At 73.3% G+C, this 56,566-nt stretch carries 53 protein-coding genes; 41 read left to right on the top strand and 12 right to left on the bottom strand.

Annotated elements, in window-relative coordinates; all coding sequences use genetic code 11:
• Window positions 1–139 precede the first annotated feature (139 nt).
• Window positions 140–3,322: an isoleucine--tRNA ligase gene (ileS, locus tag ABT048_RS18615; protein WP_350522489.1), complete on the bottom strand. Its 3,183-nt coding sequence runs from the start codon at window positions 3,320–3,322 to the stop codon at window positions 140–142.
• A 652-nt stretch (window positions 3,323–3,974) separates the two neighbouring features.
• On the opposite strand from ileS, the gene ABT048_RS18610 reads away from it, so the two are divergent.
• The 10 genes from ABT048_RS18610 (at window position 3,975) to ABT048_RS18565 (ending at window position 15,778) form a co-directional block, all read left to right on the top strand.
• On the top strand, window positions 3,975–4,439 hold the full coding sequence (locus tag ABT048_RS18610) for a TraR/DksA family transcriptional regulator (RefSeq protein ID WP_350522488.1): 465 nt from the start codon (window positions 3,975–3,977) through the stop codon (window positions 4,437–4,439).
• A gap of 247 nt (window positions 4,440–4,686) precedes the next feature.
• Complete coding sequence (gene lspA / locus ABT048_RS18605; RefSeq protein WP_502894028.1) at window positions 4,687–5,247, top strand: signal peptidase II; 561 nt, start codon at window positions 4,687–4,689, stop codon at window positions 5,245–5,247.
• A gap of 61 nt (window positions 5,248–5,308) precedes the next feature.
• On the top strand, window positions 5,309–6,247 hold the full coding sequence (locus tag ABT048_RS18600; protein ID WP_350522486.1) for an RluA family pseudouridine synthase: 939 nt from the start codon (window positions 5,309–5,311) through the stop codon (window positions 6,245–6,247).
• Window position 6,248: 1 nt separating this feature from the next.
• Window positions 6,249–6,722: a GNAT family N-acetyltransferase gene (locus tag ABT048_RS18595; RefSeq protein ID WP_350522485.1), complete on the top strand. Its 474-nt coding sequence runs from the start codon at window positions 6,249–6,251 to the stop codon at window positions 6,720–6,722.
• 257 nt (window positions 6,723–6,979) lie between these two features.
• The gene (locus tag ABT048_RS18590) at window positions 6,980–9,772 is read left to right on the top strand and encodes an alpha/beta fold hydrolase (RefSeq protein WP_350522484.1); all 2,793 of its coding nucleotides are present in this window, start codon (window positions 6,980–6,982) and stop codon (window positions 9,770–9,772) included.
• On the top strand, window positions 9,769–10,641 hold the full coding sequence (locus ABT048_RS18585) for an ABC transporter permease (protein WP_350522483.1): 873 nt from the start codon (window positions 9,769–9,771) through the stop codon (window positions 10,639–10,641). Before ABT048_RS18590 ends, ABT048_RS18585 begins: the two co-directional genes overlap by 4 nt.
• A 13-nt stretch (window positions 10,642–10,654) precedes the next feature.
• Complete coding sequence (locus tag ABT048_RS18580; RefSeq protein WP_350522482.1) at window positions 10,655–11,293, top strand: dienelactone hydrolase family protein; 639 nt, start codon at window positions 10,655–10,657, stop codon at window positions 11,291–11,293.
• A 595-nt stretch (window positions 11,294–11,888) separates the two neighbouring features.
• On the top strand, window positions 11,889–13,616 hold the full coding sequence (locus ABT048_RS18575; RefSeq protein WP_350522481.1) for a carbamoyltransferase family protein: 1,728 nt from the start codon (window positions 11,889–11,891) through the stop codon (window positions 13,614–13,616).
• Between the two features lie 181 nt (window positions 13,617–13,797).
• A complete protein-coding gene (locus ABT048_RS18570) occupies window positions 13,798–14,523 on the top strand; it encodes an HAD family hydrolase (RefSeq protein ID WP_350522480.1) in 726 nt (241 codons plus the stop codon).
• The gene (locus ABT048_RS18565; protein ID WP_350522479.1) at window positions 14,516–15,778 is read left to right on the top strand and encodes an MFS transporter; all 1,263 of its coding nucleotides are present in this window, start codon (window positions 14,516–14,518) and stop codon (window positions 15,776–15,778) included. The genes ABT048_RS18570 and ABT048_RS18565 overlap by 8 nt, the downstream gene beginning before the upstream one ends.
• A gap of 130 nt (window positions 15,779–15,908) precedes the next feature.
• On the opposite strand, the gene ABT048_RS18560 is transcribed toward ABT048_RS18565, so the two are convergent.
• The 3 genes from ABT048_RS18560 to ABT048_RS18550 form a co-directional block, all read right to left on the bottom strand.
• The gene (locus ABT048_RS18560; protein WP_350522478.1) at window positions 15,909–16,442 is read right to left on the bottom strand and encodes a HEAT repeat domain-containing protein; all 534 of its coding nucleotides are present in this window, start codon (window positions 16,440–16,442) and stop codon (window positions 15,909–15,911) included.
• Window positions 16,443–16,526: 84 nt separating this feature from the next.
• Complete coding sequence (locus tag ABT048_RS18555) at window positions 16,527–17,333, bottom strand: hypothetical protein (RefSeq protein ID WP_350522477.1); 807 nt, start codon at window positions 17,331–17,333, stop codon at window positions 16,527–16,529.
• Between the two features lie 140 nt (window positions 17,334–17,473).
• Window positions 17,474–18,253 carry a VOC family protein gene (locus tag ABT048_RS18550; protein WP_350522476.1) on the bottom strand — a complete coding sequence of 260 codons (780 nt, stop codon included), beginning with the start codon at window positions 18,251–18,253 and terminating at the stop codon, window positions 17,474–17,476.
• 366 nt (window positions 18,254–18,619) lie between these two features.
• Between ABT048_RS18550 and ABT048_RS18545 the strand changes: the two genes are divergently transcribed.
• Window positions 18,620–19,453 (top strand): hypothetical protein, encoded by an 834-nt coding sequence (locus ABT048_RS18545; protein WP_350522475.1) that lies wholly within the window; start codon window positions 18,620–18,622, stop codon window positions 19,451–19,453.
• A 141-nt stretch (window positions 19,454–19,594) separates the two neighbouring features.
• On the top strand, window positions 19,595–23,128 hold the full coding sequence (dnaE, locus tag ABT048_RS18540) for a DNA polymerase III subunit alpha (RefSeq protein ID WP_350522474.1): 3,534 nt from the start codon (window positions 19,595–19,597) through the stop codon (window positions 23,126–23,128).
• Window positions 23,129–23,237: 109 nt separating this feature from the next.
• Here dnaE and ABT048_RS18535 read toward each other — a convergent pair whose 3' ends face one another.
• Window positions 23,238–24,125, bottom strand: a complete 888-nt coding sequence (locus ABT048_RS18535) for a LysR family transcriptional regulator (protein ID WP_350522473.1) — start codon at window positions 24,123–24,125, stop codon at window positions 23,238–23,240.
• Window positions 24,126–24,154: 29 nt separating this feature from the next.
• On the opposite strand from ABT048_RS18535, the gene ABT048_RS18530 reads away from it, so the two are divergent.
• The 6 genes from ABT048_RS18530 (at window position 24,155) to ABT048_RS18505 (ending at window position 30,681) form a co-directional block, all read left to right on the top strand.
• Window positions 24,155–25,087: a dihydrodipicolinate synthase family protein gene (locus tag ABT048_RS18530; RefSeq protein WP_402802428.1), complete on the top strand. Its 933-nt coding sequence runs from the start codon at window positions 24,155–24,157 to the stop codon at window positions 25,085–25,087.
• Between the two features lie 137 nt (window positions 25,088–25,224).
• Complete coding sequence (locus tag ABT048_RS18525) at window positions 25,225–26,253, top strand: aspartate-semialdehyde dehydrogenase (RefSeq protein ID WP_350522472.1); 1,029 nt, start codon at window positions 25,225–25,227, stop codon at window positions 26,251–26,253.
• Between the two features lie 304 nt (window positions 26,254–26,557).
• Window positions 26,558–27,898: an NYN domain-containing protein gene (locus tag ABT048_RS18520; RefSeq protein ID WP_350522471.1), complete on the top strand. Its 1,341-nt coding sequence runs from the start codon at window positions 26,558–26,560 to the stop codon at window positions 27,896–27,898.
• Between the two features lie 159 nt (window positions 27,899–28,057).
• Window positions 28,058–29,056, top strand: coding sequence for an ABC transporter ATP-binding protein (locus ABT048_RS18515; protein ID WP_350522470.1), 999 nt, complete (start codon window positions 28,058–28,060; stop codon window positions 29,054–29,056).
• Complete coding sequence (locus ABT048_RS18510) at window positions 29,053–29,862, top strand: ABC transporter permease (protein ID WP_396547568.1); 810 nt, start codon at window positions 29,053–29,055, stop codon at window positions 29,860–29,862. The genes ABT048_RS18515 and ABT048_RS18510 overlap by 4 nt, the downstream gene beginning before the upstream one ends.
• Window positions 29,863–29,916: 54 nt before the next feature.
• Window positions 29,917–30,681: a hypothetical protein gene (locus ABT048_RS18505; RefSeq protein ID WP_350522469.1), complete on the top strand. Its 765-nt coding sequence runs from the start codon at window positions 29,917–29,919 to the stop codon at window positions 30,679–30,681.
• 116 nt (window positions 30,682–30,797) lie between these two features.
• Here the strand turns inward: ABT048_RS18505 and ybaK are convergent, their stop codons facing one another.
• The 3 genes from ybaK to ABT048_RS18490 form a co-directional block, all read right to left on the bottom strand.
• The gene (ybaK, locus tag ABT048_RS18500; protein ID WP_350522468.1) at window positions 30,798–31,292 is read right to left on the bottom strand and encodes a Cys-tRNA(Pro) deacylase; all 495 of its coding nucleotides are present in this window, start codon (window positions 31,290–31,292) and stop codon (window positions 30,798–30,800) included.
• 22 nt (window positions 31,293–31,314) lie between these two features.
• Window positions 31,315–32,043 (bottom strand): LON peptidase substrate-binding domain-containing protein, encoded by a 729-nt coding sequence (locus ABT048_RS18495; RefSeq protein WP_350522467.1) that lies wholly within the window; start codon window positions 32,041–32,043, stop codon window positions 31,315–31,317.
• Between the two features lie 119 nt (window positions 32,044–32,162).
• A complete protein-coding gene (locus ABT048_RS18490) occupies window positions 32,163–33,743 on the bottom strand; it encodes an oxidoreductase (RefSeq protein ID WP_350522466.1) in 1,581 nt (526 codons plus the stop codon).
• A 90-nt stretch (window positions 33,744–33,833) separates the two neighbouring features.
• On the opposite strand from ABT048_RS18490, the gene hisD reads away from it, so the two are divergent.
• From hisD to hisF, 8 genes are read left to right on the top strand one after another with little or no spacing between them, the layout of a single operon-like run.
• Window positions 33,834–35,141 carry a histidinol dehydrogenase gene (hisD, locus tag ABT048_RS18485; RefSeq protein ID WP_350522465.1) on the top strand — a complete coding sequence of 436 codons (1,308 nt, stop codon included), beginning with the start codon at window positions 33,834–33,836 and terminating at the stop codon, window positions 35,139–35,141.
• Window positions 35,138–36,238 carry a histidinol-phosphate transaminase gene (locus ABT048_RS18480; RefSeq protein ID WP_350522464.1) on the top strand — a complete coding sequence of 367 codons (1,101 nt, stop codon included), beginning with the start codon at window positions 35,138–35,140 and terminating at the stop codon, window positions 36,236–36,238. The genes hisD and ABT048_RS18480 overlap by 4 nt, the downstream gene beginning before the upstream one ends.
• A gap of 6 nt (window positions 36,239–36,244) precedes the next feature.
• The gene (gene hisB / locus ABT048_RS18475) at window positions 36,245–36,838 is read left to right on the top strand and encodes an imidazoleglycerol-phosphate dehydratase HisB (protein ID WP_218198172.1); all 594 of its coding nucleotides are present in this window, start codon (window positions 36,245–36,247) and stop codon (window positions 36,836–36,838) included.
• 11 nt (window positions 36,839–36,849) lie between these two features.
• A complete protein-coding gene (locus ABT048_RS18470) occupies window positions 36,850–36,987 on the top strand; it encodes a CG2302 family histidine operon protein (RefSeq protein ID WP_049650367.1) in 138 nt (45 codons plus the stop codon).
• A gap of 31 nt (window positions 36,988–37,018) precedes the next feature.
• Window positions 37,019–37,654, top strand: coding sequence for an imidazole glycerol phosphate synthase subunit HisH (hisH, locus tag ABT048_RS18465; protein ID WP_350522462.1), 636 nt, complete (start codon window positions 37,019–37,021; stop codon window positions 37,652–37,654).
• Between the two features lie 20 nt (window positions 37,655–37,674).
• A complete protein-coding gene (gene priA / locus ABT048_RS18460) occupies window positions 37,675–38,400 on the top strand; it encodes a bifunctional 1-(5-phosphoribosyl)-5-((5-phosphoribosylamino)methylideneamino)imidazole-4-carboxamide isomerase/phosphoribosylanthranilate isomerase PriA (protein ID WP_350522461.1) in 726 nt (241 codons plus the stop codon).
• Complete coding sequence (locus ABT048_RS18455) at window positions 38,397–38,828, top strand: RidA family protein (RefSeq protein ID WP_350522460.1); 432 nt, start codon at window positions 38,397–38,399, stop codon at window positions 38,826–38,828. The genes priA and ABT048_RS18455 overlap by 4 nt, the downstream gene beginning before the upstream one ends.
• A complete protein-coding gene (gene hisF / locus ABT048_RS18450; protein WP_350522459.1) occupies window positions 38,825–39,595 on the top strand; it encodes an imidazole glycerol phosphate synthase subunit HisF in 771 nt (256 codons plus the stop codon). The genes ABT048_RS18455 and hisF overlap by 4 nt, the downstream gene beginning before the upstream one ends.
• 55 nt (window positions 39,596–39,650) lie before the next feature.
• Here hisF and ABT048_RS18445 read toward each other — a convergent pair whose 3' ends face one another.
• Entirely contained in the window at window positions 39,651–40,430 is a 780-nt protein-coding gene (locus ABT048_RS18445; protein WP_350522458.1) for a VOC family protein, read from the bottom strand.
• A 179-nt stretch (window positions 40,431–40,609) separates the two neighbouring features.
• Window positions 40,610–41,596: a LuxR C-terminal-related transcriptional regulator gene (locus ABT048_RS18440; protein WP_350522457.1), complete on the bottom strand. Its 987-nt coding sequence runs from the start codon at window positions 41,594–41,596 to the stop codon at window positions 40,610–40,612.
• A gap of 351 nt (window positions 41,597–41,947) precedes the next feature.
• On the opposite strand from ABT048_RS18440, the gene ABT048_RS18435 reads away from it, so the two are divergent.
• The 5 genes from ABT048_RS18435 to ABT048_RS18415 all read left to right on the top strand — a co-directional run bounded on the left by ABT048_RS18435 (window position 41,948) and on the right by ABT048_RS18415 (window position 47,532).
• A complete protein-coding gene (locus ABT048_RS18435) occupies window positions 41,948–42,175 on the top strand; it encodes a hypothetical protein (RefSeq protein WP_350522456.1) in 228 nt (75 codons plus the stop codon).
• Between the two features lie 37 nt (window positions 42,176–42,212).
• A complete protein-coding gene (locus tag ABT048_RS18430) occupies window positions 42,213–42,488 on the top strand; it encodes a hypothetical protein (RefSeq protein WP_350522455.1) in 276 nt (91 codons plus the stop codon).
• A 104-nt stretch (window positions 42,489–42,592) separates the two neighbouring features.
• Window positions 42,593–43,996 carry a C40 family peptidase gene (locus tag ABT048_RS18425; RefSeq protein ID WP_350522454.1) on the top strand — a complete coding sequence of 468 codons (1,404 nt, stop codon included), beginning with the start codon at window positions 42,593–42,595 and terminating at the stop codon, window positions 43,994–43,996.
• A 231-nt stretch (window positions 43,997–44,227) separates the two neighbouring features.
• Window positions 44,228–46,324, top strand: coding sequence for a glycoside hydrolase domain-containing protein (locus ABT048_RS18420; RefSeq protein WP_350522453.1), 2,097 nt, complete (start codon window positions 44,228–44,230; stop codon window positions 46,322–46,324).
• A gap of 68 nt (window positions 46,325–46,392) precedes the next feature.
• On the top strand, window positions 46,393–47,532 hold the full coding sequence (locus ABT048_RS18415) for an FG-GAP-like repeat-containing protein (protein WP_350522452.1): 1,140 nt from the start codon (window positions 46,393–46,395) through the stop codon (window positions 47,530–47,532).
• Between the two features lie 152 nt (window positions 47,533–47,684).
• On the opposite strand, the gene ABT048_RS18410 is transcribed toward ABT048_RS18415, so the two are convergent.
• Both ABT048_RS18410 and ABT048_RS18405 read right to left on the bottom strand, forming a co-directional pair.
• On the bottom strand, window positions 47,685–48,329 hold the full coding sequence (locus ABT048_RS18410) for a TIGR03085 family metal-binding protein (RefSeq protein ID WP_350522451.1): 645 nt from the start codon (window positions 48,327–48,329) through the stop codon (window positions 47,685–47,687).
• Window positions 48,330–48,346: 17 nt separating this feature from the next.
• The gene (locus ABT048_RS18405; RefSeq protein WP_350522450.1) at window positions 48,347–48,922 is read right to left on the bottom strand and encodes a hypothetical protein; all 576 of its coding nucleotides are present in this window, start codon (window positions 48,920–48,922) and stop codon (window positions 48,347–48,349) included.
• Between the two features lie 134 nt (window positions 48,923–49,056).
• Here ABT048_RS18405 and hisI point away from each other — a divergent pair, with 134 nt between their 5' ends.
• The 10 genes from hisI to trpA all read left to right on the top strand — a co-directional run bounded on the left by hisI (window position 49,057) and on the right by trpA (window position 56,507).
• Entirely contained in the window at window positions 49,057–49,428 is a 372-nt protein-coding gene (hisI, locus tag ABT048_RS18400) for a phosphoribosyl-AMP cyclohydrolase (protein WP_350522449.1), read from the top strand.
• Window positions 49,429–49,469: 41 nt separating this feature from the next.
• Window positions 49,470–50,993 (top strand): anthranilate synthase component I, encoded by a 1,524-nt coding sequence (locus ABT048_RS18395; protein ID WP_350522448.1) that lies wholly within the window; start codon window positions 49,470–49,472, stop codon window positions 50,991–50,993.
• 20 nt (window positions 50,994–51,013) lie between these two features.
• The gene (locus tag ABT048_RS18390; protein ID WP_350522447.1) at window positions 51,014–51,547 is read left to right on the top strand and encodes a Uma2 family endonuclease; all 534 of its coding nucleotides are present in this window, start codon (window positions 51,014–51,016) and stop codon (window positions 51,545–51,547) included.
• Window positions 51,544–52,143, top strand: a complete 600-nt coding sequence (locus ABT048_RS18385) for a TIGR02234 family membrane protein (RefSeq protein WP_350522446.1) — start codon at window positions 51,544–51,546, stop codon at window positions 52,141–52,143. Before ABT048_RS18390 ends, ABT048_RS18385 begins: the two co-directional genes overlap by 4 nt.
• Window positions 52,144–52,376: 233 nt before the next feature.
• The gene (locus ABT048_RS18380; protein WP_350522445.1) at window positions 52,377–52,646 is read left to right on the top strand and encodes an HGxxPAAW family protein; all 270 of its coding nucleotides are present in this window, start codon (window positions 52,377–52,379) and stop codon (window positions 52,644–52,646) included.
• Between the two features lie 127 nt (window positions 52,647–52,773).
• Complete coding sequence (locus ABT048_RS18375; protein WP_350522444.1) at window positions 52,774–53,214, top strand: DUF2752 domain-containing protein; 441 nt, start codon at window positions 52,774–52,776, stop codon at window positions 53,212–53,214.
• Window positions 53,215–53,426: 212 nt separating this feature from the next.
• Window positions 53,427–54,233 (top strand): indole-3-glycerol phosphate synthase TrpC, encoded by an 807-nt coding sequence (trpC, locus tag ABT048_RS18370; protein WP_350522443.1) that lies wholly within the window; start codon window positions 53,427–53,429, stop codon window positions 54,231–54,233.
• Window positions 54,234–54,242: 9 nt separating this feature from the next.
• Window positions 54,243–54,392, top strand: coding sequence for a tryptophan biosynthesis modulator TrpM (gene trpM, locus ABT048_RS41695; protein ID WP_396547533.1), 150 nt, complete (start codon window positions 54,243–54,245; stop codon window positions 54,390–54,392).
• Window positions 54,393–54,441: 49 nt separating this feature from the next.
• Entirely contained in the window at window positions 54,442–55,692 is a 1,251-nt protein-coding gene (gene trpB / locus ABT048_RS18365; RefSeq protein ID WP_350522442.1) for a tryptophan synthase subunit beta, read from the top strand.
• 2 nt (window positions 55,693–55,694) lie between these two features.
• Window positions 55,695–56,507, top strand: coding sequence for a tryptophan synthase subunit alpha (gene trpA / locus ABT048_RS18360; RefSeq protein WP_350522441.1), 813 nt, complete (start codon window positions 55,695–55,697; stop codon window positions 56,505–56,507).
• Window positions 56,508–56,566: the final 59 nt, after the last annotated feature.

The raw sequence follows: 56,566 nt of genomic DNA, 5'->3' as shown, positions 1-56,566 counted from the left end.
GGGGAGGGGGTGGGGAGGGGGCGCACCGGGGTCGCCCCCGCGCCCCCGGCGGGGTGGCGAGGGGGAGCGGGGGCGTCGCGGCGGGGCGGGTACGGCGAAGCCGCCGTCCCCCGGGCGGGGACGGCGGCTTCGTCGGGGGTCAGGCCTTGCGGAGCTGGAAGGCGAGGCCCAGGGACTCGTCGGTGAAGGTCTCGGAGTCCCAGTCGGCCGTACCGGCGGCGAAGTCGGTGGCGAGGACCTCCTCGGCGACCAGGGGACCGTGTTCGGCGATGGCCTCGGCGGTCTCCTCCGTGGTGGCGCGCCAGCGCAGAACGATGCGGTCGGCGACGTCCAGGCCGGAGTTCTTGCGGGCCTCCTGGATCTGGCGAATGGCGTCGCGGGCGACGCCGAGGCGCTTGAGCTCCGGGGTGATGGCCAGGTCGAGGGCGACGGTGGCGCCGGACTCGTTGGCGACGGCCCAGCCCTCGCGCGGGGTCTCGGTGATGATCACCTCGTCCGGGGAGAGGGTGACCGTCTCGCCGTTCAGCTCGACCGAGGTCCGGCCGTCGGCGCGCAGTTCGGCGGCCAGGCGGGCGGCGTCGGTGGCGGCGACCGCCTTGGCGACGTCCTGCACGCCCTTGCCGAAGCGCTTGCCCAGCGCGCGGAAGTTGGCCTTGGCGCTGGTGTCGACCAGCGAGCCCCCGACCTCCGCCAGGGACTCCAGGGTGGAGACGTTGAGCTCCTCGGCGATCTGCGCGCGCAGGTCGGCGGGCAGCTCCTCCCAGCCCTGGGCCGCGATCAGCGCGCGGGAGAGCGGCTGACGGGTCTTCACGCCGGACTCGGCGCGGGTGGCCCGGCCGAGTTCCACCAGGCGGCGGACCAGCGCCATGTGGCGGGAGAGGTCGGCGTCGATCAGCGACTCGTCCGCCTGCGGCCAGGTGGCCAGGTGGACCGAGGCCGGGGCGTCGGCGACGACCGGGACGACCAGGTCCTGCCAGACCTGCTCGGTGATGAACGGGGTGAGCGGGGCCATCAGGCGGGTGACGGTCTCCAGCGCCTCGTGCAGGGTGGCCAGCGCGGCGGCGTCGCCCTGCCAGAAGCGGCGGCGGCCGCGGCGGACGTACCAGTTGGACAGGTCGTCGACGAAGCCGGAGAGCAGCTTGCCGGCGCGCTGGGTGTCGTACGCCTCGAAGGCCGCGTCGACCTCGCGGACCAGGGTGTTCAGCTCGGAGAGCACCCAGCGGTCCAGCTGCGGGCGGTCGGCCGGGGCCGGGTCGCTCGCGGACGGCGCCCAGTTCGAGGTGCGGGCGTACAGGGCCTGGAAGGCGACGGTGTTCCAGTAGGTGAGGAGGGTCTTGCGGACCACCTCCTGGATGGTGCCGTGGCCGACCCGGCGGGCGGACCAGGGCGAGCCGCCGGCCGCCATGAACCAGCGGACGGCGTCCGCGCCGTGCTGGTCCATCAGCGGGATCGGCTGCAGGATGTTGCCCAGGTGCTTGGACATCTTGCGGCCGTCCTCGGCCAGGATGTGGCCCAGGCAGACGACGTTCTCGTAGCTGTTCCTGTCGAACACCAGGGTGCCGACCGCCATCAGCGTGTAGAACCAGCCGCGGGTCTGGTCGATCGCCTCGGAGATGAACTGCGCCGGGTAGCGCTTCTCGAACAGCTCCTTGTTCTGGTACGGGTAGCCGTACTGGGCGAAGGGCATCGAGCCCGAGTCGTACCAGGCGTCGATGACCTCGGGCACGCGGGTGGCGGTGCCGCCGCAGTCGCGGCAGGCGAAGGTCACCGCGTCGATGTACGGGCGGTGCGGGTCGAGGCCGCTCTGGTCGGTGCCGGTGAGCTCGGTCAGCTCGGCCAGCGAGCCGACGCAGGTGAGGTGGCCCTCCTCGCAGCGCCAGATCGGCAGCGGGGTGCCCCAGTAGCGGTTGCGGCTGAGCGCCCAGTCGATGTTGTTGTTCAGCCAGTCGCCGAAGCGGCCGTGCTTGACCGTCTCCGGGAACCAGTTGGTGGCCTCGTTCTCGCGGATCAGCGCGTCCTTGACGGCGGTGGTCCGGATGTACCAGGACGGCTGCGCGTAGTAGAGCAGGGCGGTGTGGCAGCGCCAGCAGTGCGGGTAGCTGTGCTCGTACGGCAGGTGGCGGAAGAGCAGGCCGCGCTCCTTGAGGTCCGCGACCAGGGCCTCGTCGGCCTTCTTGAAGAACTGGCCGCCGACCAGCGGGACCTCGGGGGCGAAGGTGCCGTCGGCCAGCACCGGGTTGACCACCGGCAGGCCGTACTTGCGGCAGGTCGCGAGGTCGTCCGCGCCGAAGGCGGGGGACTGGTGGACGATGCCGGTGCCGTCCTCGGTGGTGACGTAGTCGGCGTTGAGGACGTAGTGCGCGTTCTCGATCTCGACCAGGTCGAAGGGGCGGCGGTAGGACCAGCGCTCCATCTCGGCACCGGTGAAGGACTCGCCGGTGGCCTCCCAGCCCTCGCCGAGGGCCTTGGCGAGCAGCGGCTCGGCCACGACCAGCTGCTCGTCGCCGTCGGTGGCCACCACGTAGGTGACCTCGGGGTGGACGGCGGCGGCGGTGTTGGAGACCAGGGTCCACGGGGTGGTCGTCCAGACCAGCAGCGCGGCCCGGCCGGCCAGCGGGCCGCCGGTCAGCGGGAAGCGGACGAAGACCGAGGGGTCGACCACGGTCTCGTAGCCCTGGGCCAGCTCGTGGTCGGACAGGCCGGTGCCGCAGCGCGGGCACCAGGGGGCGACCCGGTGGTCCTGGACCAGCAGGCCCTTGTCGAAGATCTGCTTGAGCGACCACCAGACGGACTGGACGTACGACGGGTCCATCGTCCGGTAGGCCTCGTCGAGGTCGACCCAGTACCCCATGCGGGTGGTCAGCTCGGCGAAGGCGTCGGTGTGGCGGGTCACCGAGTCGCGGCACTTGGCGTTGAACTCGGCGATGCCGTACGCCTCGATGTCCTGCTTGCCGGAGAAGCCCAGCTCCTTCTCGACGGCGAGCTCGACCGGGAGGCCGTGGCAGTCCCAGCCGGCCTTGCGGGCGACGTGGTAGCCCTTCATCGTCCGGTAGCGCGGGAAGACGTCCTTGAAGACGCGGGCCTCGATGTGGTGGGCGCCGGGCATGCCGTTGGCGGTCGGCGGGCCCTCGTAGAACACCCACTCGGGGCGGCCCTCGGACTGTTCCAGACTGCGCTGGAAGATCTTGTTGTCCTGCCAGAACGACAGGATCCGGTGCTCCAGGGCAGGCAGGTCCACCTGCGCCGGGACGGGGTGGTACAGAGACCCCGCGCGCAGCGCGTCGTTGGAAGGGCGGTCGTGGGTGACGGGTTGGGAGCTCATCGCGGGCGTCTACCTCCGGCGGATGCTGTGACTGGATCCTCCGGAGGGACGAGACGGCCGGGCCGCCCCGCGGTACCACCCTCCTTGGCCGCGGTGGTGCGTTCGCGGCCCTCTTGTTTGGGCTTGCTGCCGGGTCTAGTGGACCGCTGCGGGCTCCGCGGCGGCCGTTCTTCCGGCGGCTCCGGGGTGATCTTCCCGCCGTGCACACCCCCGGGCTCGCACCGTCCCCGGGTCGCTGGTGGCTGCGTACGTCGGTACTCGTCCCATCTGCGCCTTGCAGGGCCAGTGTATCGGCCGGGCGAGTCGGTTTGTCCAAACCGTTTCGGGCGGGCGGCTGTCCGGGCGGACGGCGGGGCTGGTCAGGGCGGTCGTCGGGGTCGTGGTTAGGCGGGGGTGATCTGGGCACAACCCTGTCAGCGCGGGGCGTGGCGGCCGTGGCGGCTGCCTGGGTGGGATCGTTGCGAGGCGTCGGTATGTCATGTTGTGACCGGTTTTGATCGGGATTATCGTTCCGGCACTGGAAGCCGCCGGGAACCGGCGGCTCGATTCGTTCGTAGATGGGGTCGAAGCCATGGCTGAGAAGGGAACCGGCGCGGGTACCGCCACCAAGCGGGCACGCAAGGCCGTGGCGGTCGATCCAGGGGAGGGGACCGTGACCACTACCGCACCGAAGTCCAGCACCGACACCGTCACCGTGCCGCGCGGGGCCGAGTCCGTGGACCCGGCCACGCTGCCGGTCCTGCCCGGCGAGGACCCGTGGACCACCGAGGAGGTCCACGAGCTGCACGACGAGCTGATCAGCGAGCTGGAGCGGCTGCAGAACGAGATCGGGGCCGCCGAGGCGGCCATCTCCGGCCTGATGCGCGACTCCAACGACGGGGCCGGCGACGACCAGGTGGACGCCGGGACGAAGAACATCTCGCGGGAGAGCGAGCTGGCGCTGGCCAACAACGCGCGCGACAGCCTCGCCCAGACCGAGCGTGCGCTGGGCCGGCTGGAGGGCGTCGGCTTCGGCATCTGCGAGTCCTGCGGCAAGGCCATCGGCAAGGCCCGGATGCAGGCCTTCCCACGGGCGACGCTGTGCGTGCCGTGCAAGACCAAGCAGGAACGCCGCTGAACCGGCCGCCGAACCGGGCGGCCGGAGCGACGCGCGGGGTCGGGCTTGCCGTACGCTCGACCCCGTAGTGTCGCCTGACGCGTCCGCACCGGCTGCGGACGGGCCCAGGCGGTCACCGGCCCACCACCCTCCCCCACCTACGGCCGGGGGAGCTCCATCGGCAGCGGAGCGGATCATCAGTACGCAAGGTTCCCCCCAGACCCGGGACGAAGCCGTCCCGTCCCCCGCCGATGCCGTGGAGGTGCCCGTGGCCGAGCCGACCGAGGCGGCGTCCGTGGACGAACCGGCGGCGGCGGAGAAGCCCAAGGGGCCGCGGCGGATCGGTGTGCTGCTGGTCGTCGCGGTGCTCGCCTTCCTGATCGACCTCGGCAGCAAGCTGCTGGTCGTCGCCCGACTGGAGAACCACTCGGCGATCAAGGTGATCGGGGACGTCGTCACCTTCCAGGTGATCCGCAACTCCGGCGCGGCCTTCGGGATGGGGCAGGCGCTGACCGTCGTCTTCACGATGATCGCCTCCGCCGTCATCGTGGTGATCTGGCGGATCGCCCGACGGCTGTACAGCCTGCCGTGGGCGATCGCGCTCGGGCTGCTGCTGGGCGGGGCGCTCGGCAACCTCACCGACCGGCTGTTCCGCTCGCCGGGCGTCTTCCGCGGGCACGTCGTGGACTTCATCTCCGTCCAGCACTTCGCCGTCTTCAACCTCGCGGACTCGGCGATCGTCTGCGGCGGGATCCTGGTCGTACTGCTCTCCTTCCGGGGCAGCAACCCGGACGGGACCGTCCACCAGCAGGGCGGCAAGGGCGAGTAGCCCCGGCGGGCGGGGAGCACGGCGCGCGGGGGCGGGCCGTGTTTCCGGCATACTCGTACGGGTGAGTACCGCAGCGCAGATCCGAAGCCTCCCCGTTCCCGACGGCCTGGAGGGCGAGCGTCTCGACGCCGCCCTGTCCCGGATGTTCGGCTTCTCCCGGACCAAGGCCGCCGAACTGGCCGCCGAAGGCAAGGTGACGCTCGACGGCGCCACGGCCGGCAAGTCGGACCGGGTGACCGCCGGTTCCTGGCTGGAGGTCGAGATCCCCGCCCCCGCCGCCCCGGTGCAGGTCGTCGCCGAGCACGTCGAGGGCATGCGGATCGTCCACGACGACGAGGACATCGTGCTGGTCGACAAGCCGGTCGGCGTCGCCGCGCACCCCAGCCCCGGCTGGACCGGCCCCACCGTGATCGGCGGGCTCGCCGCGGCCGGGTACCGGATCTCCACCTCGGGGGCGGCCGAGCGGCAGGGCATCGTGCACCGGCTGGACGTCGGCACCTCGGGCCTGATGGTCGTCGCCAAGTCCGAGCGCGCGTACACCGACCTCAAGCGGCAGTTCCACGACCGGATCACCGACAAGCGGTACCACACGCTGGTCCAGGGGCACCCGGACCCGATGAGCGGGACCGTGGACGCGCCGATCGGGCGGCACCCCAGCTCGGACTGGAAGTGGGCGGTGACCCGGGAAGGCAAGCCGTCCGTCACGCACTACGACCTGATCGAGGCGTACCGGGCCGCGTCGCTGCTGGCGATCAAGCTGGAGACCGGGCGCACCCACCAGATCCGCGTCCACATGTCCGCGCTGCGCCACCCCTGCGTGGGCGACCTGACGTACGGCGCCGACCCGACGCTGGCCAAGCGGCTCGGGCTGGGCCGGCAGTGGCTGCACGCGGTGTCGCTCGGCTTCGAGCACCCGGCGGACGGGCAGTGGGTCGAGTTCTCCAGCGAGTACCCGGCGGACCTGCAGGACGCCCTGGACGTCATCGCGGCGGAGAGCTGACATGGGCGCCGAGTCGGGCGTCGCCATTCGGGTGGCCGAGGGCGAGGCGGACCTGGCGCTGGTGCGGGAGGTCCGGCGGGAGGTGTTCATCGTCGAGCAGAACGTGCCGGAGGAGCTGGAGTACGACCGGTACGACGGCACCTCGGTGCACCTGCTCGCGGTCGGGCCCGACGGGGCCGGGCTGGGGACCGGGCGGCTGATCTTCGGCGAGCAGGCGCGCGAGCTGACCGGCGGCGTCGAGGGGCGGGTGCTGCTCGGGCGGCTCGCCGTACTGCCCGTGGCCCGGGGGACCGGGCTGGGCGCGGAGCTCGTGCGGGCGATCGAGGCCGCGGGCGCGGAGCGCGGGGCCTCGCAGGTGGAGCTGCACGCGCAGGTGCAGGCGCTCGGGTTCTACGAGCGGCTGGGATACGTGGCGGAGGGCCCGGTGTACGACGACGCCGGGATCCCGCACCGGACGATGACGCGGCAGCTGTAGGCACGCGGGGCGGCGGCGCCGGACCTTCGGGGCCCGGCCCGGCAGGCCCCGTCCGCTGTGCGCTGATCCCCGCGCCCCTCTTCGGGGCGCGGGGATCCCTGCGTTCGGGGCCGGCGGTTCGGGGGTCGGCGGTTCGGGGGTGACGCTTCGGGGCGGCGGTCCGGGGGCCGCGTTCGCGGGGTGTTCGTCGCCCGGCCCGGCGAGCGCTGCCCGCCCTTATTCGGCGCCTACCCGGGCGGCGGATACGATCAGCGCCCATGGAGTTCGGTGGGGCATGGCGTCGGTGGCGCGGCCGGGGCACGACCGTCAGGCGCAGGGTGCTGGCCGGTGCGGTGGCCCTGGTGGCGGTGGCCGCGGTCGGTACGGCGACGGTGGCGTCCGGCGGTGAGCAGACGGTCCGTGAGGAGGACCGTTTCCTCAGCATGCCGGAGACGCCCGGCAGCGCGCAGCAGGTCCAGCTGGACACCTCGTTCTTCACCGCCGGCAGCGGTCCGCGCCCGGCGGTGCTGCTCGCGCACGGCTTCGGCGGCTCCAAGGAGGGCGAGCGCGATCGCGCCCGGCAGCTCGCCCGGCAGGGCTACGCGGTACTGACCTGGTCGGCGCGCGGGTTCGGACGCTCGGGCGGCAAGATCGGCCTCAACGCGCCCGACCGCGAGGTCGAGGACGTCCGGCACCTGGTGGACTGGCTGGCCCAGCGGCCCGAGGTGAAGCTCGACGGCGCGGGCGACCCGAAGGTCGGCATCACCGGAGCCTCGTACGGCGGGGCGATCTCGCTGCTGGCCTCCGCGTACGACCCCCGGATCGACGCGGTGGCCACCCAGATCACCTGGTGGAACCTGGCGGACGCGCTGTTCCCGCAGGGTGTGCAGGGCTCGGGCGCGGCGGACGGCGTGTTCAAGAAGCTGTGGGCCGGGATCTTCTTCACCACCGGCTCGGCGGCCCCCGGTTCGGCGGGCAGCCTCGGGCCGTCCGGCGGTGCGCCGCGCGAGAGCGGCGAGCCGAAGCCGGTGGCGGACGGGGACGCCGGCTGCGGGCGGTTCCTGGAGTCGCTCTGCCGGATGTACGACCGGGTCGCGACCGCCGGGCACGCCGACCCGGAGGCCGTCGCGCTGCTGGACCGCTCCAGCCCGTCCTCGGTGGCGGACCGGCTCAAGGCGCCCACGCTGGTGGTGCAGGGCCAGCAGGACTCGCTGTTCCCGCTCGACCAGGGCGACCGGATCGCGCAGGCGATCGCCGGCAACGGCGCGCCCGTGGCGGTGGACTGGTTCGCCGGCGGGCACGACGGCGGGACGGACACCAGCGCGCGGGTCGACGACCGGGTGACGGCCTGGTTCGACCACTACCTCCGGGGACAGGGGAACGACACCGGGCCGGACTTCCGGGTGACCCGGACCGGCGGGGTCGACTCGACCGGCTTCCAGGCCGTGCTGCGCGGGGCCACCGCCGACCGGTACCCGGGACTCGGCGGGACCGGCTCGCGTTCCGTCGAGCTGGCCGGCGGGGAGAAGACCGTGGCCAACCCGCCCGGCGGGGCGCCGCCGGGGATCTCGACGCTGCCGGGCATCGGCGCGCTCAGCCAGGCGGCCTCGCTGGGCGCCGGACTGTCGCTGGACTTCCCCGGGCAGAGCGCCGCCTTCGACTCGGCGCCGCTGGACTCGCCGCTGCACCTGACCGGGCAGCCGACCGTGCCGGTACGGGTGACGGCGGACCGGCCGGACGCGGTGCTGTTCGCGAAGCTGTACGACGTCGGGCCGGACGGCAAGGCGGTGCTGCCGCAGCAACTGGCCGCGCCGCTGCGGGTCACCGGCGCGGACGCGGGGCCGACGGTCACCGTGGCGCTGCCGACGGTGGACCACACCTTCCCCGCCGGACACCGGCTGCGGCTGGTGCTGGCGAGCACCGACCTCGCGTACGCCTCGCCCGTCGAGCCCGCCACCTACCGGGTCGCGCCGGCCGGGGCGGTCACCGCGCCGACCGTCGAGGAACTGGTCACCGAGGCGGCGCCGCTGCCCGCGCGGACCTGGCTGCTGCCGGTGGCCGCCGTGGTGGTGGCCGCGGGCCTGGTGCTGGCGCCGCGGCTGCGGCGTCGGCGGGCGGCCGGCGGGCCGGAGTTCGATCCGGAGCTGACCGCCGTGCCGCTGCTGATCAGCGGGCTGAGCAAGCGCTACAAGGGCTCCCAGGACCGCTACGCCGTACGGGAGCTGGGCTTCCGGGTGGAGCAGGGGCAGGTGCTCGGGCTGCTCGGACCGAACGGCGCGGGCAAGACCACCACGCTGCGGATGCTGATGGGTCTGATCCGGCCGGACGCCGGGGAGATCCGGATCTTCGGGCACCTGGTGCGGCCCGGTGCGCCCGTGCTGTCGAGGGTCGGGGCGTTCGTGGAGGGCGCGGGCTTCCTGCCGCACCTCACCGGGCGGGCCAACCTGCGGCTGTACTGGCAGGCGACCGGGCGGCCGGAGGCCGACGCCCGCTTCGACGAGGCACTGGCCATCGCGGGGCTCGGCGAGGCGCTGGACCGGGCGGTCCGGACGTACTCGCAGGGCATGCGGCAGCGGCTGGCGATCGCGCAGGCGATGCTCGGGATGCCGGACCTGCTGATCCTCGACGAGCCGACCAACGGGCTGGACCCGCCGCAGATCCGCGAGATGCGCGAGGTGATGATCCGCTACGCGGCGGGCGGGCGGACGGTGATCGTTTCGAGTCACCTGCTGTCCGAGGTCGAGCAGAGCTGTACGGACCTGGTCGTGATGGACCGCGGGCGGCTCGTCACGACCGGCGCGGTCGGTGAGATCGTCGGGTCGTCGGAGCTGCTGATGATCGGCGTCGCCGGTTCGTACGACCCGGAGTCGGCCGCCGAGAAGGTCGCCGCGCTGGCCGGCGTCGGCTCGGCGGAGGCCGTCGAGGGCGGACTGCTGGTCCGGCTGGACGGGCTGGCGGCGAGCGAACTGCTCGCGGAGCTGGTGCGGCTGGGGGTGCCGGTGGAGAGCGCCGGACCGCAGCGGCGGTTGGAGGACGCGTTCCTGTCGTTGATCGGAGGTGGTGCGGGATGAGTGCGGTCTCTGAGACTTCCGCGGTCTCGAAGGACCACGCGGAGGGGTACCGGGCGGGCCGGACGCTGCCGCTGCGGGTGGAGGCGATGCGGCAGCTGCGGCGCCGCCGCACCCTGGTGATCGGCGCGGTGCTGGCCGTCCTGCCGTTCGTCATCCTGGCCGCGTTCCAGATCGGCGGCAGCCCGGGCCGACCGGACCGGACCACCTTCATCGAGCTGGCCACCGCGTCGGGGGCCAACTTCGCCGTCACCATGCTGTTCGTCGGCACCGGCTTCATGCTGGTGATCCCGGTCGCACTGTTCTGCGGGGACACCGTCGCCTCGGAGGCCAGCTGGTCCTCACTGCGGTACCTGCTGGCCGCGCCGGTGCCCCGGGCCCGGCTGCTGGTGCGCAAGTTCGCCGTCGGGCTGGCGTTCTCGGCGGTCGCGATCGTCATGCTGCCCGCGATCGGACTGGTCGTCGGGACGGCCGCCTACGGGTGGGGCGACCTCAAGCTGCCCGCCGGGGCCAGCCTGCCCGCCGGAGAGGCGCTGCCCCGGATCGCGATCGCGGTGGCCTTCGTCTTCCTGAGCGAGATCGTGATCGCGGCGCTGGCGTTCTGGCTGTCCACGGCGACCGACGCGCCCCTGGGCGCGGTGGGCGGCGCGGTGTTCGTGTCGATCATCACCGGGGTGCTGGACGCCGTCACCGCGCTCGGGGACCTGCGGGAGTGGCTGCCCGCCCACTGGCAGTACGCGTGGGCGGACGCGCTGCAGCCCCAGCTGGAGTGGGGCGGGATGCTGCAGGGCGTCTCGCTGTCGCTCTCGTACGCGGCGGTGCTGCTGGCGCTGGCGTTCCGGGGCTTCGCCCGCAAGGACGTGGTGTCGTAACGGCGGGTCGGGCATGGGGGATCATGGGTGGGTAGCCGACTCACCTGCCGAAGGACCCGGAACCGTGGCCCAGATCGTCCTCTTCCACTCCGCCTACGGGCTGCGCCCCGCCGTGCACGCCGCCGCCGACCGGCTGCGCGCCGCCGGGCACACCGTGCACACGCCGGACCTGTTCGAGGGGCGGACCTTCGACTCGATCGAGGACGGGCAGGCGTACCAGGAGGAGGCCGGGGGCAGCGAGGAGATGCTGCGCCGGGCGGTGACGGCCGCCGCGCCGCACTCCGAGACCGGGCTGGTGTACGCCGGCTTCTCGCTCGGCGGCGCGATCGCGCAGAACCTGGCGCTGGCCGACGAGAAGGCGCGCGGGCTGCTGCTCCTGCACGGCACCTCGGACCTGCGGGAGGACGCCGCCACCGAGATCCCGGTGCAGCTGCACATCGCGGAGCCGGACCCGTTCGAGCCGGAGGACTGGCTGAACGCCTGGTACCTGCGGATGCGGCGGGCCGGCGCGGAGGTGGAGGTGCACCGCTACCGGGGCGCCGGGCACCTGTTCACCGACCCGGAGCTGCCGGACCACGACGCGCAGGCGGCGGAGCGGGCCTGGGCGGCGTCGCTGGACTTCCTCGCGGAGCTGGACGGCCAGGAGGGCTGACGGCCCGGGTGGGGGGCCCGGGCGAGCGGCTCGGGCGAGCGGCCTGGGTGAGCGGACGGGTTGAGCAGCCCGGCGGCGGGAACCGTGGCCCGGCCGCGGGTGCCGCGGGTAGGGCCGGATCGAGGCGGAGGGCCTCGGTCCGGCCCTCGGTGTTTCCGGGGCGGACGTCGCAGGGCCGGGCGTTGCCGACGGTGCGGTGCTGATGGTGCGTCATGTCACCTGTGGTGCCGGTGTGGTGGGGAGTCGGCGGGACGGCCGGGAGGCGGCGGAAGTGCCGGTCGGGCGCCGTCCGTGGACCGGAAAGACTGTTTCCGGACAGCTACCCACAGTGATCAAGGGGGTTGTGGTCCAGACCTCTTGTCGGGCATATGCCATCCGGCCAGCAGGGATGATCACGCTACGAACTGTTGTTAACCGGACGGCCGTCCCGGCGTCACCGTCCGACGGCCGGTCAGGTTGACCGGATTCCCCACGGCGTCGTTGATCTCCCGGGAAACCTCTCCATAGAGTCGCGGTGCACTCCAGCCTCACCAGCTCGCAAATCCGTGGAAATGCCGTCGGGCCATTTCCTGCGACTCAAGCATCGGAGCGGCACATGCTCGTTCTCGGAATCACCAACAACGACCTGGCCGGCGCCTGCCTGGTCCAGGACGGTACGGTCGTCGCGGCCGTCAGCGAGGAGCGCTTCTCCCGGGTCAAGGACCACAAGACCTGGCCGGAGCAGTCGATCGACTACGTCCTGAAGGAGGCCGGCGTCAGCCTTTCCGATGTCGACCGGGTGGCCTACGGATGGCAGGCGGGATTCAGCGCCGAAAAGCACCTGTTGCTCTACGTGGACCGAATTTCGGAGGAGGCCAGGCTTCGCCCGGAGGCGCTTCCGCACCTCCGCAAGCGGATATCCGACGAAATTCTGAACGACCGCGAGAAGCGCGGCGAGTTCGATGCCTTCATCGAGGAGAACGGACTGCGCGGCAAGGTGGTTCACGTCGACCACCACGAGTCGCACGGCCTGGGCGCCTTCCTCTGCTCCCCGTTCGACGACGCCCTCGTGGTCACCTGCGACGGCCGGGGGGACTTCCAGTCCCTGACCGTCACGCACTACTTCCCCGGCGGCGAGGAGGTGCTCCAGCGCGAGACCTCGATCGACAGCCTCGGCTACTTCTACGGCCGGATCACCAAGCTGCTCGGCTTCCGGCCCAACCGCCACGAGGGCAAGATCACCGGCCTCGCCGCCAACGGGGACCCGGAGAAGCTGCTCCCGCTGATGCGGCGCATGATCGACGTCGAGGAGAACGGCGCCATCCGGGCCCGCTGCGGCGACTGGTACCAGCCGTCCTACCAGGGCTACTCCGAGGAGTTGCTGGCCGAGATCGCCACCCACGAGCCGGCCGACGTCGCGGCGGCGGCCCAGCGGCACGTGGAGAACCTGCTGACCGCCGTGGTCGCGCGGCACATCGGCCGGGCGCCGAGCGGGAACGTCTGCCTGTCCGGCGGGGTGTTCGCCAACGTCAAGCTCAACCAGCGGATCTTCGAGACCGAGGGCGTGCGGAACGTCTACGTGCTGCCGCCGATGGGTGACGGCGGGCTGCCGCTGCAGACCGCCGTGATCGTGGCCCACCGGGAGACCGGCGAGCGCCCGCGGGTGCCCTCGATGGCGCTCGGGCCGGACGCGGCGATCTCCGAGGGCCGGTTGGACGAGATCCTGCGGGACTACCCCGAGCTGCGCTACCGCCGGCTCGGCGAGTCCATGCAGGACGTCCTGCTCGCCGCGCTGGACGCGGACCAGGTCATCGGCACCTACCGCGGCCGGATGGAGTTCGGCCCGCGCGCCCTCGGCCGGCGCAGCGTCATCTACGGCACCGCTGACGTGACCATGAACGACTGGCTCAACAAGCGCCTGAACCGTACCGAGTTCATGCCCTTCGCGCCGATCACCGCCGAGGACCTGGCGGCCGACTGCTACGTGGGCTGGGAGCCGGAGCAGCCGGCCGCGCTGTTCATGACCATCACCTACGACTGCCACGAGCCGTTCGCCAAGGCCTGCCCGGCGGTGGTGCACGTCGACAACACCGCTCGGCCGCAGATCGTCCGCTCCCAGGACGACCCGTTCCTGCACGGCCTGCTGATGGCCTGGTACGACCGCAGCGGCCAGGCGGCGCTGGTGAACACCTCGTTCAACAAGCACGAGGAGCCGATCGTCGGGTCGCACCGCGACGCGCTGGACCCGCTGGCCGACGAGGTGATCGACCTGCTGCTGGTGGACGACGTGTACCTGGTCTGGAAGGACTCCGCCGACGGCTTCATGGCGCGGCAGGCGGGCTAGGCCGGAGCCCGGAGCCCGGAGCCCGGAGCCCGGAGCCCGGAGCTCCGGGCCCCGGGTGGCCGGGGCCGGGTCGGTCGGGTGGGCGGATTCTCGCGGTGAGGTCTAGTCCAGTTGACCGTCCGGCCGATGGGAGTTGAACTGTCGTCAGACCGTATGGTGCGAAAGCCGAGTGAGGAGACCGATGCAGCCGCAAGCCGGAACGCGGTACGAGGTCGAGGCCGTCGTCTTCGACATGGACGGGGTCCTGATCGACTCAAGGCCCGTGATCGAGGAGGCGTGGCGGACGGTGGCCCGGCGCCACGGCCGGGTGCTGGCCGACCCGGAGGTCGAGGAGTACGTCCACGGGCGGACCGGCGACCAGACGGTGCGGCTGATCTTCCCGGACCACTCGGACGCCGACCGGAAGGCCATCTGGGCCGAGGTGGACACCGTCGAGGAGGAGGCCCCCTACCGGGCCGTCGCCGGTGCGGACGGGCTCGCCACCCGGCTCTGGCGCGCGGGTGTGCCGATCGGCCTGGCCACCAGCAGCTGGACCCGGAAGATCGACAACGCGCTGGGCGGGCTCGGCCTGCTCGACGTCTTCCGGGTGCGGGTCACCCGGGACGACGTTGAGCGGGGCAAGCCGCACCCGGACCCGTACCTGGCGGCCTGCCGGGGGCTCGGGATCCGGCCGCAGCGCGCGCTGGTCTTCGAGGACTCGGTCAGCGGGGTGCGCTCGGCCGTCGCCGCCGGGTCGGTGTGCGTCGGGATCGGCGGGCCGGCCCTGGTCGAGGCCGGCGCGGTGGTCGCGGTGCCGGACTTCACCGCGTTGCTGGTGGAGCACGGCGGCGCCGGCGGGGCGATCACGCTGACCGACCCGGACGGGCGGGTCACCGTGGCGCTCGCGGTCGGACCCGACGGTGACTGAGCTGCGCCGGGCCGAGTCCACCCCCGCCCTCGTCGACACCGCGCCGGGACCGGCGGCGGGGGAGGAGCCGGCCGCGACGCCGGTGATGGCCGGGTCGGCGGCGGTCTCGGCGTTCTGCGTCTTCCTCGTCCTGGGTGTGCTCACCGCCTCGCTCGGCGCCTCGCTCCCGTTCCTGCGGGAGCGGTTCGGCGCCGAGCACGAGGTCGGGCGGGTGGTCTCCGCGTACAACCTCGGGGCGCTCGCGGCGACGGTGTGCATCGGGCTGCTCGGGCGGCGGCTGAACGTCCGGGCGGCCCCGCCCGTCCTGCTCGCGGTCTTCGCGGCGGGCGCCGCGGGGATGGCGGCCAGTCCGGGCTGGACCGCCTACCTCTGCTGCGCGGCGGTCACCGGCATCGGCTACGGCGGGCTGGCGCTCACCCTGAACACGGCGTTCGCGCGCGGGTTCGCCGGGAACAGCGTGGTGATGGTCAACCGGCTGAACGCGGTCTTCGGGATCGGCGCGATGCTGGGCCCGCTGGCCGCGGGGGCCGTCGGGCACACGGACATCCGGCTGCTCGCGCTGGCGGCGGCGGTGTGCGCGCTGCCGTGCTTCCTGGTCGGACGCGCGGGGGCGGTGCTCGCGGCGCCCGGAGCCGCGACCGGTGCGGACGGCGACGCGGGCGGGACCACGGGCGGGGACGCGGGCGGGAATGTGGATGGTAGCGGGGGCCAACGTGCCTGGATCGGGCTGGAGTTGCTCCCGTTCCTGCTGGTCGGCCTGGTGTACGCGGGCATGGAGACCAGCATCGGCACCTGGCAGTCGACCCAGCTGGTGCGCGACGGCTGGAGCACGCAGGCCGCGACGACGGCGGCCTCGGGATTCTGGGCCGGGATGGCCGTCGGGCGGCTGGTCGTCCCGCAGTTGACCAGGCGGCTGCCGGGCCGGACCACCTTGCCGGCCTACCTGGCCGCCGGGCTCGGCGCGCTCGCGCTGGCCGCCGTGCCGCACCTCGCGGTGGTGGCCTACCCGCTGGCCGGGCTGGCGCTGGCGCCCGTGCTGCCGACCCTGATCGCCTGGGTCTCCGGCGTGGCCGCGGTGCCGCAGCAGGCGACCTCGGTGCTGACGCTCTGCTGCATGCTCGGCAACGCCGTCGTACCGGCGGTGGTGGGGGCGCTCGGCGGGTCGGGCGGGGCGGTGGTGATCCCGCTGGTGCTGGCCGGGGCGTGCCTGCTCTGCCTCGGGCTCGCGCTGTGGCTGCGGGCCGCCCGGCGGTAGGCCGTAGGGCGGCCGTAGAGGTACGTGGGCGGACGGGCGGTGCCGGTGCGCAGGAGGTCGGACGGGCCGACTTCCTGCGTATCGCGCATCGCGCGCCGGGCACCGAACGCCGAACTCCGGGCGTCGGGCCTCAGCGCGGGCGGGTGCGCTTGTGGATCGGGCCGCCCGGGATGAACCAGCCGGCCTTCTTGCGCACGGTCGGGTTCGGATCCCCGTCGTGCGAGGCCTGCAGCGCGGCGAGGGCGCGCGGATCGGTGTGGACGAACTTGCCGACGAGTTCGGCGGCCATCGCGCGGACGTGCGGGTCCGGGTCGGTGGCCAGGTGTCGCAGCGCCGGAGCGAGCACGCGGTCCGCGCCGGGGGCGCAGGCGTCGTCCTTGCAGCGGTCGCAGGCCAGGGCGTGGAAGGCGGCGGTCCGGACGCGGGCGTCCGGGTCGTCGGCCATGGCGATGAGCAGGTCCATCGAGTCCAGGTCGACCAGGTGGTCGAGGAGGCGGCAGCAGCCCTCCCGGACGGCCGGGTCGGCGTGGGCGAGGCCGGTGCGGATGGCGTCCAGCGCGTCGGCCCCGCGGTCGAGCAGCGTGTGGTAGGCGGCGACGGTGCGCTGGGGGTTGCCCAGGCAGGAGACGAGGGCTTCGTTGTCGGTCCGTGTGAATCCGAGCATGGGGCGAGTGTCCGCCGCAAAGGGCGGCGGGGCAAAGGGATTTCGGGCCGGGGAGCCGGTTCGGGGAGTCAGGGGTTCAGGGGCTCAGCGGGGTCGGCGGGTGCGGCCGTGGACGAAGAGGGAGAGGCAGGTGACGGCGGCGATCCCGCAGGCGACCATGCCGAGGCCGAGGAGCATGATCGTGCCGTCGTCCAGGCCCTGGACGAAGTCGTGGGCGGTGTTGCCGTTGGCGTCGACGGTGACCTTCTCGCCGTCCGGGTGGTCCGAGATGTAGGTGACCATCGCGATGATCGCGCCGACGCAGAGCGCGGCCGCCAGGAGCAGCCAGCCGCCCGCCTTGCGGGTCCACTCCTCGCCGGTGAGCAGCCGGGCGTTCGGGCAGTGGTCGATCACGGCGTTGCCCAGGGCGGGGGCGCTGGTGGCCAGGCCGTCGATCCGGACCCGCTTGCCGCCGACCAGGGTCAGGATGCAGCGGTAGTCGTTGCCGAAGCGGTGGGCGAAGGCGCTGACCGAGTCCCGGCGGGTCGGGACGGTGACGGCGACGACCTCGGGCCAGCGCCAACTCCCCTTCGGGCCGCGGGCATTGCCGTGGACCAGGCCGTGCTCGTGGACGTCGAAGTACTCGCCGCCGCCACCGCGCAGTGCCCGTACGGCCTGGGTGAGGCCGATGCCGAGCCCGCACACGCCGAGGCCGAGCGCCACGCCGAGCCCCTGGCCGCCGCCGGAGGAGCCGTCGTCGCTGCTCCCGAGCAGGGCCCACAGGCCCAGCCAGGAGGTGAGGACGCCGATCGGCAGGGCCCACGCGGCGTTGACCCAGCGGATGCCGTTGGCGACCCGGTGGCGGCTGAGGAGGGCCCCGAGGGCTTCGGTGGTGTCGGTGGCGTCGGTCACGGTGGTCAGTCAAGCAGGAGTGGTTCGTTCACCTCAAGGTTCTTGACGTGGGCGGAAGTTGGCGCGGACGGGTGAGGGCCGGGGCCCGCCCGCCCGGAGTGGTCCGGACGGGCGGGCCCCGGCCCGGGGGTGGGGTGGGGCTACATCGGGCCGGGCTTGATCATGGCGAAGGGGGCGCCCTGGGGGTCGGCCACGACGGTCATCCGGCCGGCCACCATGTCGAAGGGCGGGGCGAGGACGGTGCCGCCGCGCTTGACCAGGGCGTCCACGGTGGAGTCGACGTCGTCGACCGCAAAGTAGGTCAGCCAGTGCGCCGGGGTGCCGGGCGGGTCGTTGGCGAGGAGGGTGGCGCCGCCGACCGCGCGGCCGCCGACCCGCAGCTCCCAGTAGGAGTCCGCGCCGGCCAGCGGCTCGATCTCGATGCCGAACGCCTCGCCGTAGAAGGCGGTGGCGGCGGGGATGTCGCTGGTGTGCAGCTCGTTCCAGGTCAGTGCTCCGGCCTCGTTGACCACTCGGGCGCCGAAGAACTCGCCGGGCTGCCAGGCGCCGAAGACCGCGCCCTGCGGGTCGGCGGCGATCAGCATCCGGCCCAGGTCGCCGACGTCCACCACCGGGACGAGCAGGGTGCCGCCGGCGGAGACGATGGCGTCCTGGGTGGCCTGGGCGTCGGTGGTGGACAGGTAGCTGTTCCACACGGTCGGCGGCTCCGGCATCCCCTCGGGGGACATCGCCGGGCCGATGCCGGCCGCGGCCTTGCCGGCGAGCTCGCAGACCGCGTAGCCGCCGAACTCGGCCGGGCCGGGCTGGCCCTGCCAGCCGAAGAGGTCGCGGTAGAAGTCCAGCGCGGCCTGCTGGTCCTTCGCCATCAGGTCGACCCAGCAGGGCGTGCCGGTCGCGTACGGGGTGGTGACTTCAGGCATTTTGACCCTTTCCGGTGGGTTTTGCTGCCGGTCACGATTTCGTCGCCGGAGGGGAATCGCCACTCGACACGCCGCCGCGGCGGTGGCCCGCCGGGTGGCGGGTGAGGGTCGGGGCGCGCGGCCTGATCGGCCAGGCCTCGGCGCCCGGGGGCCGAGGGCCTGCGGGCGTCGGGCGTCGGGCCTGCACCACGAGGTCTACCTCGGCGACCCGCGCAGGACGGCGCCCGAGAAGCTGAAGACCGTCGTGCGCCAGCCGGTCGAACGCCTGGGCTGAGGGATCGCCGGTGCCGGTCCGCGATCCACCGGAGGGCGGAGGTGCCGGAGGGCGTTGTCCGGGCGATCGAGGGCTGCGGCACGATGGACCACGTGACACAGCGGAGACACGAGTACGCACCGCCGAACACCCTCCCCGGGCTGCTGCAGCGCGGTCGCGGCCTGGGCGCCACGATGGCGGCGGAGGATCCGGCGGCCGCCGCCGACCTGGTGTACGGCTGCATCCGCTGGGAGTGGCGCTGGGACGCCGCGCTGGACGACCGCCACCTGTACCTCGCCCGGCTGGTCCGGGACCTGGAGCTGCCGCTCGCCCCCGTCGTCGGGATGCTGGCCGCAGACGAGGGGACCCGCGACCGGGCGGCCGGTGTGCTGGCGCTGCTGGCCCGCGGCGGCTCGGCCGAAGCCCGGGACGCGCTGCGGGCGCACCTGCCGCCGGAGACACCGGAGACACCGGAGGCACAGGAGGCGCAGGAGGCGGGGCAGGGGGAGCTCCCCGTCGTGGCGCCGCCGGACCGGCCGGGGGGCGAGCCGGACGTCCCGGCGCTGCTCGCCGAGCTGGAGCGGGACTGGGTGGACGGCACCTGGTGCGGCCCGATGCGCACGGCGCGCGGGCTGGCGCGGGCCGGTGCGCAGGCCGCCGGGGCGATCTCCCTCCTGCGCCGCTTCTGGCTGTGGACGCCGCACTCGCACGAGCGCCCGTCGTACCTGGAGGCACTGGCGGCGCTCGGCTCCGCGGGCACGGCCGAGGCGTACACCGAGTCACTCTGGGACTGCGAAGCGCGAGCCCGGCTGCTCGGCGTCGAGCACGCCCCCGACCGCCCCGACGTCCGGGACCGCCTGGCCCGCCTGCGGGACGACCCGATGGAGCACTCGGCCGTCCGGACGGCCGCCGCGACACGGCTCGGCGGCGGCTCGACGGCGGGCTAGAGTGGACGCGTGAACGTGTGAGTGATGGTCCGGACCCCGTGAGGCGGTCCGGGCCACATCCATTTCCAGGGCTTCCCCTCCCTGTGACCCGCGCGTTCGCCGGCCCACCAGACCAGCACCAGAGCCTCCGGAGGCCCCGCCTTGAGCGACCAGCCGTTCGCGCATCTGCACGTCCACACCGAGTACTCGATGCTGGACGGTGCCGCCCGGCTGAAGCAGATGTTCAAGGAGGTCGAGCGCCTCGGTCAGACCCATGTGGCGATGACCGACCACGGCAACATGTACGGCGCCGCCGAGTTCCACCGGCAGGCCACCGACGCCGGCATCACCCCCGTCATCGGCATCGAGGCGTACGTCGCCCCCGAGTCGCGCTCCAACACCAAGCGCATCCTGTGGGGCCAGCCGCACCAGAAGAAGGACGACGTCTCCGCGTCCGGCGCGTACACCCACAAGACCATCTGGGCCCGCAACAAGGAGGGCCTGCACAACCTCTTCAAGCTGACCTCGCGCTCCTACGCCGAGGGCTGGCTGGTGAAGTGGCCCCGGATGGACAAGGAGCTGATCTCCGAGCTCTCCGGCGGCCTGATGGCCACCACCGGCTGCCCCTCCGGCGAGGTGCAGACCCGGCTGCGCCTGGGCCAGTTCGACGAGGCCGTGAAGTCCGCCGCCGACTACCAGGACATCTTCGGCAAGGAGAACTACTTCCTGGAGCTGATGGACCACGGCCTCGACATCGAGAAGCGGGTCCGCGACGGGCTGCTGGAGATCAGCAAGAAGCTGAACATCCCCCCGGTCGTCACCAACGACTCGCACTACACCACCGAGGCCGACGCCGGCGCGCACGACCTGCTGCTCTGCGTCCAGACCGGCAAGAACCTCTCCGACCCGGACCGCTTCCGCTTCGACGGCACCGGCTACTACATCAAGTCCGCCGCCGAGATGTACGCGCTGGACTCCTCGGACGCCTGGCAGGAGGGCTGCCGCAACAGCCAGCTCCTCGTCGCCTCGCGCGTCGACACCGAGGGCATGTTCAAGTTCAAGAACCTCATGCCCCGCTTCCCCATCCCGGAGGGCTTCGAGTCCGAGGCGGACTTCTTCAAGTCCAAGGTCTGGGAGGGCATGGACTGGCGCTTCCCGGGCGGGTACGACGAGGAGCACAAGAAGCTCGCCGAGTACGAGATGGACACCATCATCCAGATGGGGTTCCCGGCGTACTTCCTCGTGGTCGCCGACTTCATCATGTGGGCCAAGAGCCAGGGCATCGCGGTGGGCCCCGGCCGTGGTTCGGCGGCCGGCTCGCTGGTCGCGTACGCGATGGGCATCACCGACCTCGACCCGATCCCGCACGGCCTGATCTTCGAGCGCTTCCTCAACCCCGAGCGCATCTCCATGCCCGACGTCGACATCGACTTCGACGAGCGCCGGCGCGGTGACGTGATCCGCTACGTGACGGAGAAGTGGGGGTCCGACAAGGTCGCCATGATCGTCACGTACGGCACCATCAAGGCGAAGGCCGCCATCAAGGACTCCTCGCGGGTCCTCGGCTACCCGTACGCGATGGGCGACCGGATCACCAAGGCCATGCCGCCGGACGTCATGGGCAAGGGCATCCCGCTGTCGGGCATCACGGACTCCTCGCACCCGCGCTACAGCGAGGCCGGCGAGATCCGCGGCCTGTACGAGACCGACCCGGACGTCAAGAAGGTCATCGACACCGCGCGGGGCATCGAGGGCCTGATCCGCCAGCCCGGCGTGCACGCCGCCGGCGTCATCATGTCCGCCGAGCCGCTGACCGACCACATCCCGGTCTGGACCCGGCACACCGACGGCGTCACCATCACGCAGTTCGACTACCCCACCTGTGAGGGGCTCGGCCTCCTCAAGATGGACTTCCTCGGCCTGCGCAACCTGACGATCATGGACGACGCCGTCAAGGCGATCGAGAAGAACAAGGGCATCAAGATCAACCTGCTTGATCTGCCCCTGGACGACAAGCCGACCTACGAGCTCCTCTCGCGCGGTGACACGCTCGGCGTCTTCCAGCTCGACGGCGGCCCCATGCGCTCGCTGCTGCGCCTGATGAAGCCCGACAACTTCGAGGACATCTCGGCCGTCCTGGCGCTGTACCGACCGGGCCCGATGGGCGTCAACTCCCACACCAACTACGCGCTGCGCAAGAACGGCCAGCAGGAGATCACCCCGATCCACCCGCAGCTGGAGAAGCCCCTGGAGGAGGTGCTCCGGCCGACGTACGGCCTGATCGTCTACCAGGAGCAGGTGCAGAAGGCCGCGCAGATCCTCGCCGGCTACTCGCTCGGCCAGGCGGACCTGCTGCGCCGCGCCATGGGCAAGAAGAAGAAGGAGATCCTGGAGGCGGAGTTCGTCCCCTTCCAGAAGGGCTGCCGCGAGCGCGGCTACTCCGACGCGGCCATCCAGGCGGTGTGGGACGTCCTCGTCCCCTTCTCCGGCTACGCGTTCAACAAAGCCCACACTGCGGGCTACGGACTGGTCTCGTACTGGACGGCCTACCTCAAGGCGAACTTCCCGGCCGAGTACATGTCCGGCCTGCTCACGTCCGTCAAGGACGACAAGGACAAGTCCGCGGTCTACCTCAACGAGTGCCGCAAGATGGGCATCAACGTCCTTCCGCCGGACGTCAACGAGTCGGACTCGGACTTCACCCCGCACGGTGACGACACCGTCCGCTTCGGCCTCACCGCCATCCGCAACGTCGGCGGGCCGGTGGTCGACTCGATGATCCGGACGAGGAAGACCAAGGGGAAGTTCTCCTCCTTCCCCGACTTCCTGGACAAGGTCGAGTCGGTGGTCTGCAACAAGCGGACCGTCGAATCGCTGATCAAGGCCGGGGCCTTCGACTCGCTCGGGCACACCCGCAAGGGGCTCAGCGCGCAGTTCGAGCCGATGATCGACAACGTCGTCGGCGTGAAGCGCAAGGAGGCCGAGGGGCAGTTCGACCTCTTCGGCGGCGACGCCACGGCCGACGAGCCGAGCTTCGGGCTCGACGTCGTCTTCTCCGAGGAGGAGTGGGAGAAGGCCTTCCTGCTCACCCAGGAGCGGGAGATGCTCGGCCTGTACGTCTCCTCGCACCCGCTGCACGGCATCGAGCACGTGCTCGCCGACAAGGCGGACTGCGCGGTCGCCGACCTCGCGGAACGGCCGGACGGCACGATCGTCACCATCGGCGGCATCATCTCGGGCCTCCAGCGGAAGATGACCAAGCAGGGCAACGCCTGGGCCATCGCGACCGTCGAGGACCTGGCGGGCTCGATCGACTGCATGTTCTTCCCGGCGAGCTACCAGCTGGTGTCCTCCCAACTGGTCGAGGACGCCGTGGTGTTCGTGCGCGGCAAGCTCGACAAGCGGGAGGACGTGCCGCGGCTGATGGGGATGGAGCTGTCCGTCCCCGACCTGTCGAACGCGCACGCCGAGGCACCGATCGTCATCAACATCCCGAGCGGGAAGGTCACGCCGCCGCTGGTGGCGCGACTGGGCGAGGTGCTGGGGAGCCACCGGGGCACCACCGAGGTCCGGGTGCGGCTGGAGAGCCGCACCAAGACGACGGTGCTGCGGCTCGACCGGCACCGGGTGAAGTCGGACCCGGCGCTGTTCGGGGACCTGAAGCAGCTGCTCGGGCCCAGCTGTCTGGTGGTGTGAGGCCCCTGCGGGTGCGTCCGACCGGCGGATCCTGAGTGCGGGCGGCGGCCTTCCGCTGCGCGTGGTTCCCCGTGCCCCTCCCGGGCACGGGGAACTCCTGCTCCCGGCTTCAGGAGCCGCTGCCGAGGCCCGGCGGTACCGCGGTGTGGAGCGCCGAGACGAAGGCGGAGATGGCCGGGTGGGAGCCGGCGCCGGCCCGGAAGGCGGCGCGGGTGCGGCGGTACATCGGGAGTCGGGTGAGGACCACGCCGGGCGGGGGCTGGGCGGTGCCGAGGTGGGGGACGAGGGCCACGCCCTGCCCGGCGGCGACCAGGGCGAGGACGGTGGTGAAGTCGTCGATCTGGTGGCGGATCCGGGGGGCGAAGCCGGCCGCCTCACAGGCGCGGACGGCCATGGTGTGGCAGAGCGTGCCGGGCGGGGACATGATCCAGGGCGCGCCGCGCTGTTCGGCGATCGTCCCCGGGGTGCGGGCGGCCAGGTACATGGGTTCGGTGAAGACCGGGCGGGTCGCCGCGAGGCCGGGCTCGGGGTCGGCCGGGACGAGGTCGTACTCGTGCACCAGGGCCACGTCCAGCTCGCCCGCGCGCAGGGCCGCGCCGACGGCCGCCGGGTCGACCTCGGTGACCATCGGCTCCAGCCCGGGGTGCCAGGCGGCCAGTTCCGCCATCACCGCCGGGATGATCGCGCGGGCCGCCGAGGGGTAGGTGCCGATCCGCAGCGGACCGGCCAACCCCCGTTTGGCGTGGGCGAGTTCGGCGCCCGCCTGCTCCAGCAGGGCGAGCACCGACTCGGCGTGCCGGACCAGGTTGCGCCCGGCCGGGGTGAGGGTGACCCGCCGGCCGGTGCGCTCCAGCAGCGGGACGCCGGCCTCCTTCTCCAGGACGGACAGCTGCTGGGAGACCGCGGAAGGGCTGAAGGACAGCGCCTCGGCCACGGCCGCGATGGTGCCGAGGTGGGCGAGTTCGCGCAGCAGGCGCAGGCGTCGGACGTCGAGCATCGGCTCAGCTTACGAGAAGCGTCGGAAATGTGAACTGGACCTGCGGTGACGGCGGCCGCAGGATCGTGGACATGGAACTCAAGGGCATCTACGTCCCCCTCGTCACCCCGTTCGCCGCCGACGGCAGCGTCGCCCTCGACTCGCTGGAGAAGCTCGCCCACGAGCTGCTCGACGCCGGTGCGGCCGGACTGGTCGCGCTCGGCACCACCGGTGAGCCGGCCGCGCTGAGCGCGCAGGAGCGGGACGCGGTGGTGGACGTCGCCGCGGCCGCCTGCGCCACGCGCGGGGCGCAGCTGATCGTCGGCGCGCACGGCGGGGACACCGGGGCGACCGCCGAGTCGCTGGCCGCGCTCGCCGCGCGGGTGCCGCGGGCGACGGCCGCGCTGGTCACCGTCCCGGCGTTCGTACGGCCCGGCGAGGCGGGGACGGTCGCGCACTTCCGGGCGCTGGCCGCGAGCAGCCCGCTGCCGCTGGTCGTCTACCACATCCCGTACCGCACCGGGCAGCAGCTGTCGGCCGCCGCGCTGCGCGAGATCGCCGCCATCGACGGCGTGGTGGGCGTCAAGTACGCCACCGGCGGGCTGGACCAGGCGGGCGTGGAGCTGCTCGCCGCCGCCCCCGCCGGGTTCGCGGTGCTGGCCGGGGAGGACGCCTTCCTCTCGCCGATGATGGCGCTCGGCGGGCCCGGCGGCATCCTCGCCTCCGCCCACCTGGCCACCGGCCGGTTCGTGGAGCTGGCGCAGGCCTGGCAGGCCGGGGACGTCGACCGGGCACGGGCCCTCGGGCACCGGCTGACCGGCCTGGCCCTGGCCGCCTTCGCGGCGCCGAACCCGGCGGTCACCAAGGGCGTGCTGCACGCCCAGGGGCGGATCCCGACCCCGGACGTCCGGCTGCCGCTGCTCCCGGCGGGAGCGGCGGAGGTCCGCGCTGCGCTGGACCTGGTGAATGGTCTGGACCGCTAGCCTCCGCCCGTCCGGAGGGCCTCCCGCGCGGTGGCCCCCCTCTCAAGCAGTGAAACGGCAGGTCGCCCCGCCCGCGGGACAAGGCATGATGGGCAGAGTGCGGCTGTGAACAGCACCATTCAGAGGAGTAGTCGGAAATGAAGATCGGCATTGTCGGTGCCACCGGCCAGGTCGGCAGCGTGGTCCGCGAGATCCTGGCGGACCGTGACTTCCCGGTGGAGCAGCTGCGGCTGTTCGCCTCGGCCCGCTCGGCCGGGCGCACCCTGCCCTGGCAGGGCACCGAGGTCACCGTCGAGGACGCGACCACGGCCGACTACACGGGCCTCGACATCGTGATCTTCTCCGCCGGCGGCGCCACCTCCAAGGCCCTCGCCCCCAAGGTCGCCGCGGCCGGTGCCGTCGTCATCGACAACTCCTCCGCCTGGCGCCGCGACCCCGAGGTCCCGCTGGTGGTCTCCGAGGTCAACCCCGAGGCCGTCGCGGACCGCCCCAAGGGCATCATCGCCAACCCGAACTGCACCACCATGGCCGCCATGCCCGTGCTGCGCCCGCTGCACGAGGAGGCCGGCCTGGCCGCGCTGGTCGTCTCCACCTACCAGGCCGTCTCCGGCAGCGGCGTCGCCGGTGTCGCCGAGCTGCAGGGCCAGGCCTCCAAGGTCATCGACGGCGCCGCCGGGCTCGCCCACGACGGCGACGCGGTCGAGTTCCCCGAGCCCAAGGTCTACCAGCGCCCGATCGCCTTCAACGTGGTGCCGCTGGCCGGCTCCATCGTCGAGGACGGCTCCAACGAGACCGACGAGGAGCAGAAGCTCCGCCACGAGAGCCGCAAGATCCTCGGCATCCCGGAACTGAAGGTCGCCGGCACCTGCGTGCGCGTCCCGGTGTTCTCCGGCCACTCGCTGCAGATCAACGCCCGCTTCGAGCGCCCGATCAGCCCCGAGCGCGCCGTCGAGCTGCTCACCGGCGCCCCCGGCGTCGAGCTGTCCGACATCCCCACCCCGCTGCAGGCCGCGGGCAAGGACCCGAGCTACGTCGGGCGCATCCGGGTCGACGAGACCGTGGACAACGGCCTGTCGCTGTTCGTCTCGAACGACAACCTGCGCAAGGGCGCCGCGCTCAACGCCGTCCAGCTGGCCGAGCTGGTCGCCGCCGAGCTCAAGGCCTGAAACCCCGGAACTCGGAGCCCGGGGACGGACCCCGGGCCCGAGGGCCGGTGCACCGCCGCGTGACCCCGGGCGGGCTCCGTCGTTGAACGGGGCCCGCCTTCGCGTTCTTTGCGCGCCGTTGGGGCGGCTGTTGCGGTACCGGGACATCCGGCAAGGTTCGGCGGGCGAACCCCGGGTAAAAGGTGACCCAACGATCGGGCGACGACGGGGGCCCCTCACCTCGGCACGCCCGTACGGAGGGCGGACCGCCCACCCCGAACGACCCACCCGACTGACTCCGAGGGCGAGCGGAAAGAGGTGCGCGATGGACCGCTGTGTCGTCCTGGTGGACGCCGGATACCTGCTGGGCGCCGCCGCCAGCCTGCTCGCGGGGGATCCGTCGCGGTCCAAGGTCACGGTGAACCACACGGCCCTCATCACCGCGCTACGCGAACGCGCCGAGGCCGAGACCGGGCTGCCGCTGCTGCGCATCTACTGGTTCGACGCCGCACCCGACCGGCGTCCGATGCCCGAGCACCGCCGGCTGCGCGTGCTGCCCCGGGTCACCGTACGGCTCGGTGCGCTCACCCGGGCGGAGGGGCGGTGGGTGCAGAAGGGCGTGGACGCCGCGATGCACGCCGAGCTCTCCGAACTCGCCCGCAACCGGGCCTGCGCCGACGTCGTACTGATCACCGGCGACGGTGACCTGTTGCCCGGCATGATGACCGCCAAGGAGCACGGCGTCGCCGTCCACCTCTGGGCACTGCAGGCCGCCGACGGTGACTTCAACCAGTCCGAGGACCTGGTCGGCGAGGCGGACGAGCGGCGGGTGCTGGACCGGGAGTGGATCGAGGGCTCGTTCTCGCTGCGGGACAACTCCAACCTCTTCCCGGCACCCGGGGCGCGGCAGGAGATCGCCAAGATCCTCGCCGCCCCGCCGGCGGCCCCGGCCGCGCTGCCCGGCGTGGCTCCGGCGGTCCGCCCGGCGGCGGTGGCGGCGGCGACCGCCCCGGCCGGCGACGAGCGGCCGCAGTCGGCGGCCGCGCTCAAGGTCGTCCCGACCCCGAAGGACCTCGCCGGGCGGGCCCCGTCCGTCACACCGATCACCCCGGCGGCGAACGGGCACGGGGCGGTCGGCCACGCGGTCAACGGGCACGGCGGCCACGCTACGAACGGGCACGGCACCAACGGCCACGGCGCGAACGGGCACGGCACGAACGGGCACGGCGCCGTCGCGCAGGCCGGGCCGGTGCTGCGGTGGTCCTCCGACCGCGGCTGGGTCGACCGGCCCGCCCCGGAGCCCGCCGTCACCGCCGGCGACAACCTGCCCACGCTCGCCCAGCTCACCACCGCCGAACAGCGCTGGGCCGACCGCGAGGAGGACATCACCTCCATCGGCGGGGACGCCCACGAGGTCGGGCAGGTCTTCGCCCGCCGCTGGAGCGACCGGATCGGCGACTTCGAACGGCTCACCGTGCTGTGGCCCGACTACCCGCGCATCCCGCACCGCGTCGACGGCGAGCTGCTCCGCTACGCCGCCCGCTTCGGACTGCTCGCGCACAAGGACGACCAGATCGACGAGCACGACCGCTACGCCATCCGGGCGGGGTTCTGGAAGGAGATGGCCGCGAGGGTGCCCGGCGGATCGATGGTCGTCGACGACTGAGGCGGCGACCGGGGGGCCGAGGGCGGCGACCGGAGTGCCCGGGGCGGCGACCGGGACGGTGACGGACGGGCACCCGACCGGCGGCCGGGCGTGACCGAGGCCTCCGGCGACCGGGCCCCGTGTCCGGTTCGCCCGTATGAGCGCGTAGAGTCTCCGGTCGTGAGTGAGACGGCCGGGCGAGCACCCGAGGAAACCCCGCCGTGCGTCGTCGTGCGCGACCTGGTCAGGACCTACCGCAGCGGGCGCGGCGCGGCCGCCACCGAGATCCGGGCCAACGACGGGATCAGCCTCACCGTCCGGCGGGGTGAGATCTTCGGGCTGCTCGGACCCAACGGCGCCGGCAAGTCCACGCTGGTCCGCCAGATCACCGGTCTGCTGCGCCCCGACTCCGGAACGGTCGAACTCCTCGGCCACGACGTCGTGCGGCACCCCGAGCGGGCCGCCCGGCTGCTCGGCTACCTCGGGCAGGAATCCACCGCGCTGGACGAGCTGACGGTCGCGCTCGCCGCCGAGACGACCGGACGGCTGCGCGGGCTCGACCGGGCCCGGGCCCGGACCGAGGCCGGGAACGTCCTGGACGAGCTCGGGCTGACCGCCATCGCCGCCCGGCCGCTCGCCAAGCTGTCCGGCGGGCAGCGGCGGCTCGCCTGCTTCGCGGCCACCCTGGTCGGGGACCGGCCGCTGCTCGTCCTCGACGAGCCGACCACCGGCATGGACCCCGTCGCCCGGCGGGCCGTGTGGAGCGCCGTCGACCGGCGCCGCGCCGAGCACGGGACGACCGTGCTGCTGGTCACCCACAACGTGATCGAGGCGGAGACGGTGCTCGACCGGGTCGCCGTGGTGGACGACGGCCGGGTCATCGCCTGCGACACGCCCGGCGGACTCAAGGCGCTCGTGGACGGCGACGTCCGGCTCGACCTGGTCTGGCGCGACGAGGCGCCGGTCGGCGTGCCCGCCGTCGCCGCGCTGCGCGAGCGGGCCGAGTGCACCGGCCGCCGCTGGACCGTCCGCACCAGCCCCGAGCAGGCCCGCGAACTGGTCGCCGCCGTCACCACCGGCCCGGCCTTCGCCGCGCTCGACGACTTCACCCTCGCCACCCCGAGCCTTGAGGACGCCTACCTCAAGCTGGGCGGCCGCCACGGAGGACTGGCCAAGTGACCCTGCTCTCGGCGCCGCCGCGGACCGGCCGGACCTCGGCCGGGCCCGCCCCGCTCGCCCCCGCGGCCCGGCTGCTGCCGGCCCTCGCCGCCGTGTACCGGGCGCAGCTCGCCCGGGCGCGGGTCGCGCGGATCCCGCTGCTGTTCGTCGCCACCTTCCAGTCCCTCGGCATCCTGGTGATGATGCGGGGCGTCGTGGAGGCCGGGCAGTCCTCGGCGGCGCGGTCGGTGGTCGCCGGGTCGAGCGTGCTGGTGGTGGCGTTCGTCGCGCTGAACCTGCTCGCCCAGTACTTCGGGAAGCTGCGGGCCACCGGCGGCCTGGACCACTACGCGACGCTGCCGGTGCCGGCGGCGTCGGTGGTGCTCGGGGCGGCCGCCGCGTACGCCTCGTTCACGCTGCCGGGGACGGTCGTCACGGCGGCCGTCGGGGCCGTCATGTTCGGGCTGCCGCTCGGGCAGCTGTGGGTGCTGCTGGCGGTCGTGCCGCTCGCCGGGGCCGCGCTGTCCGGGCTGGGGGCCGCCTGCGGGCTGCTGGCGCCCCGGCAGGAGCTCGCGACCATGCTCGGGCAGCTCGGGATGTCCGCCGCGCTGCTGCTCGGCGTGCTGCCGGTCGACCACCTGCCGCAGCCGGTGCTGTGGCTGCGGGACCTGCTGCCTTCCACGTACGGGGTGGAGGCCTTCGCGCGGACCTTCACGCCGGACCCGGACTGGGCGATGGTGCTCGCAGACCTGGGCGTGTGCGCCGGGGTGGGCGTGGTGTCGCTGGCCGTGGCCACCTGGGCGTACCGGCGGGCCGTCTCCCGGTAAGGGCCGAACGGGTGGTTGGGCCCTTCCGGGGGCTGTCGTGAAACGATGGGGCCTGTGACCGTACCGAACACACCTCCGGATCCCGCCCACACCGATGTGCAGGCGGCGCCGGAAGACGCCGTGCCCGTCGCCGCGCCCGGCACCGCGCCCGACCCGTACGCGCCTCCGCAGGGGGTCGCGTCCGACGCGTCCGGCGCCCAGGGGACCTCGCTGGTGCAGCGGCTGCTGCCGGAGGTGCGGATCGGGGCCGGGATCGTCGTCGCCTGCCTGGTGGCCGGGCTGGTGATGGCCGCGCTGTGGGTGTGGCTGGCGCCGAAGGTGCCGCTGGTCGTGGACGGCGACCGGATCCTCTACGCGGACCCCGAGGGCGAGCAGCGGGCCGGGGCCGACGCGGTGTTCGCGATCATCGGCCTGGGCGCCGGGATCCTGACCGCGCTCGGCGCGTTCCTGGTCACCCGGCGGCGCGGGGGCGGCATCGCGGTCGCGCTCGGGCTGGTCGTCGGCGGACTGCTCGGGTCGGTGGGGGCCTGGCGGATCGGGCGGTGGCTCGGGCCGAGCAAGGACCTGATCGCGGAGGCCCGGCGGGTCGGCAACGGCGGACACTTCGACGCGAACATCGACCTCGGGGCGCTGGGAGCGCTGCTGGTGTGGCCGATGGCGGCGATGGTGCTGCTGCTCGCGCTCTCGGCGGCGGTCGGGAAGCGGGAGGAGGACCCGCCGCCGTACTGGGCGCCCACGGCGCAGGCTCCGATGGGGCCGCAGGGTCCGGCGGGGCCGCAGAGCCCGCAGAGCCCGCAGGGGCCGCAGGACCGGGTCTGAGGCTCGGCGCAGGGCGGAGGGTCGGTGGTCCGGTACGGGCCCCGGGCTTCCGCCCTGTGGCGTTTCCGGGGGCGCGGGCTCCCGGTTCGTCCAGTGCCCTCTCGGGGAGTGGGCTGTCAGCGGGCGATGGGGGCGGTCCGGGCCCCGGTGAGGGCGATGAGGTCGGTGGGGGCGAGCTCCACCTCCAGGCCCCGGCGGCCCGCCGAGACGTAGACGGTCGCGTGGGCGAGGGCGCTGGCGTCGATGACGGTGCGCAGCGGGCGGCGCTGGCCCAGGGGGGAGATGCCGCCGCGGACGTAGCCGCTGCTGCGTTCGGCGGCGGCGGGGTCGGCCATCGCGGCGCGTTTGCCGCCGACCGCCGAGGCCAGCGCCTTGAGGTCGAGCTGCCCGGCGACGGGGACCACGCCGACGGTGAGGGTGCCGTCCACGTCGGCCACCAGGGTCTTGAAGACGCGCTCGGCGGCCACGCCGAGGACCTCGGCCGCCTCGCCGCCGTAGGACGCGGCGGCCGGGTCGTGGTCGTAGGCGTGCACGGTGAACGGGACGGCGGCGGCTTCCAGGGCGACGGTGGCGGGCGTGCCCTGGCCGCCCTTCTTGGTCTTCTTGGCCATGCGGGGTCCGGGGGCTCCTGGGTCAGTTGGGGCTGAAGGACTGGCGGGTGAGGTCGACGGCGGGCAGCGAGGGCAGCCAGGTGAGGACGGCGGTCTCGCGGCGCAGCAGGTCGAGTTCGGTGCGCAGGCGCTGGGCGGTGTCCGGGCAGGCGAGCAGCTGCTGCTTGACCGGGGTCTCGAACACCGAGGCGGCGGCGACCAGGTAGGAGAGCACCTGCGGGTCGTCGGGAAGGTCCTGACGGCCGACGGTGCTGGCCTCGCGGGCGCCGGCGAGGCGCTTCTGGTACACCCGGAACGCCCGCTCGACCTCGGCGGCCAGGGCGCCGGAGCCCTCGCCGGGGTGCTCCTCGATCGGCTCGATCTCGCCGGTCAGGTACGGACCGGAGGCGTCCACCGAGTGGAGCCGGAACCGGGTGGTGCCGGTGACCAGGAGCTCGTAGCGGCCGTCCGGCTGGTGCTGGGCGGAGGCGACGTCGGCGACGCAGCCGACCGGGAAGATCGCCTCCAGCGGGTCCCCGGTGACGGTGCCGAGGCCGTCGAGCGGCCCGGCCGGGCCCTCCTCGGCCCGGACCGGGGCGACCTCGCGGCCGTCCTTGATCGCGAGGATGCCGAAGCGCCGCGGCGTGTCCTCGGGCTGTTCGAGCAGGTCGGCGACGAGACGGCGGTAGCGCTCCTCGAAGACGTTCAGGGGCAGCACCAGGCCCGGGTAGAGCACGGTGTTCAGCGGGAAGAGCGGAAGCCGTTCTGTCACGGCGGACAGCGTAGTTCCCCCGACCCGCCGTTCGTCGCTCGCCCGCGACGATCGGTGCCATCGGCGCCGTCGGCGCCGCCCGAACCGCCCGGGGCGCCGAGCCGTCCGGGCCGTCCGGGCTACCCGCGCTGCAGCATCCGGGTGGCGCCCGCGACGACGGTGGAGGCGAGCAGCCAGCCGATGATCACCAGCGCGGCGGAGATCCACTGGGACAGGCCGCCCGGGTTCCAGCCGCCCTGGTTGAGGTCCACGATCGGCAGCAGCTGGTTGAGGGTGTAGAGCACCGGGCTCCAGTGCGGGCGCTCGTCGGCCTTGAGCGGGTCCAGCGGGTGGGTGGAGAACCAGAGGCTGCCGACGATCCAGGCCAGCAGCAGCCACAGGCCCGCCCGGCCGGGGCGGTAGCCGTAGCCGACGGTGAGGTCCTGGACGGCGCCCCAGGTCCGGGCGGGCAGCGGCAGGGTCCGGCGGCGGCGGCGCTGCTTGGCGTACAGCACCTCGCGGGCGTCGTCGTCGGCGCCGTCGCGGCGCAGCGCGGCGGCCAGCTGCTCGTAGGACTCCGGCTGGAACTCGACGGAGGAGCCCTCCAGCCACGCGATCCGCTCGTGGACCGGGAAGGCCGTGCTCGGGCGCAGGTTCTCGTAGACGAAGCCGGTGAGGCCCAGGTGCTTGCCGAGCGGCCAGGCCTGCGGGGTGTCGACCAGGTTGCCGACCCGGGCGCGGGAGAGCGAGACGGTGCCGGTCGGGCGGAACCTGCAGGTGAAGCGCAGCTCGGGGGTGTGGATGCGGCGCAGCGAGAGCTCGTCGTCATCCTCCAGGTGGAACTCGCCGGAGATCAGGCAGGCGCCATCGAAGCGGCTGTCGGAGAGCCGGACCCGCCCGAAGGCGCGGAAGGGGGTGACGGGGCCGTCGGGCGGAGGGGTCTCGCCGTAGCCGGAGCCGTAGTAGCCGCGGGAGCCGACCCAGCCGAGGTCCGCCGAGCCGGTCAGGTAGAGGGTGTGGCCGACGGTGACCCGGACGGCGTTGAGACAGGTGTGGTTGAGCCGCCGGTCGGCGCGCAGCTGGGCGCCGCGGAGCGAGAGCCGTCCGCCTATGCGGGCCGTGCGGATGCTCAACTCGCCCGTGGTCTCCATCCGTTCGGCCTCGAAGTCCTGGTTGACGGTGATCCCGTCGGCGGAGACGGCGCGGCCGTAGCGGTCGCCGCCGATGACGGCCTGGTTGAGCAGCAGGTCGGTGCCGATCCGGGCGTCGGTGAGCCGGATGCCGTCGGGGAAGCGGCAGCGGGCGAGGTGGAGGTCGCCGGTGGTGGAGAGCCGGGAGGCCTCCAGGCGGGGGACCAGGCAGTTCACGAAGCGCAGCGTGGAGGCCGCCGCCTCGGAGATGAGGATCTTGTGCTCGAAGCGGCAGTTGTGGAGCTCGACGTAGGCGCCGATGGCGGCGCCGGCCAGGTTGAGCGCGCCGGTGACCAGGACGCCGCTGAGGCGCAGCGAGGCGACGTGCCCGGGGGCGGGCTCCGGGCCGGCCAGCAGCAGGTGGGCGAGCACCTCGGCGCGGACGGTGCGCCGGGCGCCCCAGACGGCGTCGCCGAAGGGGTCGTCGGTGTCGGCTTCGCCACTGCGGAGGTCCAGGATCTCGCCCTGGTGGTAGGCCTCCCACACCTCGCGTTCGGTGTCGGTCCAGCCCTCTGGAGCGCGATCCGCCATGGTTTCCCCCGTCCCCCGGTCGTCTCGCCTTTCGTATCACGGACTGAAATGAGGGACCAGCGATTCCGGTCACTCCTTACACTGGGTGGCGTGATCTCTCGAATCGACCTCCGCGGCTCGCTCGACGACCCGCGTGACCTGCTGCCCCGTGCCGAGTTCGACGTGGCGGCCGCACTGGAGAAGGTGCGGCCGATCGCCGAGGACGTACGCCATCGCGGGGTCGCGGCGCTGATCGAGATCACCGAGCGCTTCGACGGCGTGCGGCTGGAGTCGACCCGTGTCCCGGCCGAGCAGCTGACCGAGGCCCTGGAGACGCTGGACCCGAAGGTGCGCGCCGCGCTGGAGGAGTCCATCCGCCGGGCGCGCGCCGTGCACGCGGACCAGCGCCGCACCGGGCACACCACCCGGGTGGTGCCGGGCGGCACGGTCACCCAGCGCTGGGTGCCGGTCGAGCGGGTCGGGCTGTACGTGCCGGGCGGTCTGGCGGTCTACCCGTCCTCCGTGGTGATGAACGTGGTGCCGGCCCAGGAGGCGGGCGTCCGCGGCATCGCGGTCACCTCCCCGCCGCAGAAGGAGTTCGGCGGGCAGGTCCACCCGACCATCCTGGCGGCCTGCGCGCTGCTCGGCGTCGACGAGGTCTACTCCGTCGGCGGCGCCCAGGCGGTCGCGATGTTCGCGCTGGGCACCGAGGAGTGCGCCCCCGTGAACATGGTCACCGGCCCGGGCAACATCTATGTGGCCGCCGCCAAGCGCTACTTCGCCGGCCGGATCGGCATCGACTCCGAGGCCGGCCCGACCGAGATCGCCGTCCTCGCCGACGACAGCGCGCTGCCGTCCGACGTCGCCGCCGACCTCATCAGCCAGGCCGAGCACGGTCCGACCTCCGGCTCGGTGCTGGTCACCGACTCCCCGGAGCTGGCCGACGCGGTCGAGGCCGAGCTGGCCGTGCAGGTCGCCAGGACCAAGCACAGCGAGCGGGTCGCCGAGGCGCTCGGCGGCAAGCAGTCCGGCATCATCCTGGTCGACGACCTGACCCAGGGCCTCGCCGTGGTCAACGCGTACGCGGCCGAGCACCTGGAGATCCAGACCCGCGACCCGCACGCGGTGGCCGAGCGCGTCGTCAACGCGGGCGCGATCTTCATCGGCCGCTGGACCCCGGTCTCGCTGGGCGACTACGCGGCCGGCTCCAACCACGTGCTGCCGACCGGCGGCTGCGCCTGCCACTCCTCCGGACTGTCGGTGCAGACCTTCCTGCGCGGCGTCCAGGTCGTCGAGTACGACCGGGACGCGCTGGCGGACGTCGCCGCGCACGTGGTCAACCTGGCCGAGGCGGAGGACCTCCCCGGCCACGGGGACGCCGTCAAGGCCCGCTTCGACTGGACGGTACCCGGCTCGTGACGGACATCGACGACCTCCCCATCCGGGACGAACTGCGCGGCCAGTCCCCGTACGGCGCCCCGCAGTTGGACGTCCCCGTCCAGCTGAACACCAACGAGAACCCGTACCCGCTGCCCGAGGAGCTGGTGGCCCGGATCGCCGAGCGCGTCGCCGACGCCGCACGCGGGCTGAACCGCTACCCCGACCGGGACGCGGTCGAGCTGCGCGAGGGCCTGGCGGCGTACCTCGGCAGGACCACCGGCTTCGCCGTGACCCGCGAACAGGTGTGGGCCGCCAACGGCTCCAACGAGGTGCTCCAGCAGCTGCTGCAGACCTTCGGCGGCCCCGGGCGCAGCGCGCTCGGCTTCGAGCCCTCGTACTCGATGCACGCGCTGATCTCCCGGGGCACCGGCACCGCCTGGATCTCCGGCCCGCGCAACGACGACTTCACCATCGACGTGGACGCCGCCCTCGCGGCCATCGCCGAGCACCGGCCGAACGTCGTCTTCGTCTGCTCGCCGAACAACCCGACCGGCACCGCCGTCGAGGCCGACACCGTGCTGCGGCTGTACGAGGCCGCCCAGGCCGCCCGGCCCAGCCTGGTCGTCGTCGACGAGGCCTACGTCGAGTTCTCGCACCGGGACTCGCTGCTGCCGCTGATCGAGGGCCGCCCCAACCTGGTGGTCAGCCGCACCATGTCCAAGGCCTTCGGCGCGGCCGGGCTGCGCCTGGGGTACCTGGCCGCCGACCGCGCGGTGGTGGACGCCGTCCAGCTGGTCCGCCTGCCCTACCACCTGTCCGCCGTCACCCAGGCCACCGCGCTGGCCTGCCTGGAGCACACCGACACCCTGCTCGGGTACGTCGGCCGCCTCAAGGAGGAGCGCGACCGGCTGGTCGACGCGCTGCGCGGGATGGGCCTCGACGTGACCGACTCGGACGCCAACTTCGTCCAGTTCGGCCGCTTCGCCGACACCCACGCCGTCTGGCAGGCCATCCTCGACCAGGGCGTCCTGGTCCGCGACAACGGCGTGCCCGGGTGGCTGCGCGTCACCGCCGGCACGCCCGCCGAGAACGACGCCTTCCTGGACGCCGTCCGCACCGTGATCAAGGAGCTGTAACCCCGAATGTCCCGCATCGGACGCGTCGAGCGCACCACCAAGGAGACCTCCGTCCTGGTCGAGATAGACCTGGACGGCACAGGTCGGACCGACATCTCCACGGGCGTCGGCTTCTACGACCACATGCTCGACCAGCTCGGTCGGCACGGTCTGTTCGACCTCACCGTCAAGACCGACGGCGACCTGCACATCGACACCCACCACACCATCGAGGACACCGCCCTCGCGCTCGGCGCCGCCTTCAAGCAGGCGCTCGGCGACAAGGTCGGCATCTACCGCTTCGGCAACTGCACGGTGCCGCTGGACGAGTCGCTCGCCCAGGTCACCGTGGACCTCTCCGGCCGGCCCTACCTGGTGCACACCGAGCCCGAGAACATGGCGCCGATGATCGGCAGCTACGACACCACGATGACCCGGCACATCCTGGAGTCCTTCGTGGCCCAGGCGCAGATCGCGCTGCACGTCCACGTGCCGTACGGGCGCAACGCCCACCACATCGTGGAGTGCCAGTTCAAGGCGCTGGCCCGTGCGCTGCGCTACGCCTCCGAGCGCGACCCGCGCGCGGCCGGCATCCTCCCGTCGACCAAGGGTGCGCTGTGAACAACATCGCGATGATCCTCATCTTCGTCGGCCTCTTCCTGGCCGGCGGGGTGATCTCCTTCTGGAAGCAGAAGCAGTCGAAGAGCGTCATCCTGGTGCTGGCGTTCGGTGCCGTGATGTGCCTGGCCTCCGGCCTCATGCGCCTGTAAGACCCGCCGTAGAGAGACTGGACACCTGAACATGGGCAAGAACGTCGTCGTCCTCGACTACGGCTCCGGCAACCTCCGCTCCGCGCAGCGCGCCCTGGAGCGGACCGGGGCGAACGTCACGGTCAGCTCCGACTACGACACCGCGATGGCCGCGGACGGCCTGCTCGTCCCCGGCGTGGGTGCCTTCGAGGCCTGCATGCGCGGGCTGAAGTCGGTCCGCGGGGACTGGATCATCGGCCGCCGCCTGGCCGGCGGCCGCCCGGTCATGGGCATCTGCGTCGGCATGCAGATCCTCTTCGAGAAGGGGGTCGAGCACGGCGTGGAGACGGCCGGCTGCGACGAGTGGCCGGGCACCGTCGAGCCGCTGGAGGCCCCGGTCGTCCCGCACATGGGCTGGAACACCGTGGACGTGCCCGAGGGCAGCCGGATGTTCGCCGGCCTCGACCCGGAGACCCGCTTCTACTTCGTGCACTCCTACGGCGTGCGGCACTGGGACCTGGAGGTCCACAGCGCGCGGATCAACCCGCCGCTGGTCACCTGGGCCACGCACGGGCAGCCGTTCGTCGCGGCCGTCGAGAACGGTCCGCTGTGGGCCACCCAGTTCCACCCCGAGAAGTCCGGCGACGCCGGCGCCACCCTGCTGACCAACTGGGTCAACACCCTCTGACTGTCTGAGAGTTGCTACTGATGAGCCGCCTCGAACTGCTTCCCGCCGTCGACGTCCGCGACGGCCAGGCCGTCCGTCTGGTCAAGGGCGCCTCCGGAACCGAGACCTCCTTCGGCGAGCCGCTGGCCGCCGCCCTCGCCTGGCAGAACGCCGGCGCCGAGTGGCTGCACCTGGTCGACCTCGACGCCGCGTTCGGCACCGGTTCCAACTACGAGCTGCTGCGCGACGTCACCGGCCGGCTGGACATCAAGGTCGAGCTGTCCGGCGGCATCCGCGACGACGAGTCGCTCGCCCGCGCCCTCGCCACCGGCTGCACCCGGGTCAACCTCGGCACCGCCGCCCTGGAGGCCCCCGAGTGGGTCGCCAAGGCCATCGCCGAGCACGGCGACAAGATCGCCGTCGGCCTGGACGTGGTCGGCACCACCCTGCGCGGCCGCGGCTGGACCCGCGACGGCGGCCAGCTCTTCGACGTGCTGACGCGCCTCGACCAGGAGGGCTGCGCCCGCTACGTCGTCACCGACGTCAACCGCGACGGCACCCTGACCGGCCCCAACCTGCAGCTGCTGCGCGACGTCTGCGCCGCCACCGACCGCCCGGTCGTCGCCTCCGGCGGCGTCTCCTCGCTGGACGACCTGCGCGCCATCGCCACCCTGGTCGGCGAGGGTGTCGAGGGCGCCATCGTGGGCAAGGCACTCTACGAGCAGAAGTTCACCCTCGAAGAGGCCCTGGAGGCGGTTTCAGGATGACGGACGGTCGGATCGTACGCGGGCGGGTCGGCGGGTTCTCTCCCTGGGAGGACGAGTTCGGCTACTCCCGGGCCATCGCCGCGGGCGACCACGTGCACGTGGCCGGCTCCACCGCCTGGGTGGACGGCCGGATCGAGCACGAGGGCGACCCGTACCGGCAGACCCTCGCCGCGTTCGGCGTCGGGCTCAAGGCCCTGGCCGCGTACGGTCTGACCGCGGACGACGTGGTCCGCACCCGGATGTACATCACCCACGTCCGCGACGCCGAGGAAGTGGGCCGGGCCCATCGCGAACTCTTCGACGCCGCACGCCCGGTGGCCACCATGGTGGTGGTCGAGGGACTGATCGACTCCCGGATGATGGTCGAGATCGAGCTCGACGCGTACCGCTCCGGGCTGGCAAAGACCCTGGAAGGCAAACAGCCGTGACCCTCGCCGTACGAGTCATCCCCTGTCTGGACGTGGACGCCGGGCGGGTGGTCAAGGGCGTCAACTTCCAGAACCTGCGCGACGCCGGCGACCCGGTCGAGATGGCCAAGCTCTACGACGCCGAGGGCGCCGACGAACTGACCTTCCTCGACATCACCGCCTCCTCCGGCGACCGCGAGACCACCTACGACGTGGTCCGCCGCACCGCCGAGCAGGTCTTCATCCCGCTCACCGTCGGCGGCGGCATCCGCGCCGTCGAGGACGTGGACAAGCTGCTGCGGGCCGGCGCCGACAAGGTCGGCGTCAACACCGCCGCGATCGAGCGCCCGGAGCTGGTCCGGGAGATCGCCCGGCGGTTCGGCCGGCAGGTGCTGGTGCTCTCGGTCGACGCCCGGCGCTGCCCGCCCGGTACGGAGACCGCGTCGGGCTTCGAGGTGACCACCCACGGCGGGCGCCGGGGCACCGGCCTGGATGCCGTCGAATGGGCGGGCCGCGCGGCCGAGTTGGGCGCCGGGGAGATCCTGCTCAACTCGATGGACGCGGACGGCACCAAGGACGGCTACGACCTGGAGATGATCCGGTCCGTGCGCAAGGCCGTCTCGGTGCCGGTGATCGCCTCCGGCGGCGCCGGCAAGCTCGCCGACTTCGCGCCCGCCGTCGACGCGGGCGCGGACGCGGTGCTGGCCGCCAGCGTCTTCCACTTCGGGGACCTGCGGATCGGCGAGGTCAAGGGCGCGCTGCGGGAGGCCGGACACCCGGTGCGGTGACCCGTGCGCAACCCGGGGCCCGCGGTTCTCGGAACCGCGGGCCCCGCTCGCGTTCTCAGGACTCCTGCGGCTCGCCCTTGATCAGGGCGAACGGGGCGCCGTTCGGGTCCGCCAGCCAGGCCAGCCGGCCGACGTTCTCCACGTCCGAGGCGGGCATCAGCACCGTGCCGCCCGCCGCCGTCACCCTGGCGATCACCGCGTCCACGTCGGCCGCCGCGAAGTACGGCGTCCAGGCGGAGGGCTGCTCCGGGGTCATCGTCGGGGCGATGCCGCCGAAGCTGGTGGCCTGCTGGTCGCCCTCGGCTGTCGAGATCACCCGGTAGGTCATCCCCGGCGACGGCTCGAAGTTCTCCACCCGCCACCCGAACAGCCGCTGGTAGAAGCCGAAGGCCCCGTCCTGGTCCGAGGTGTGCAGCTCGGACCAGACCAGGGTGTCGTCCTCGGACACGACGTCCAGCCCCTTGGTGTTCCCCGCCTGCCAGAGCGCGAACTCGGCGCCGTGCGGATCGGTGAGCGCGGCGAACCGGCCCTCCTGCATGACGTCCGTCGGTGGCACCCGGACGGTGGCGCCGGCCTGCTCGGCGGCCTTCACGGTGGCGTCCACGTCCTCGGTGCGGAAGTACGTCGTCCAGGCCGACCGGGCGCCCTCGTCCAGGTTGCCGAGGGCGGCGACGGTCTTGCCGCCCCGCTGGAGGAAACCGTAGCCACCGGTCTCGGGGACCTCGTGGAAGGCCCAGCCGAAGACCGAGCCGTAGAACGAGGCGGTGGCCCGGATGTTCGGGCTGCCCAGGTCGATCCAGCAGGGGGAGCCGGTGGGGAAGTCGGTGGTGAGCATGGAGTGGTGCCCCTTCGACGGAGAGTGACCGGGGCGGTTCCGTCGGGCGCGCACACGCCCCCTCCCCGGCCACCTGCGAGTCTGCACCCGGGCACTGACATCCGCACCCGGGCACGCGCGTTCCCGGGCGGTCGGCCGCCTGCAGCGCGGGTGGCACCGAGCGCGGGCGGCGGACCCGCCTACAGCCAGCCGCGCTGCGCCGCCTTGAGGCCGGCCTCGAAACGGCTGGCGGCATCGAGCCGCTCCATGAGGGCGGACATCTGGCGGCGCACGGTGCGCACCGAGATGCCGAGCCGCTTGCCGGCGGCCTCGTCGGTCAGGCCCGTCCCGAGCAGCCGGAGCAGGTCGCGTTCGGCCGCGGTGAGGCCGGTGTCGTGGTGGGTGGGCTGGTCGGCGCCGAGCGGTACCGCGGTGGACCAGGCCTGTTCGAACAGGGCGACGAGCGAGGCGACCAGCCCGGGCTCGCTGGTGCAGAGCGCCCCGAGCCTGGTCTGCGTCGGGTCGATCGGGACGACGGCGGTGTGCCGGTCGAAGACCAGCAGCCGGGGCGGCAGCAGGGGCGCCGTCCGCACCTGGCCGCCGAGCCCGGTGAGCCACTGGGCGTACGCGTGGGTGGCCTGGTCGTTGCGGACGCTGTCCTGGTAGAGCGTCCGCATGGCGACGCCGCGCTCCAGCGCGTCCTGGTCGAGCGGACGGGCGGCGTCCATGCTGGCCTGCGACTGCGCGCCGCCCGAGATCGCGGCGAGGAACTCCTCCCGGAGGTCGCGCGCCAGCATTTCGAGCTTGGCCTGGATCGCGTCCATCCCGACCAGGCGCTCGGTGGCGTCCGAGGTGGTGTTGGGCACCAGGTCCGCGTAGGCGGCCACGGCCCGGGCCACGGCGGCCTTGCTGGCGGCCAGCTCCTGCTGGCGGCGGGCGAGGTCGTCCTCCTGGCGGCGGATGACGGCCTCCAGGCCGATCGCCGGGCTGACCGGGCGCAGCGCACCCGAGACCTCCTGGGAGGGGCGCAGCAGCGTCAGGTCCGCGAGCTGGTCGAGGGCCTCTCTGACGGCGGTCTCGGAGAGGCCGAGCCGGCGGCACAGGGCGGTGACCCCACACCCGGGCTCGACCAGCAGGGCCGCGTAGACGGCCTCCGCCGTAGGGTCCAGTCCCAGCACTTCGAGCACGATTCCCCCCGGACTCGGCGATGCGCGCGGCCAGCTCATGTCAAGGCCGTCGGCAAGATTCTCACAGTTCGCAAATGTGTGTGCAAGGAGATCTGACGATGCGTCGGTGATGTGACCGGGGCGACAGGGGCGGTCGGTGCGGCCGGGGTGGCAGGTGCGGCAGGGGCGGTCGGGGTGGCGACATGCTGCCTGGCCTGATGATGCCTCGGGGAAGGCCTTCCGGAGCACCGCCCGGGGCTTGCAGGATGTGAAGCACCGAACGGGGGGCGCCGAGCCCCCGGGCCGGTGGGACGGCGGGAACCAGCCGCCGTCCGACGCACCGACCGACCATCGACCAGGGGGTTGTTCTCCATGCGGATCACCGCTCGCGTTCCCGGTGTCCTCGCGGCTGCGGCTGTGGTGGCCACGCTCGCTCTGCCGACCGCCACCGCCTTCGCCGCCGCCGCACCGGCCACCGTGACGGGCGTGTCCGCGGCGAGCGACCCCGGCAAGGGCGACCCCGGCGACCCCGCCCACAAGGGGGACGGCAAGGGCGGTCTGGGCGACCCGGGCAGCATCAGCTGGGACAACAAGAAGTGACCGCCGCCGTCGGCGCCGGCCGCTCGAACCGAGCCAGATGCACATTGTCCGTCTCACCCTGACGAGCCCCGACCGGCGTCCGCCGACCGCTGCCGACGCCCACGTCCTGAAGGACGTGCTCTGGGCCCACGCCGATCCCTTCGGCGGCCTGGAGCACGTCCAGTCGAGAGCCCGTCAGGACTCCATCGACCTCGTCGTCTTCACCAGCGGCGGGAGTGGCGACAACGCCCCCGCCCATTCGCTGGCCATCTGTTCCGCCGCCATCGCGCGGTCTCCGGCCTTCCAAGCCTGGCACGTCTCCGTCGCCGGCTGACGGCCGTCCGCTTCCTGCCGGGTTTCCTCCGGCTCTCCCCTTTCCGGTGATCCGGGCGCCCTCGCGCCGCGCCGGTCCTTTCGATGCCATTTTCAGGAGTGCGCATGTCCCGCAAGGCCTATCTCCGCACGTCCGCCGCCGCCCTCGGGCTGGCCGGCTCGCTGTCGCTCGGCCTGGTCGTCCAGGGCGGTACGGCGTTCGCCGCCGAACCGGCCCCCGCCGCCACCGCGGTCGCGGGCGGCGAGTACGGCGGCGCCGGCCAGCCGGTCGGGGTCGCCCAGGCGCCCGCCGCTGACGGCTCGTCGGCCGCCGCGTCCGTCCTGGCCCCGACGGTCACCCGCACCGAGGCGGTCCGGCGTGCCAAGACCTGGGTCGGCATCGGCCTCGACTACAGCTGGACCGGCTCGCACAACGGGTACCGCACCGACTGCTCGGGCTACGTCTCGATGGCCTGGAAGCTCGACGACTCGCTGACCACCGACACCTTCGGCCCGCGGGGCGTCACCGAACACATCGCCAAGGGCGACCTCAAGGCCGGCGACGCGCTGCTCAACGACGACAGCGGGGCCCACGGCCACGTGGTGCTGTTCGAGAAGTGGACCGACTCCAGCCACTACATGGGCTACGAGTTCACCGGCAGCGGCGTCCACTACCGCGAGATCCCCTACCCGTACTTCTCCGGCTACGGCACCTTCGTGCCGGTCCGCAACAAGTCCATCCGCGATGACGGCCCGACCGACCCCGGGATGACGAACCTGACGGCGGGTGACTTCAACGGGAACGGCAAGAAGGACCTGGTCGCGGTCGAGGTGTCGACGGGGAAGCTCTGGTCGTACCCGGGGACGGGGACGGGGACGTTGGGGAGCCGGGTGCTGATCGGCAACGGTGGCTGGAACGGGATGAGCAACCTGGCCGTGGGTGATCTGAACCGGGACGGCAAGGACGACATCGTGGCGACGGAGAAGTCGACGGGGAAGCTCTGGCTGTACCCGGGGACGGGCAGCGGTGTGGGGGACCGGGTGGAGATCGGTTCCGGTGGCTGGAACGGCATGAACAACACCGCGGTGGGTGACTTCAACGGTGACGGCAAGGACGATGTCGTGGCGAGTGAGAACTCGACGGGCAAGTTGTGGCTGTACCCGGGGACGGGCAGTGGTCTGGGGAGCCGGGTGGAGATCGGTTCCGGTGGCTGGAACGGGATGAACAAGATCGTCAGCCCGGGTGACATGAACAAGGACGGCAAGGACGACGTCGTCGCGACCGAGGTGTCGACGGGGAAGCTGTGGCTGTACCCGGGCACGGGCCACGGTCTGGGCGACCGGGTCGAGATCGGCACCGGCGGCTGGAACGGCATCTCCGACTACGCGGGTGCGGACTTCACCGGCGACGGCATCGGGGACCTCGCCGCCGTTGACTCGGACCCGGGGCAGACCGGGAAGCTCTACCTCTACAAGGGCACCGGCAGCGGTCTGAGCTCCCGCACCGAGATCGGCTCCGGCGGCTGGTAGACCCCGCACCGGCTCAGCCAGGCGCCCCCGGCTGACCCCCCGGCTGAGCCCCCCGGGCTGACCCCTGGGCCGGCCGTTGAAACCGGGGGCGGGCCCGCGACCACCGCGCGGGCCCGCCCCCGGCCCTTCCCGCCCACCTTCCCACTCACCTTCCCCGACCTGCCGTGCGCGCCGCCCTGCCCGGATCCGTCCCCGGGCGGCTCCGCCCTGCCCGTCTCCCTGGAGAGATCCGTGAACCACCACCGTCTGAGGGGTGTCGCCGCGCTCGCCGTGGCGGCCGGTGCCCTCACCGCCACCCTGCCGCTGGGACAGGCCGCCGCCCAGGCGGCCGAGCCCGCCGGTGCCGACTCCGCTGCCACCGCCGGGCAGAGCGTCAAGACCGTTGTGTACCAGGGGCTTTCGCTCCAGGTGCCGTCGGCCTGGTCGGTGGTCGACCTGGCCCAGGCGCCCGACACCTGCGTCCGGCTCGACCGGAACACCGTCTACCTCGGCCACCCCGGCGCGGACCAGAACTGCCCGACCCACCTGATCGGGGAGAAGGCGGACGCGCTGGTCGTGGAGACCTTCGCCGGTGCTGCCGAGCGCTCCGACCTCACCACCGTCGCGGTACCCGCCGGCCACGGTGTCCCGGCCCTGCCGGACAGCGACGGCCAGGAGGCGCGGGTGGCCTTCGAAGGCGCCGGCGTCTATGTGACCACCAGTCACGCCTCGGCCTCGGCCGCCGCGGTGCAGCGCATCCTCGCCTCCGCCTCGATCGGCGACGGCGCCACGGCGGCCCCGGCCCCGGCGCCGCAGCCGCCGAAGGCCGTCCCCGGCGCTCTCGCCGCGCCCGCCGCGGCGTCGGCGGCCGCCTCGGAGGCTGCCTCGGAGACGCCGAGCACCGGCTACACCGGCAAGGCGTTCGACGCCTGCGCCGCCCCGTCCTCCGGCGCGATGGCGGACTGGGCCTCCTCGCCGTACCGGGGTGTGGGCATCTACATCGGCGGTCCGACCCGGGTCTGCGCGCAGAACAACCTCACCGCGTCGTGGGTGGCGCAGCAGAGCGGCGCCGGCTGGCACCTGCTGCCCGTCTACGCGGGCACCCAGGCCGCGGGGATCTCCTCCTCGGGTGCCGAGGGCCAGGGCCGGGCCGCGGCGGAGGCCGCCGTGAAGCTGGCCAAGGGCCTGGGCTTCACCACCGGCACGGTGCTCTACACCGACATGGAGGACTACTCGCCCGGCTACCGCACCAACGTGCTGAACTACCTGTCGGGCTGGACGGGCCGGCTGCACGAGCTCAACTTCCGCTCCGGCGTCTACAGTTCCTCGTCCAGCGGGATCAAGGACATGGCCGCCGCCTACAACTCGACCGGCTTCGACCGCCCCGACGTGGCGTGGTCCGCGAACTGGAACAACGCCGCGGACACCGACGACAGTTACATCCCGGCGGGGTACTGGTCCAACCACCAGCGCGTCCACCAGTACGCCGGCAACGTCACCGAGTCGCACGGCGGGACGACCATCAACATCGACCGGAACTACGTCGACGTCGCCGCCAAGGCCCCGGTGAACGACCCCGGGATGACGAATCTGACGGCGGGTGACTTCAACGGGAACGGCAAGAAGGACCTGGTCGCGGTGGAGGTGTCGACGGGGAAGCTGTGGTCGTACCCGGGGACGGGGACGGGGACGGGGGCGTTGGGGAGCCGGGTGCTGATCGGCAACGGTGGCTGGAACGGGATGAGCAACCTGGCCGTGGGTGATCTGAACCGGGACGGCAAGGACGACATCGTGGCGACGGAGAAGTCGACGGGGAAGCTCTGGCTGTATCCGGGGACGGGCAGTGGTGTGGGGGACCGGGTGGAGATCGGTTCCGGTGGTTGGAACGGGATGAACAACACCGCGGTGGGTGACTTCAACGGTGACGGCAAGGACGATGTCGTGGCGAGTGAGAACGCGACGGGGAAGTTGTGGCTGTACCCGGGGACGGGCAGTGGTCTGGGGAGCCGGGTGGAGATCGGTTCCGGTGGCTGGAACGGGATGAACAAGATCGTCAGCCCGGGTGACATGAACAAGGACGGCAAGGACGACGTCGTCGCGACCGAGGTGTCGACGGGGAAGCTGTGGCTGTACCCGGGCACGGGCCACGGCCTCGGTGACCGGGTCGAGATCGGTACCGGCGGCTGGAACGGGATCTCCGACTACGCGGGTGCGGACTTCACCGGTGACGGCATCGGGGACCTCGCCGCCGTTGACTCGGACCCGGGGCAGACCGGGAAGCTCTACCTCTACAAGGGCACCGGCAGCGGTCTGAGCTCCCGCACCGAGATCGGCTCCGGCGGCTGGTGAGCCGCCGAGCGAACCGGCACCGTCCCGAACCCACGTACGCCAGCACCGACTTCAGGGGGAGCACACCCATGTCCGCACAGACCCGCATGCGCAAGAGCCTGGCCGTCCTCGCACTGGGCCTCGCGCCCCTCGCCCTCGCCGGCACGGCCGGCGCCGCGTCGGTCGCCACCTGGGACAAGGTGGCCGCCTGCGAGAGCAGCGGCAACTGGTCCATCAACACCGGGAACGGCTACTACGGCGGCCTGCAGATATCCGAGTACAACTGGCAGCACTACGGCGGCACCCAGTACGCGGCCTATCCGCACCAGGCGACCAAGAAGGAACAGATCCTGATCGCCGAGAAGATCCTCGCCGACCAGGGGGCCGGCGCGTGGACCTGCAGCCCCGGCACCGGGCTCTCGACCGACCACGCGGACCCGTACCCGGCCGGGCCGGCCGACCCGGGGATGACGAACCTGACGGCGGGTGACTTCAACGGCGACGGCAAGAAGGACCTGGTGGCCGTCGAGGTGTCGACCGGCAAGCTGTGGCTGTACCCGGGTAACGGGAGGGGCGCGCTGGGGAGCCGGGTGCTGATCGGCAACGGCGGCTGGAACGGCATGAGCAACCTGGCCGTGGGCGACCTCAACGGTGACGGCGGGGACGACATCGTGGCGACCGAGAAGTCGACCGGCAAGCTCTGGGTGTACCCGGGCAACGGCCACGGCGTCGAAGGCCGGATCGAGCTCGGCAGCGGCGGCTGGAACGGCATGAACAACACCGCGGTGGGCGACTTCAACGGCGACGGCGTGGCCGACGTCGTGGCGAGCGAGAACTCCACCGGCAAGCTCTTCCTCTACCCCGGCCTCGGCGGGGCCCTGGGCAAGCGGGTGGAGATCGGTTCCGGTGGCTGGAACGGCATGAACAAGATCGTCAGCCCCGGGGACATGACCAAGGACGGCAAGGACGACATCGTCGCGACCGAGAAGTCGACCGGCAAGCTGTGGCTGTACCCGGGCACCGGCCACGGCCTCGGTGACCGCGTCGAGATCGGCACCGGCGGCTGGAACGGCATCTCCGACTACGCGGGCGCGGACTTCACCGGCGACGGCATCGGCGACCTCGCCGCCGTCGACTCCGACCCGGGCCAGACCGGGAAGCTCTACCTCTACAAGGGCACCGGCAGCGGCCTGAGCACCCGCACCGAGATCGGCTCCGGCGGCTGGTGACCGGCGGCCGGACGGAACCGGCGCGGTGACGGAGTTCACGACGGCGGGTCCGCCGGTCGGGGGAAGCCCCGGCCGGCTGACCCGCCGTCACGCATCTGCCCGCACGGCGCGATGCCGGCCTTCCCCCGTCCGTGCGGGATGCGCCCGGGCGTCTACTTCGGGGGCAGCGGCAGGGCGTGGCGGAGGGCCTCGACGGCGTCGGGGGCGCCGTCCACGTCCAAGGCGGTGCGGTCGCCGCGGCCGTAAGTGAAGAGGACCAGCTCGCCGGGGTCCCCGGTGATCCGGACGGTGGGGGCGCCGGCCGGGCCGACGGTGAGGGACCGGCCGTCGGGGCGGGCGAGGACCAGGCGGACGGGGGAGCGGCGGCCGGCCTCGAAGCGGGCGATCATGGGGAGACGGCGCCACAGGGCCTCGGCGCGGCCGGGCGGGACGGCCTGGGGAGTCCAGTCCTCGACGGCCCGCAGGACGTCCTCGGCGTGCACGAAGTACTCGACCGTGTTGCCCGCCTCGTCCGCGCCGGGCAGGGCGAAGGGCGAGTAGACCGGCGGGCCGGCACGGAAGAGACGGATCAGTTCCTCGTACGGCCGCGCGGCGTAGTCGTCCTGCACCCGCTGGGTCCGGGCGGCCAGGGCGGTGATCCGGATCCCCGCCGCCGCGTCGGGGCGGCGTTCCCGGATCACCAGGTGGGCGGCGAGGTCCCGGGTGGTCCAGCCGGCGCAGAGCGTGGGGGCGTCCGGCCCTGCGGCGGTGAGGAGTTCGGCGAGGCGGTGGCGTTCGGCGAGGGCGTGGTTCGACATGGTGGAAGCCTATGGCCCTAGGGGCGGAGGTGGCCGGTGAGCTTGGGGCCGCCCTGCTTGTTGCTCGCGGTGAGGGTGCAGGTGTAGTCCCGCCAGCCCTGCTGGTAGTTGACCAGGGCCGGGCCGAACTGGCGCCCGTAGTAGGACTTCCCGTCGGCCTGCCTGGTCTTGGCGGCGGCCTCGGCCTCCTTGCAGCCGTCCCGCATGGCGAGGGCGATCGGGATCTCGCCGGTCAGGTTGTCGGCCAGCTTGAGGTCGGCGATCACCTCGCCGTCGTGCTCGCCGCCGCAGGGGCGCTCCTCGGCCCGGGTGATCACCGGGCTCAGCTGCGGGTGGTCGAAGCAGGTGCCGACCGGGAAGAAGGCGTACGGCGGCTGCGGCTTGGTCGGGGTGGGGGTGGGCGTCGGGGTGGGCGTCGGCGTCGGGGTGGCCGTGGGGGTCGGCGGCGGCGCGGCGGCGGGCTTCCTGTCGTCCGGCCAGAGCGCCGCGGTGGCCACCACCGCGAGCAGGACGACCAGCACGGCGACGACGGTGAGGACCAGGCCGCGGGAGGGGCGGGAGGCGGCGGCTGCGGGCGGCTGCTCGGGCGTCATGGCCACGAGGATGGCCCACGAAGGGGCCGCCCGGCAGGCGGTTGGCCGAACTCGCCCCGGACGGGCGGCACCACCGGGACCACCGGCCGGACGGACCCGCCGGGACGGACCACCGGGCTGACACAATGGGCCCCATGTCCACCACACCCGCCACTCCCGGCACCACCGCCCTGGCCCCCGAGATCGCCGCCCGCCTCAAGCGCACCGAGGACGGCCTCCTCCCGGCCATCGCGCAGCAGCACGACACCGGCGAGGTGCTGATGCTCGGCTGGATGGACGACGAGGCGCTGCACCGCACGCTCACCACCGGCCGCTGCACCTACTGGAGCCGCAGCCGCCGCGAGTACTGGGTGAAGGGCGACACCTCCGGCCACGTCCAGGTGGTCAAGTCGGTGGCACTGGACTGCGACGGCGACACCCTGCTGGTCAAGGTCGACCAGACCGGCGCGGCCTGCCACACCGGCGACCGCACCTGCTTCGACGCCGACGTGCTCCCGCTCTCCTGACCCCCCGTCCACTCACAGAACTCAAGAAGGTGCCGCCCCGCATGGACCTCGAAGCCTTCCGCAAGCTCGCCGTCGACACCCGGGTCATCCCGGTCACCCGCAGGCTCCTCGCGGACGGCCTCACCCCGATCGGTCTGTACCGCAGCCTCGCCGAGGAGCGGCCCGGCACCTTCCTGCTGGAGTCCGCCGAGCAGGGCCGCAGCTGGTCGCGCTACTCCTTCGTCGGCGTGCGCAGCGCCGCCACGCTCACCGTCGACCGGGACGGCGACGCCCGGTGGCTCGGCACCCCGCCGGTCGGCATCCCCACCGGCGGCGACCCGCTGCAGGTGCTGCGCGCCGCCCTGGAGGCGCTGCACACCCCGCGGCACGCCGACGACGGCCTGCCCCCGCTCACCGGCGGCCTGGTCGGCTACCTCGGCTACGACATCGTCCGCCGGCTGGAGAAGCTGCCCGACCTCAACCCGGACGACCTCGGGCTCCCCGAGCTGACCATGATGCTGGCCACCGACCTCGCCGTGCTCGACCACGCCGACGGCACCGTGCTGCTGATCGCCAACGCCGTCAACCACAACGACCTGGCCACCGGTGTGGACGAGGCCTACGCGGACGCGGTGGGCCGGCTGGACGCGATGGAGGCCGACCTGCTCAAGCCGGTCGACCCGGGCCTGGCCACCTTCACCCCGGCGGGCCCCGGCGAGGTGGACTCGCCGTTCGGCGGCGAGCCGTACCGGGCCGCCGTGGACGAGATCAAGGAGCGGATCCGGGCCGGCGAGGCCTTCCAGGTGGTGCCCTCGCAGCGCTTCGAGGCGCCCTGCCCGGCCTCCGCGCTGGACGTCTACCGGGTGCTGCGCACCACCAATCCCAGCCCGTACATGTACCTGTTCCGCTTCCCGGGGCCGGACGGCACCGCCGAGGGCGGCTTCGACGTGGTCGGCTCCAGCCCGGAGGCGCTGGTCAAGGTCACCGACGGCGAGGCGATGCTGCACCCGATCGCCGGCACCCGGCACCGCGGCGCCACCCCGCACGAGGACGCGGCGCTCGCCGCCGAGCTGCTCGCCGACCCCAAGGAGCGGGCCGAGCACCTGATGCTGGTCGACCTCGGCCGCAACGACCTCGGACGGGTCTGCGAGCCGGGCAGCGTCGAGGTGGTCGACTTCATGCAGATCGAGCGCTACAGCCACGTGATGCACATCGTCTCCACCGTGACCGGCAGGGTCGCGCCGGGGCGCAGCGCCTTCGACGTGCTGACCGCCTGCTTCCCGGCCGGCACGCTCTCCGGCGCGCCCAAGCCGCGGGCGATGCGGATCATCGAGGAGCTGGAGCCCACCCGCCGCGGCCTGTACGGCGGTTGCGTCGGCTACCTGGACTTCGCCGGGGACTCCGACACCGCGATCGCGATCCGTACCGCGGTGCTGCGCGACGGCACGGCGTACGTGCAGGCCGGCGCGGGCGTGGTCGCCGACTCCGACCCGCACGGCGAGGACACCGAGTGCCGCAACAAGGCGGCCGCCGTGCTGCGGGCCGTCGCCACCGCCAATACGCTGCGGAGGCCGGAACTGTCCTGAGCTGTGAGGAGGCGGCCCGGATGCCCGAGGTGCCGTACGACGAGCTGCGCTGGGAGGTCGTGCTGAGCGCGGCCGGGCAGTTCGGCGAGCAGCCGGCGGGCCACGGCCGGGTGCTGTCCGGCGTGGCGGTGGACTTCCCGGCCGCGCCCGGCGGCCCGGACCGGGAGCCCGCCGTGTTCGCCCCCGACCTGGCGGTGCTCGCCCCGGACGCGGTGCGGGGCGAGCGGGGCCGGTTCGGCGCGGCCGGGGTCGAGGCGGTGCTGGAGGTGGCCCGGCCGGGCCTGGCGGAAGCCGGGCGGGCGTACGCGCGCAGCGGGGTGCCGCTCTACGTGGTGGTCGACCCGGCGGCGGCGGTCTGCACCGTGCACAGCGCGCCGTCCCCCGACGGGGTGTACCGGGAGGCCGAGCGGGTGCCGTTCGGCAACGACCTGTTCCTGTCGCTGGGCGGGCGGACGGTGGTGCTGCGGACGGACCCCTTCCCCACGCCGTCCCCCGCCCCGCCCCCCACCCCGGGTGCGGACCGGGGTGTCGGTCGGGGGATAGTGGACGGGTGAGCGCTGACCAGACCCCCGCCCCCGCCGCCCCCAGCCGCCGCACGCTCGGCGTGATGCTGCTGCTCACCGTGCTGAGCGCCGTCCTGGTGCTGACCGCGGTCGGGCGGACCTGGGCCGAGGGGCGGGCGGGCACCCTGGACGTCGCCGTCACCGGCGGCCGGATCTCCGAACTGCCCGGCGGGCTGGCCCTGGTGGGCCTCGCCGCGGCCGTCGCGGTGTTCGCGGTGCGCGGCGCGGGACGGCTGGCGGTCGGTGCGCTGACCCTGCTCGCCGGGATCGGCGCGGCCGCCGCGTCGGTCGCCGGGGCGGGCGACACCGCCGCGCTGGACGCCGAGGCGGCCCGCAAGCTCGCGCTGACCGGCTCGGCGGCCACCGGGGTCTCGCACACGGCCTGGCCCTGGGTCGCGCTGGTCGGCGGCGTGCTGCTGGCCCTCGCCGGACTGCTCACCCTGCGCTACGGCCGCCGCTGGCCCGCCATGGGCAGCCGCTACGAGGCGCCGACCGGCAAGGCCCCGGCCAGGACCGCGGCCAAGGCCGAGACCCCGGGCGACCTGTGGAAGGCGCTGGACCGCGGCGAGGACCCCACGGCGGTCTGAAGTCCGCCCGCCCGCCCGCCACGGCGGACGGCCCCGGCGCCGGGTGCCACCGCCACTGCGGGCCCCGCGACCCGCCGCACGCGCCCCGCGGCCGCCCGACGTGCACATGTGACGCGATAGACCCGCCACCCGCTTTGGGCGGCGGGTGTGTGGCCCGGCACAATGGACTCCGTCAACCCGCCGGCGGCCCCGCAGGCCCGGCCGGGCCCCGAGAGCCAAGGAGCACCACTCAGATGGCAGCAGCAGCACACGGCCACACCCCCGCCGCCTGGACCGGCGTCGTCATCTCCTTCGTCGGCTTCGGCATCGCCGGTGTCGCGATGATCCTGCCGTCGGTGCTCCTCGTCTGCGCCGGCCTGGCGGTCGTCGTGGCCGGTGGCGTGGTCGGCAAGGCCATGGCGATGGCCGGCATGGGCAAGCAGCCCAGCACCAACGTCTACAAGTCGACCGAGGAGCAGGTCGCGGCCCACGAGGCCCGCGTCGCCGCCGCCGTCGCCGCCTGACGACCACCCCTCCGTACGGCGGCCCGACCGACCTCCGTACGACCCGCCTTTTCGCACAACCGAACGGCGGGCGCGCCGCGCCCGCCGTTTCGTCGTGTCCGGGCCCGGGCGCGGGCAGAATCGGGGCGTGAACGCCGCCCCCACCGCCTCCGCCCCGCCGCCCGTGCTGCGCCGGCTCGGCCCGCCGCTGACCGCGCTGGCGGCGGTGGCCGTCCCCACCGCGTACGTCGCCGTGGTGGACCCCAACAGCCCCGGGCACTACCCGGACTGCCCGTTCCTGACGGCCACCGGCTGGTGGTGCCCCGGCTGCGGCGGGCTGCGCTGCGTCCACGCGCTCACCCACGGCGACCTCACCGGGGCCCTGCACGACAACGCCGCCGCCGTGCTGCTGTTCGGCGTGCTGGGGGTGCTCTGGCTGCGCTGGGCCTGGGCCGCGCTGACCGGCGGGCCGCCGCCCCGGGTCACCGTCGGAGGCCGGCGCTGGGCACTGATCGCGCTGCTCGTGCTGGTGTTCACCGTGGTGCGGAACTCGCCGGTCGGAGCCGGTCTGGCGCCCCCGCTGGTCTGAGCGCCGGGCCACCGCCCGCGGACGGGCCCGCCGACGGGTGGAGAAGCGGTGAAGCCGCAGTTGAGGGCCGCCGGAGCGGCGGTCCGGTCCGCGAGACGCGCGCCGGGCGGATGCGCCCCGCGCTCCCGGGTGCCGATACCATCGAAGAGCCGGCGGGTCACCGCCCGCCCGGCTCTCGCTGGCCAACTGGCAGAAACGATGGGGGCTCCTGAGTGAGTGTGCTCGACTCGATCATCGAAGGGGTCCGCGAGGACCTCGCCGAGCGGCAGGCCCGGGTCTCCCTGGACGAGCTGAAGGAGCGCGCCGCCAAGGCCCCGGAGGCCAAGGACGGCGTCGCCGCCCTCAAGGGCGACGGGGTCCGGGTGATCTGCGAGGTCAAGCGTTCCAGCCCGTCCAAGGGCGCCCTGGCCTCGATCGCCGATCCGGCCGCCCTGGCGCGCGACTACGCGGCCGGCGGTGCCGCCGCGATCAGCGTGCTGACGGAGCAGCGCCGCTTCGGCGGGTCGCTCGCCGACCTGGACGCCGTCCGCGCCGCGGTGGACACCCCGCTGCTGCGCAAGGACTTCATCGTCACCGCCTACCAGCTGTGGGAGGCCCGCGCGCACGGCGCCGACCTCGCGCTGCTGATCGTCGCGGCCCTCGACCAGTCGGCCCTGGTGTCGCTGATCGAGCGCGCCGAGTCGATCGGCCTCACCCCGCTGGTCGAGGTGCACGACGAGGAGGAGATCAAGCGCGCGGTGGACGCCGGGGCGCGGATCATCGGCGTCAACGCCCGCAACCTGAAGACCCTGGAGGTGGACCGCAACACCTTCGGGAACGTGGTCCACGCCATCCCGGACAGCATCGTGAAGATCGCCGAGTCCGGGGTCCGCGGCCCGCTGGACGTGATCAACTACGCCAACCTCGGCGCCGACGCGGTGCTGGTCGGCGAGTCCCTGGTGACCGGCAAGGACCCGCGCGCCGCGGTCGCCGACCTGGTCGCCGCGGGGGCCCACCCGGCCGTCCGGCACAAGGACTGACACAGCCCGATGAAGATCGCCGCCCGACTCGCCCCCGGTTGCCGCCCGCGCGGCTGCCGCGCGCCCGCACGCCGGGTGCTGGGGCGTCGGGTGCGGTACGTGATCGGCTGTGAGCCCGGGCAGGTGCCGGGACGGCGATGGCGCGTGACGCGCGGCTGACCCCAGCCGATCAGACGTCACTGTCGTCCCACTCCCCAAGGGAAACCACATGTCCGAGAAGGACTACCTGCCCGGTGCCCAGGTGCCGGACGCGCGCGGATACTTCGGCGCGTACGGCGGCCGCTTCATCCCCGAGGCGCTGGTCGCCGCGGTCGAGCAGGTCGCCGAGGAGTACGAGAAGGCCAAGACCGACCCGGCCTTCGCCGCCGAGCTCGACGCGCTGCTCAAGGACTACACCGGGCGCCCCAGCCCGCTGACCGACGTGCACCGCTTCTCCGCCGAGGCGGGCGGCGCGCGCATCCTGCTCAAGCGCGAGGACCTCAACCACACCGGCTCGCACAAGATCAACAACGTGCTGGGCCAGGCCCTGCTCACCAAGCGGATGGGCAAGACCCGGATCATCGCCGAGACCGGCGCCGGCCAGCACGGCGTGGCCACCGCCACCGCCTGCGCGCTCTTCGGCTTCGACTGCACCATCTACATGGGCGAGGTCGACACCCAGCGCCAGGCGCTGAACGTCGCCCGGATGCGGATGCTCGGCGCCGAGGTCGTGGCCGTCAAGTCCGGCAGCCGCACCCTCAAGGACGCCATCAACGAGGCGTTCCGCGACTGGGTCGCCAACGTGGACTCCACCCACTACCTGTTCGGCACCGTCGCCGGGCCGCACCCGTTCCCGATGATGGTCCGCGACTTCCACCGGATCATCGGCGTCGAGGCGCGGCAGCAGGTGCTCGACCGCACCGGGCGGCTGCCCGACGCCGTCGTCGCCTGCGTCGGCGGCGGCTCCAACGCGATGGGCATCTTCCACGAGTTCATCCCGGACGCCGACGTGCGCCTGATCGGCTGCGAGGCGGCCGGCGAGGGCGCCGAGACCCCCCGGCACGCCGCCACCCTCACCAAGGGCGACCCGGGCGTGCTGCACGGCTCCCGCACCTACGTCCTCCAGGACGAGGACGGCCAGACCATCGAGTCGCACTCGATCTCCGCCGGCCTCGACTACCCGGGCGTCGGCCCGGAGCACGCCTGGCTGAAGGACACCGGCCGGGCCGAGTACCGCCCCGTCACCGACGACGCGGCGATGCAGGCGCTGCGGCTGCTGTCCCGCACCGAGGGCATCATCCCGGCCATCGAGAGCGCCCACGCCCTCGCCGGAGCCCTGGAACTCGGCCGCGAGCTCGGCCCGGAGGCCACCATCCTGGTCTCCCTCTCCGGGCGCGGCGACAAGGACATGCACACCGCCGCCGAGTACTTCGGCCTGTACGACGAGCCGGGCGCCGGCAACGCCCAGGGGGGTAACTGACCATGGCTGCATCGAAGCTCAGCGGCGTCCTGGCGGCCGCCAAGGCCGAGGACCGCGCCGCACTGATCGGCTACCTGCCGGCCGGCTTCCCGACCGTCGACGGCGGCATCCGGGCGGTCAACGCCCTAATCGAAGGCGGCTGCGACGTGGTCGAGATCGGCCTGCCGCACTCCGACCCGGTGCTGGACGGCGCCGTCATCCAGACCGCCGACGACATCGCGCTGCGCGGCGGCGTGCGCATCAAGGACGTGCTGCGCACCGTCCAGGAGGTCGCCTCCGCGCACCCCGACGCCGCGGTGCTGGTCATGACGTACTGGAACCCGGTCGACCGCTACGGCGTGGCGCGCTTCGCCGCCGACCTGGCGGCCGCGGGCGGGGCCGGCTGCATCCTGCCGGACCTCCCGGTGGAGGAGTCGGAGGAGTGGCGCAAGGCGGCGGACGAGCACGGGCTGGACACCGTCTTCGTGGTCGCCCCCAGCAGCAAGGACGCCCGGCTGGCCGAGGTCACCGCGGCGGGCAGCGGGTTCGTCTACGCGGCCGCGGTCATGGGCGTGACCGGCACCCGCTCGGCAGTCGGCTCGCTGGCCGAGGACCTCGTCGCGCGCACCCGGGCCACCACGGACCTGCCGGTCTGCGTCGGGCTCGGCGTCTCCGACGCCGTGCAGGCGGCGGAGGTCGCGCGGTTCGCCGACGGCGTGATCGTCGGCTCGGCGTTCGTGAAGCGGATCCTGGAGGCGGGCGACGACGAGGCGGCCGGGCTGGACGCCGTGCGGGGGCTGGCCGGGGAGCTGGCGGCGGGCGTGCGGAGGCGCTGACGCGCGGGTGGAAACGGTTGGCCGACGGCCCGCCACTCCCCGGGGGCTGGCGGGGGCGT

The sequence above is a fragment of the Kitasatospora sp. NPDC096140 genome (assembly GCF_040303045.1).
Taxonomy (GTDB): Bacteria; Actinomycetota; Actinomycetes; order Streptomycetales; family Streptomycetaceae; genus Kitasatospora.
The sequence above is the reverse complement of the archived record's forward strand: the minus strand, read 5'-3'. Positions and strand labels throughout refer to the sequence as shown.

What these genes read in the sequence shown, in the direction of transcription:
- ileS (WP_350522489.1), bottom strand. Translation starts at nt 3,322, where the DNA reads ATGAGCTCCCAACCCGTCACCCACGACCGCCCTTCCAACGACGCGCTG.
- ybaK (WP_350522468.1), bottom strand. Translation starts at nt 31,292, where the DNA reads ATGGCCAAGAAGACCAAGAAGGGCGGCCAGGGCACGCCCGCCACCGTC.
- ABT048_RS18490 (WP_350522466.1), bottom strand. Translation starts at nt 33,743, where the DNA reads ATGGCGGATCGCGCTCCAGAGGGCTGGACCGACACCGAACGCGAGGTG.
- trpB (WP_350522442.1), top strand. Translation starts at nt 54,442, where the DNA reads ATGTCCGAGAAGGACTACCTGCCCGGTGCCCAGGTGCCGGACGCGCGC.
- ABT048_RS18535 (WP_350522473.1), bottom strand. Translation starts at nt 24,125, where the DNA reads ATGCTCGACGTCCGACGCCTGCGCCTGCTGCGCGAACTCGCCCACCTC.
- ABT048_RS18405 (WP_350522450.1), bottom strand. Translation starts at nt 48,922, where the DNA reads ATGACGCCCGAGCAGCCGCCCGCAGCCGCCGCCTCCCGCCCCTCCCGC.
- ABT048_RS18410 (WP_350522451.1), bottom strand. Translation starts at nt 48,329, where the DNA reads ATGTCGAACCACGCCCTCGCCGAACGCCACCGCCTCGCCGAACTCCTC.
- ABT048_RS18390 (WP_350522447.1), top strand. Translation starts at nt 51,014, where the DNA reads ATGCCCGAGGTGCCGTACGACGAGCTGCGCTGGGAGGTCGTGCTGAGC.
- trpA (WP_350522441.1), top strand. Translation starts at nt 55,695, where the DNA reads ATGGCTGCATCGAAGCTCAGCGGCGTCCTGGCGGCCGCCAAGGCCGAG.
- hisH (WP_350522462.1), top strand. Translation starts at nt 37,019, where the DNA reads ATGGGCAAGAACGTCGTCGTCCTCGACTACGGCTCCGGCAACCTCCGC.
- ABT048_RS18590 (WP_350522484.1), top strand. Translation starts at nt 6,980, where the DNA reads ATGGAGTTCGGTGGGGCATGGCGTCGGTGGCGCGGCCGGGGCACGACC.
- ABT048_RS18430 (WP_350522455.1), top strand. Translation starts at nt 42,213, where the DNA reads ATGCACATTGTCCGTCTCACCCTGACGAGCCCCGACCGGCGTCCGCCG.
- ABT048_RS18435 (WP_350522456.1), top strand. Translation starts at nt 41,948, where the DNA reads ATGCGGATCACCGCTCGCGTTCCCGGTGTCCTCGCGGCTGCGGCTGTG.
- priA (WP_350522461.1), top strand. Translation starts at nt 37,675, where the DNA reads ATGAGCCGCCTCGAACTGCTTCCCGCCGTCGACGTCCGCGACGGCCAG.
- ABT048_RS18425 (WP_350522454.1), top strand. Translation starts at nt 42,593, where the DNA reads ATGTCCCGCAAGGCCTATCTCCGCACGTCCGCCGCCGCCCTCGGGCTG.
- ABT048_RS18560 (WP_350522478.1), bottom strand. Translation starts at nt 16,442, where the DNA reads ATGCTCGGATTCACACGGACCGACAACGAAGCCCTCGTCTCCTGCCTG.
- ABT048_RS18520 (WP_350522471.1), top strand. Translation starts at nt 26,558, where the DNA reads ATGGACCGCTGTGTCGTCCTGGTGGACGCCGGATACCTGCTGGGCGCC.
- trpM (WP_396547533.1), top strand. Translation starts at nt 54,243, where the DNA reads ATGAAGATCGCCGCCCGACTCGCCCCCGGTTGCCGCCCGCGCGGCTGC.
- ABT048_RS18580 (WP_350522482.1), top strand. Translation starts at nt 10,655, where the DNA reads ATGGGGGATCATGGGTGGGTAGCCGACTCACCTGCCGAAGGACCCGGA.
- ABT048_RS18595 (WP_350522485.1), top strand. Translation starts at nt 6,249, where the DNA reads ATGGGCGCCGAGTCGGGCGTCGCCATTCGGGTGGCCGAGGGCGAGGCG.
- ABT048_RS18415 (WP_350522452.1), top strand. Translation starts at nt 46,393, where the DNA reads ATGTCCGCACAGACCCGCATGCGCAAGAGCCTGGCCGTCCTCGCACTG.
- hisI (WP_350522449.1), top strand. Translation starts at nt 49,057, where the DNA reads ATGTCCACCACACCCGCCACTCCCGGCACCACCGCCCTGGCCCCCGAG.
- ABT048_RS18395 (WP_350522448.1), top strand. Translation starts at nt 49,470, where the DNA reads ATGGACCTCGAAGCCTTCCGCAAGCTCGCCGTCGACACCCGGGTCATC.
- ABT048_RS18570 (WP_350522480.1), top strand. Translation starts at nt 13,798, where the DNA reads ATGCAGCCGCAAGCCGGAACGCGGTACGAGGTCGAGGCCGTCGTCTTC.
- ABT048_RS18585 (WP_350522483.1), top strand. Translation starts at nt 9,769, where the DNA reads ATGAGTGCGGTCTCTGAGACTTCCGCGGTCTCGAAGGACCACGCGGAG.
- ABT048_RS18445 (WP_350522458.1), bottom strand. Translation starts at nt 40,430, where the DNA reads ATGCTCACCACCGACTTCCCCACCGGCTCCCCCTGCTGGATCGACCTG.
- hisB (WP_218198172.1), top strand. Translation starts at nt 36,245, where the DNA reads ATGTCCCGCATCGGACGCGTCGAGCGCACCACCAAGGAGACCTCCGTC.
- ABT048_RS18525 (WP_350522472.1), top strand. Translation starts at nt 25,225, where the DNA reads ATGAAGATCGGCATTGTCGGTGCCACCGGCCAGGTCGGCAGCGTGGTC.
- ABT048_RS18455 (WP_350522460.1), top strand. Translation starts at nt 38,397, where the DNA reads ATGACGGACGGTCGGATCGTACGCGGGCGGGTCGGCGGGTTCTCTCCC.
- ABT048_RS18575 (WP_350522481.1), top strand. Translation starts at nt 11,889, where the DNA reads ATGCTCGTTCTCGGAATCACCAACAACGACCTGGCCGGCGCCTGCCTG.
- ABT048_RS18380 (WP_350522445.1), top strand. Translation starts at nt 52,377, where the DNA reads ATGGCAGCAGCAGCACACGGCCACACCCCCGCCGCCTGGACCGGCGTC.
- ABT048_RS18470 (WP_049650367.1), top strand. Translation starts at nt 36,850, where the DNA reads ATGATCCTCATCTTCGTCGGCCTCTTCCTGGCCGGCGGGGTGATCTCC.
- ABT048_RS18550 (WP_350522476.1), bottom strand. Translation starts at nt 18,253, where the DNA reads ATGCCTGAAGTCACCACCCCGTACGCGACCGGCACGCCCTGCTGGGTC.